The organism is Thermomicrobiales bacterium, assembly GCA_037045155.1.
In the GTDB taxonomy this organism is placed as follows: domain Bacteria; phylum Chloroflexota; class Chloroflexia; order Thermomicrobiales; family CFX8; genus JAMLIA01.
Window position 1 is genome coordinate 519,045 of the sequence record JBAOIG010000005.1, and the last position, 56,950, is coordinate 575,994.

A 56,950-nucleotide genomic window follows, 5' to 3' on the forward strand; every position below is an offset into this window, starting at 1 on the left:
GCTGGCCCAGACGTGCGGCGCGGCGATCAGGCCGTCCGCCGACGCCTGGCGGACCGAGAAGACGATCGAGTCGAGTGTGCCGCAGTCGCGGATTGTCGTCACGCCGGACATAATCGCCTGGCGGGCGTGCTCGACAGCGCGCATCATCTTCTGCTCGTACGTGTCGTAGAGCGCATCGTGCAGGCACTGGCGGCTACCCGACAGCGTCAGGTGCGTATGCATGTTCACCAGACCCGGCAGGATCGTCGCGTCGCCCAGGTCGCGCGCGCCACTGGCTGCCGAGCCGAGATCCTCGCGCCGGCCGATCGCCTTGATCTTGCCGTTCTCGATCTGGACGAACCCGTCGCGGATGAACTCGTCCCCAGTAGCGTCGAATACCGTCTTCGCCAGCAGAGTCGTAACTGCCATGATTTCTCCCCACTCTCCGCGTCGCGCGGCGCCGTTGCGCTAATGGGCGTATCTTCGCACGATCGGCCGGCGGCTGTCACCGGCGACGGTAGCCGAAACCTGCGCACTACCGATTGAGCCAACTTTGCGACATGGGCAATGTCCTGTTATGGTTCAGCGAACTGACACATAAGGAGCGCCGACGATGGCACAGACCCGGCTCCTGATCGTCCCTTCCGATTTCGTCGCCTGGCCAGGACTAATCGACCAGCTCAGAGCAGTCGAGACCGTCCGGGTCGTCGGAGTCACACGCTCGTGGTCGGAAGCGTTGAGGGTGGGTGAGATTAGCCGGCCCAATGTCGTCCTCGCCGCCGAGCCATGTGGTGATGAACCGGTCTTGCAGCCGCTCCGGCAGATGCGTCGGATCCTACCGAACGCGACGTTCGTGATCCTGACGACCTCCTTCGACCCCGACCATCTGTTAATGCTCGCGGAGGTAGGGGTGTCCGGTTACCTCCGATGGGACGGTCTGACGAGTTACGACACCTTGCCGCACCTGGCGATCGCGATGAACGGCAAGACGGTCGTGCTGCACAATGACATCGCCGAGGCCTACGTCAATGCGATGCGGACGCGCTTCTGCCTGATCGCCGAGCCGCCGACAATCTCGGAGCGAGAAGGCCGAATCCTGAGCATGATGGGGCGAGGGTACTCGGTTCCTGAGATCGCGGCGCAGATGGAGATGAGCCCACGGACCGTCGAGCGAGCCGTCGCAGGTCTCCGGGAGCGCTTTGGCGCTGGCTCTCGCGAGGAGCTCCTGATTCGCGCAACGCTGTGTGGTTATCTGCCGTGATGGCGTCTTGGCATCGATCCGCCATCATGTTGGCAGTACAGTGCCATGATTTTGGCGGAACTCCCGATGGGCGTCCATTGTCGGCTGTTCGATGATTGACATTATCAACGGTCGCACGTCGGAGGGATAGGAGCCTGAAACGATGGCAGCCACCAAACCCCGCTAGTTAGTCGTGTTCGTGATCGTCATACTGTTACTCGTCGCATCCGTGTTCCCGCTCGTCGGCCAGGCGCGAGCAGATACACCAGGCATCTCGGCGGTCCGGACTATTCTCGGCCGTCTCAACGAGCTCCACGACCAAGGGGCCATCGATGCGGCGAGCGAATTCTTCGACTCGCTATCGATCGAAGAGCAAACAGCGGTTGTATCAGCGAACCAGACTGTTGAAATCGGCGCCGGACAACGCGATTCCGCGTCTCTGCTAGACAATTCATTACTGTTATCATCTGGCTGCTACGGGCCGTACACTGAATATATATACGGGAAGAATGCTCTTAGTATCGTAGTATGGATAGTGTGCGTATCATCAAATCACAGTTGTGTGACGAATGGAAGTGGATCAGTCACTCCAGGCGCATGGTGTTCCTGGACTATGGTGCAAGACAATGTCTCATGGGGGTACATCTATGGGCAGGGTCACAACGGTCTATTGTCAGGTTACATATGGCGGCCCTATGGATACACTTACTATCAAGTATTTCTCGCGAGGCATCTTCAAGGGATGTGTCGAGTGGTGGTGCCAGACATATCGACCGTGGATTGCCCAGACAGGGTGACTATTACGGCAACTACTGGCGTTTGGTGGGGGTCAAGTTCTATGCGGTACCGGGACACCTCGCGTACATCGCTGATATCGCGATCGCAACCATGTCGATTGGTCCGACCTGGAGAATAACATGCTTATTGTAGGACTCATCGGCGACGTGCAACTGATGCGATGGCCGCTTCTGTCCTCGCTTGGTCGAAGCTCGATCAGCGGGGCGAGCGGGGGAATAGCACGTTCAGTTATTCATACTTCCTGGGCGGTCATCGTAGGAATTCTCCTGGTCGTCGGGGCGCTGTGGTTCAACAACTGCAATATCACAGTCTGGGCAGAACCTCGGAGGTGAACCGTGGCATTTCGGGACCTACGCCGGAACTGTAGGTTCGTGTGCCCTAGTACAGGGTGGTAAGTTGAGCGTTCGGCCGCACCGACCACCGAGCAACGGTAGTTGTCCTTGCCCTCGTTGCTAGCTACGCTCGGCATGGCTGCGGCGCCCCGGCCTGGAACTAGCGACTGGCAGCGAATTGCCTTCGTTCGGATGTCCTCCGAAGGATGCTTCGAGCGTGATCACCACCGAGAGGACGAGCCGTGAGGTCCAGCGAGTGACGACAAACCAGCCGGCCCAAGGGCACAACAGAGCGAGGAGGATAGTCGCATGAGGCGTTCCCGATCTCGCTGGTGGCTCTTCGCCGGGGTCATCGCGCTTGCCATGGTTGCGCTGCTGGTCATGCCAGGGCTGCTCTCGACTGGTCGTTCACAAGCGCCAACGACGCCGTCGCTACCGATCGTGACAACCTCGGCCGGTATGACCGTGAGCCTGACGAATGTCGAGCTTGCGGCGGACCGCACTGTTCTCACGTTCACGATTGTCGACGCTGATACGGGCAGTGGGCCGGCACTCGCGCAGCTCGATGCTCCTGCGCCAACGGATCTGCGCCTTGACGGCCTGAGCTGGCACAGCGCCTCACTTGGCAACCTGCGACCGATCTTCAGCAACGGGGCAGAAGCGCAGCAGATTACTGCCTGGGAGCTCAGCCTGGTGTTTGACCCGATTACCGAGCCAGCGCGAGAGGTCAGCGCGACGATAACGGCACTTCGCTTCCGCCCGGAATCACCGGAGGAACGAGGACAGATCCTCGAAGGAGACTGGTCGTTCCGCTTCACGCCCGCTGCGCTCGGGGCGCCGGCCTCGTCGCAGCTCACCGTTGACCAACAGCACAGTGCCGATGGCATTACCTTCTTCGTCGATGCGATTATGCTGGCGCCAACGCACGCCACCGTCACGTATCGCATCGCGTCTCAATCGGGTAGCAACTTTGAATCGACCGAAATTATGGTACAGCTCGCTGATGGCACTCAGCTCATGCCCAAACAGATTGACAACCACGACGGCGCCTTTGTGGCCACCTTCCCGCCATTCCCGGCGGGCGCGACGCTGACCATTGCGCTTGCTCCGATCCTCGTCGAAGTCTCGCAACCCCTCACGTTGACTTTCCCGATCGACGGGCGCAGCATCGCGAGCGCCGCAGAAGGAACGCAGGTCGATCTGCACACTCCGTTAGTAGTGGCTGGTGAGCAATTCGAGGTCGCCAGCGTCACGATCCAGGAAAAGCAGTTCGTGCTGCGTATCCAGAATACTGTGCCGGATCATCGCGGAAGTCTATTGTTGCGCTACCCTGGTGAAAATGGCGTTACATTGACGGATAATCTTGGCAACCAATACGCCTTCTCAGGAGCGTCTACGAACTTCGGGAAGTCAGACCCCCTCACAAGCTGGGCAGACGGCAGCAGCTTCGCCTTCACTGGCGCGATCGCTGCCGAAGCCTCACAACTCACGCTGACGCTCGATGGCTACGGTCAACAGGCGCGCGGTCCCTGGCAGATCCTCGTCCAGCTGCCTCCTGCGCGATAGTGGCTGTTCACCATCTGATCCGTCGCCGCGCCTATCCGATCCGGATCGGGGCCTCGGGGAACTTGTAGCGCACGACATGCTGGCGGATCTGGAGGGCGTAGACGGCGGTCAGCGGGCCGAGCCGGCCGAAGAACATCGTCGCGCAGAGGACGAGCTTGGCCGCGCCGGAGAGGTGCGGCGTAATGCCGGTCGTGACGCCGACGGTCGCGATCGCGCTCATCGTCTCGAACATAATGTCGATGAACGGCACATCGCCGCCGGTGAGGTGTTCGCTGATGACGACGCCGAGCGTGGCGATGAAGTGCGCCATGAACATGATCGCGATCACTGCCATCGAGCGAAAGACCAGCGCCGTTGGAATGCGCCGGCCGAATACCTGCGTCTCCATCTGGCCACGCACGGTCGAGAACACCGCCAGGCCAACGACGCCGACTGTCGTCAGCTTCACGCCGCCCGCCGTCGAGCCAGACGCCCCGCCGACGAACATGATCGCCACCCAGGCAAACAGGGTGATACTCGTCGCCTGATGGAAGCTGACTGAGGCGAAGCCGGCGGTCCGTGCCGAGACACTCTGGAACAGCGCCACCAACGGCCGGTCAATCAACGGCACGCCGACCAGCGACGCGTTCCATTCTGCGCCGAGAAACACGCCAGCGCCGATCACCAGCATCAGCACATTCACGATCAGAATGATCTTCGTCTCCAGCAACAGGCGCTTGAATCGCCGCCGAAGGGCGATATCGGCGAAGAAGAGATACGAGAGCGATCCCGCCTGAATGAGGATCATCAACATCACGTTGACGACATATGACTCCCGATAGTCTGAGATCGAGCGAAAGCCACCCTGCAGGTCAAAGCCCGCGTTACAAAACGCGGCGATCGAGTGGAAGATCCCTTGCCAGATCGCGATGTGGAGTGGCCGATCGAAGGCGAAGCGGGTTGCCAGCACCACCGCGCCGATGGCTTCCATCACCAGGGTGAATCGGACGATCCGGCCGGATAGCTCGGCCGCTTCGCGGAGCGAGAGCGTCGGCGCGCCATCCTGGAGCAGCAACGTATCGCGCAAGCTGCCGACGCCACGCTGGAGCGCCCGCAGCAGCAGGCTGGCCCCGACCATGAATCCCAGCCCGCCGACCTGGATCAGAGCGAGAATGAGGAACTGCCCGCCGAAGTTCCAGTGATCGCGAGTATCAACGACGATCAACCCGGTAACGCAGGTGGCGGAGACCGCAGTGAACAGCGCGTCAATGAACGGCGTCCACTCGCCAGTGCGGCTGAACCACGGCAGGCTGAGTAGCGCGCCACCGCCAACGACGAGAGCCAGGAGCCCGAGCGCGAACATCTTGGCATGGTTGCGGACGTTCGGCACAGACGGCCGCTCTGGCGGGGGGGGGAGCTCGATGACCTGGGTGGCCTGCAACCTTCGGCGGATGATCCGGTCACCGGGGCGGCGCGTTGGCTGGCCGCTCATCAGGCCAGCTCACGCCCCGGATGCATGAACTTGTAGATCTCGATATCCGGGCCTACGAGCAAGAGCTCGTCCCCCGTCTGGATGCGCTCCTCGAAGTGCGGCATCACGACCGCCCGCCGGCCACGCTTGATCATCAGCAGGTTGAGCTGCGCATGCTGCGACGTGCCCAGCTCGGCGATCGTGTGGCCGATGAAGTGCGGCGGCGCAACGACCTTTGCCACACCGGACGACTCAGTCAGCGAAATGTAGTCGTTGATGTTGCGGACGCCGAGCGAGTGGGCCAGCCGCGAGCCGGCCTCCGCCTCTGGATAGACGACACGATCCGCGCCGATGCGCTCCAACAGCTCACCATGTAGCCGGGTGCGCGCCTTGGCGACGATCCAGGGAACCTCCAGCCGCTTGAGTAGCAACGTCGCAAGGACACTGCCCTCCAGGCTCTGACCCTGCGCGACGATCGCGACATCGGAGTGGTCGACCGCCAGCGATCGCAGCAACTCCTCGTCAGTGCCGTCGCCCTGGGCGGCCAGCGCGACGAAGTTCGCCACGTCGGCGACACGTCGCTCGTCGATATCGACGGCGGTGACCTCGTAGCCGAGGTCGTGGAGCTCGCGGGCGAGGCTCATTCCGAATCGACCGAGCCCGATAATCGCCACCCGCTCGGGCTGAAGCGTTGTCGCGTTTGCCATACGTGTCACCTGGATACTGTCGAATTGTCTCGCGCCGACGATCCCCCAGACCAACCGACGCGTCGCGCTAGTGTACTCAACACAGTGGCCGGCCGGGAATACTGAAGCAACCAGCACGTGGCCATGGTCGCGTTCACTATAATGCCGCCACGGCGCGGGCAGGCCGTCGATCACCGATCCCGGGCCGACCGAGAGGATCTAGCAGCGTGCTTTTTGGCCTGCGGCTTCGCCGCGCTGATGACGAGCGGGCAATCCCCAACGATGCTCCGCTCATCGCGGCGGCGCAGGCAGGTGATCTCGCGGCGTTCAACATGCTAGTCGCCCGCCACGAGCATGTGGTCTACGCAGTCGCTCTTCGTCACGTCCGATCGCCCGAATCAGCGCAAGACATCACCCAGGACGCCTTTCTGCGCGCGTGGCAGGCACTCGATACGTTTCGCAACGAGCATCCCGGCGGATTCCGTGCCTGGATTCTGCGAATCGCCGCCAACCGCGCTCTCGATTCACTCCGCGCGGGCGCGCGGCGTCCGGTGGAGTCACTCGACGCGCGCCGGGAGCGCGATGACAGCGCCTGGGAACCGGAGTCGACCGACGAGGATGCCTTCGATCTCGCTAGCCGCAGCGAGCTCTCTCGCACGCTGGAACGAGCACTCGCGCAACTCCAGCCCGACCAGCGTCTCGCGATCGTGCTCAGCGACATCCACGGATACCCCTACGACGAAATCGCCGAGATCAGCGGCGTTCCGCTCGGGACGGTCAAATCGCGGATCAACCGCGGACGCGCGCGGCTCCGCGAGATCCTGGTGGCTGATGAGGCGGGTCGGGAACTTCTTGGCCGGCCGCAACGTCAGGAAAGCAGAGATCATGATGAGTGACCAGGCGCGCCGTCGCACGCCAGCGGGCATTCGTCTCAGCTCGGAATCGATCACCGCAGGATGGATGAGAGGGATGCCGTGAGCGACCAGCGCCCGCCCACGTTGCGGCGTCCAATGGATCATATCGACGCGGAGACGATCGCCGTCTGGCTTGACACCCCCGAAGACCTGACGCCCGAGGAACGCGCAGCGATCGAGCAGCACCTGTTGAGTTGCGAGGAATGCCAGCAGGTTGCCGACGAGCTTCGCGTGATTGTCGCCGCCATGAGCAACCTGCCAGACATTGCGCTGCCACGTTCGTTCTCGCTGTCAGGCGATCTCGCCCGACAAGGGCCAGCCGGAGCCCGCGAGCCAACGCTGCTCGTGCCAGTTAGCCGCTGGCATGAGCGGCAGATACGCGCGCTGCGTTGGGCGACTGCTGCCGCGGCGGTTTTGTTTGTGCTTGTTCTGGGCGTCGATCTGGTAACGACTCGAATCGACCGGCCAGTCACGGGCGATCTGGCGGCAACGACATCCGCCGAATCGGCCGGCGTGGCTGGTGGCGCGGCGCCGGCCGAGGTGACCGAAGAGACGATGGCAGCAAAGGCCGGGTCCCAGGCGACGCCTGTGGCGTCTCCCGCCGCCGACGTCGCAGCAGCCGAGGCTCAGTCCGTCTCCACGGAGCCGACCAACGGTCGCGAGTCAGCGACGCTCCATACTGCGCCGCCCCGAGAGGCACAGTTGCGCGCGATCGAGTTCGGGCTGGTGACCATCTTCGTCGTGCTCCTCGGGCTGATGATCGCGCTCCCACGGCTCCGCCAACGACGGTGGAACCGTTCCTGACCTGCCGGCGTCATATCAACAGAAGCCCATCGTCATTGATCGGAAGGACAGGAGCATGCCATGAGATCATCATTCGCGAAAGGGACTTATTTCGTAGCGGGGGTGCTGGTTGCGGTTGCGGTTGTCGCCGCCGTCGCGATCGGCGCCTGGGATCATGACGGGAGTCGAGCAACGGCCATTCAGACCGATACGACCCGGACGATCAACGTCAGCGGCGAGGGGATCGTTTCGGTAACTCCCGACGTTGCCGTCCTCAACCTCGGCGTCAACATACGCGACCCGCAACTGGCAACCGCCCAGAGCAATGCCACGACGGCAATGAACTCGGTGCGTGACGCGCTGAAGCGAGCCGGCATCGCCGATAAAGACGTTCAGACCACCAACTACTCGGTCTACGTCGAGCAGGACTACAACCAGCCCAACCAGCCGATCATCGGCTACAACGTCACGCAAATGGTGACCGTCAAGGTGCGCGAGATCGGCAAGGCGGGCGAGGTCATCCAGACTGCGGTCGATGCCGGGGCCAACCAGGTCAATGGCATCTGGTTCACGCTCGAGGACACGTCGAGCGCCGTCCGTCAGGCGCGTGAGCTCGCTGTCACCGATGCCCGCTCCCGCGCGGAACATCTGGCCAGCCTGTCCAACGCAACCCTCGGATCCGTCCTGACCATCAGCGAGGGGACGTCAGCCTCCGGCGCGCCGATGCCATACCCCGCCGCCGCCGCGGAGAAGGGTGGAGGCGCTCCGTCGCTCGACCCCGGCACGCTGCAGGTGGTCGTGACCGTGTCGGTCAGCTATGTGATGCAGTAGTCAGTTGTGCTCCCGGCGCTGTACAGCGCCGGGAGCATGCTGCCGGATCATCCAGCCCTCAGCACGCTAAACGTCTCCGCGAACCCAATTCCCCATGGCGCGCCAACAGCCACGGCGCGCTCGCGCCAACTGTTCCGCAAGGCATCGGGGTCGCTGGTTTGCGAGCGATGCTCCAGCCGCGCGGTGATCTTCCGTTCCAGGGTCGTTGAGATGTCCACGACGGTTGAGGGGGCGAGCGTCCCAAAAAGCCAGACCTGCTCGACGGCGTGCGGCTCCAGCCCGGCGGCAATCTGCTCGGGAAAGTACAGGTGATCGCGTGCCATCGGGTAGACGGCGTCAAGCACAACCCGGCCAGTAACACGATGATCGCGATGCGCAAGATACGGCGGGTATGGATGCTCTGGATCGTGGGTGAAGACGACGGTGGGGCGGATCTCCCGAAGCAGCCGCACTACCGCGCCGCGTAGCGCCGGCCCATCCTCCAACTCGCCATCGCGTCCCTCGAGGAAGCGCACGTCGGAGATCGCCAGCATCCGGGCGGCTGCCGCCTGTTCGGCACGTCGGATCGAAGCGATCTGCTCGGGCCGCGCCGTACGGTCAGGCGACCCTTTCTCGCCGGCCGTCAATAGCGCCAGCGCGACGTCGCAACCACGCTCGACGAGCAACGCCAGCGTCCCACCGCACCACGACTCGATATCGTCAGGGTGCGCGCAGATCGCGAGCACACGACTCGCGATTGGCAACTCGGCATCCTGCCAGATCGGGGATTGCACGCGTCCCATCTCCTCATCTTCGCTGGACGATGATATCGCGGAACGCGCATCGGCCGGGGCGAATTGCCCCGGCCGATGTTTGAGGTGGGGGTGGGGTTAAGGAGGGTAAGAGCGAAGGGTGCGGCGGTCGAGGCATATCGACCGCCGCGTGCGTTGTTATGTGCTGGCCGGCCGGGTGCCGAGTGTCACCTTCACGGTGGTCGTCTGGCCGGACGTGCCGCGGGCAACCGTCAGCTCGACTGAGTCACCCGGCTTGTGCTGGAACAGCAGGTCCTGCAGCGAGGTGGTCTGACTGATCTGCTCACCATCGATCGCGGTGATGATGTCGCCCTTTTGAATTCCGGCTGTCGCGGCCGGCCCGCCAACCTGAAGATCGGCGACATAGGCGCCATGATCGACCGGCAGGTTCTGGGCAGCGGCCAACTGCGGATTGATCAGCGTGTAGGAGATGCCGAGGAACGGCCGGACAACCTTGCCATTCTCAATGAGCTGGCGGGCGATGTCCTTGACGGTGTTGCTCGGGATCGCGAAGCCGAGTCCCTCGGCTGTCACCCCAGGCTCGGCCTGGCGAACGACGGCGGTATTGACCCCGACGACCTGGCCCTGCATGTTCAGCAATGGCCCACCGGAGTTGCCGGGATTAATCGGCGCGTCGTGCTGGATCATGTTCTCCATCCCGGAGCCGCCCTGCGAATCGAGCGAGCGGCCGAGGCCGGAGACGATTCCTTGCGTCACGGTGTTGGTGTACTCACCGAGCGCGCTACCGATCGCGACAACCGCTTCGCCAACACGCAACGAGCTGGAATCGCCGAGCGAGACGGTGGCCGGTACCGGATCCTGGATCTTGATCACGGCGAGATCGCTCACCGAATCGGTGCCGACCAGCTTCGCCGGGATCTCGGTGCCGTCGAGGAAAATGACGCTCAGGCTATCACTGCCTTCAACGACGTGGTTGTTTGTAATGACATAACCGTCAGTGCTGACGATGAAGCCGGTGCCACTGCCGGCCGGTTGCAGCTGGCTGGTCGTCTGACCAAAGCCGGCGAACGTCTGCTTGTTGATGACCGTCACAACCGCCTTATTGACGACATCGACCATGTCGGCGATGTTGTTGTAGGGCATGCCGGGTGATGTCGCGACCAGGAACGGATAGGCGCCATCGGTTGCGGGAGATGCCTTCGCGCTGGTCGCCTCAACCTTCGTGCTGGTCGTGTTCGCCGTCGCGCCGGTCGAGGATGACCCGACGCCCGACGTCGACGTCGCAGTTGCCAGAACAGCCGTGCCGTTGTTGGAGCTGCTCGACCCGGTCGAGCAAGCGCCGAGCACGCCGATCGACAGCGCCATGACGACGACCATCAGCAGATATGAGAGCGAAAACCGTCTCTGGGGTTGCATAGCGTTCGTTTCCCTTCCTTCAGCCGCGCCACGGACGCGATCCAGCGTGTGGCATCATCGGCTCGACCGACCGGAGACGTCCCCCGGGGCAGAGCCGGGAATTCTCTGGCCTCAGTGTCGGGCATCAGTCTGAGGCATCGGTGAAGACGACCTGAAAGATCGCTGAAATCACACACATTGTTATGCAACCGCCAGCCAACGAACCTGGTCGCGCCTTCGCCACCGACTTCGCAACGGATGTGCCAGCAGCCATCCGGTTGAGCCGGCGCGCGCTGCTCGCGGCCGGGGTAGGGCTTCTGGCCAGCGCGTGCCTGCCGCAGGGCAACGAGATCGGCGAGGCACCCGTCCTCTCGACCGACGCGTATCCCGATGGCACGCTGCTGATGTCCGCAGCAGGTGTTGCTGGCCGGCTGGATGACCCGACGCTGCGCCTCATCGACTGTTCGTCGGCGCGATCGTATCGCCAGAGCCACCTGCCGGGCGCGTCGCACGTCTGGTGGCAAGACACGATCGAAATCCATAATGACATCTACGGAATGCTGACCGGCGCGGATGGGCGGCAGCGGCTTATCCGCGATGCCGGGATCATGCCCGACTCCTCCGTCGTCTGCTATGACCGATCCGGCGGCGTCTGGGCCAGCCGGGTTATCTGGATGCTGCATGCCAGCGGGTTCACCCATGCCCGGCTGCTCGACGGCGGCAAACAGGCGTGGGACGCGGCCGCCCTGATAGCCGGTAACAGGCAGGCCAATCACAGACAGGGCGGGATCGATATTCGCCAGAACGAAAGCGTCGTGGCCCATGGCCGCGACCTCGCGACGTGGCTTGAGCGGGATGATCTGGCGATTCTTGATACGCGCACAGCAGCGGAGCGCCGGGAGACATGGTTCGATCGGCTGCGCCTGGGGACAATCCCCAATAGCCACTGGCTGCCGCGCGAGACGTTCCTTACGATAGGCGATAGTCCGGCACTCATCGCCCCGGATGCCTTGCGCGAACAACTCGCGACGGCAGGTGTGCCGGCAGATATCCCTGAGATCGTCGTCTTCGGGCTGCACGGCACGCTGGCCTGCCTTCCATACATTGCGCTTCGGGCACTGGGAGTGTCGCGTGTCCGCGTTTACGACGGCTCATGGGCGGAGTGGGGCGCCAACAGGGATTGGCCGGTGGCCCCGCTCTGAGGCGGATGCTGGCCGGGTTACGGAACAACCAGTAGCATCGGCATTGGGGGAGCGCGCGCGGTTGAGTGAGGATCGGGCATCTACCAGGCTTCAGCAACGGCGGCTGATCGTGACGGCCGTCGCCTTTGCGTTTCCAGTCATGGCCTCGATCGCGCCGCCAACTATCGATGACCTCAGTCCGTGGGGTGTGCGCGTCCTCTCGGTGGTTATCGCCGGGCTGATCCTCTGGATGTCGGAGGCGATGCCGATCGCGGCGACATCACTCGGGGTCGTCGCGATGCTGGCGCTGGTCGGCCCCGGCACGAGCGACGAGGCACTGAAGACGGCGCTGGCTGGTTTCGAGTCCCCGGCGCCCTATTTCCTGCTCTGCGCGCTGGCGCTCGGCGCCGCAACGGTCAAAACCGGGCTCGCTCGCCGGCTGGCTCAGATGCTGGTTCGCGGCGCGCGCGGGAGCGGCCGGCGACTCTACGCCCAGATGATGGCGATGATGCCGCCGATGGCGGTGCTGGTTCCATCGGCGCTGACACGCACCGCGATGCTGATCCCGACCTACGAGTCGGTCTTTCAGACCCACAGGATCCGCCGCGGCCACCCATTGCCGCGTCTGGTCATGATTGGGACGGCGATTCTTCAGCCACTCGCATCGACCGCCGTACTGACCGGCGGGGCAGTGCCGGTGGTTGCATCATCGCTCGTCGGCGGCATGTCCTGGGCTCACTGGTTCGTCCTCATGTCGGTGCCGATGTACACCATTCTGATCATCGTGGGCATTTCCCTGTTTCTGCTCTACCGGCCGGGTGAGCTTCCGGCGGCAATCGGCGAAGGCGGCGCATCGACGCCGGCGTTGTCACCGATGAGCGCGGCCGAGTGGCGCGGACTGGTGATCATCGGCGCGACGACAACGCTCTGGCTGACCGACTTCATCCATCACCTCAACCCAGCCGTTCCGGCGCTGATAGGCGCGACCGCCCTGTTCCTGCCGCTCGTCGGCGTCTTGCGCTGGGAAGACTTCGAAGAGGGGTCGCCATGGGTGATCTTCCTGGTCACCGCCAGCTCCCTCTCGCTCGCCTCGGCCCTCAATCAGAGTGGCGCGGCGGCGTGGGTCGCGGCGACCATCGTCGATCAAGTGCCGCTGGAGACGTTCGCGCTGGTGCCACAACTGCTGGTGTTGATGGCAATCGTTGCGGTTGTCAACGCAATTCTTCCGAACCGCACAGCCGTGCTGGGCATCACGATCCCACTATTGATGTCGCTGGCCGGCCCGCTCGGCCTGAATCCGGTCGTGGTCGGGCTGATGGCGCCGATCATCTCGCAGACGACGATCTTCTACCCCGTCCAGCTCGCGACGGCGCTGATCACCTACCGCACGCGGCATTACGCGGCGGGGGAGTTGGCGCGCGCAGGAGTCATCCTGACAATCGCCAGCGTCACGACGATTCTGCTCGTGGCCTTGCCCTGGTGGGGGCTGATGGGGGAGTCCGTCCGTCCCTGACCGGCGCGGGGTGCTCGCTTCGCGGACCGCGCTGTGACAGATCAATCAGTTCGGTGTTGTGATGGTCGCGCCGTCCCAGGTATCGACATAATCGAGGAACCGGCGGATATACGGGGTCAGCTCCTCGGTCGTCGGGATGCCGTCGACCCGGGCCAGCTGGCGCTGAAATGGATGAGAGGATGGCTCGAGCGCCTGTACGGCGGCGTGAAGCTCGACGCGCGTGTGATTGCCGTCTGGCGCAGCGTGGACGAGTAGTGCGCGCTGGAAGCCGCCCGATGCCCAGCGCACAACGACCTGCGCTCCGCCGGACTGATCGTCGGTCGCAATCGTGACCGGGTGCCGCCAGCCGTTGCTGGCAGCCGCCGCGGCGACTGCGAGAACGCCGGCCAACTCTCGTTGACTACCGTCGGGCTGGCGCTCTGGCTGCGGGCCGGCGAACACCGCGGTTTCCCGTCGCAGACCGGTGCGACGCTCATATCCGGCGCGGATACTGGTGTTACGCCAGAGGGCAACGCCGCCGATCAGAATCGTCGCGTGGAGCAACCCGATGACGGCGCTGAAGATCGGTGTCTGGCGCGAGTAGATCGTCTCCCAGTCGCCAGATATACCACCGAGCGCGTCGAGCAGCGGATAGAACACCAGCGAATTGAGCAGGCTGAACGCGCCGAAGACGAACAACAGATAGCGCACCGCGACGTTGCCCGGCCGGAACCAGGCCCAGGCGATAGCGCCAAGGCCGAGGACGACGTTGACCACCGTCCCGGCTACGGCGATCCATGCAAGCTGGATCGGCGTGTAGTAGCCGGTGTGCTCGACGTACCCATAGTAGAGATAGAAGCCCCAGCCAACGATCTGGCCGCCGAACGCCTTCACCATGACCGCGTGACCGAGCTCGTGGAGGATCACGCTCAACGGGACGAGGACAAACAACGCCAGCCGGGTCAGGCGCTGCCGCTCGTCCATCGTCAGGCGATCGTCGAACAGCGCCTGGCGATTACGGACGACATCGACCAACGCCGCGCCGCCAATGACAGCGAGCATCAGCGTCAGAATAGGCGTGCCACCATCGAACACAGTGTAAGACCCCTCATTATCCCGCGAACATGCCAGCCGCCCGCCAGTGCCGTCATTCTACCGGTTGGCCGAGACACGATCGCGGCACGCGATATGCGTAGTTGTCGATATTGACGATGCCGTCAGGGGCGTAGAACAGAAGCCTGCAACCTCTCGAACCCAGGGGAGGAGGTCTCCGATGTTGTTTCCCGATTATCAGAAGTCACTGACCGACCTCATGCACAAGGACCACTACACACCAGACGAGCTTGCGCAGCTGCTCGATGTCAGTCCGGAGGTGATCCGGCACGAGGTGCGCGTTGGCCGTCTGAAGGCGTACACCATCGAGCACCGTGTGATCGATATCCGAAGAGTCGATGCGCTCGACTGGCTTCATCGTCGTCATGCAGAGATGTCATCGATGCTCGAGCCAGCGACGGAGAAGCCGCGCGCCGGCGAGTAGCAATCCTCGCGAGGTCCTCCGGGCCGGGGTGTGGCTAGGTCGTTACGATCGCCGCTCCGGCCGCGCGAAGCGCGTCGACCGTCTCGGCAACGATACGCGGGACGATCTCGTTCACCGGCAGGATGGCGTCGATCATCCCGACGCTCTGGCCGGCCATTGCAACGAGCTCGTACTGGCGGCCAGCAACGGCGGCAATGGCGATCTCGCGACGCATCTCTTCGGTATCGAGCGTACCGGCACGCCAGGCCGCCTGCACACGCTCGGCAAACGGAGTGCGAATCACCGAGGGCACCGTTGCGTAATCGCCAGGCGCGGGAGGGAAGATCGCGTTCCAGGCGTCCAGCTTCATGATGTCGCCCGGGCCGGCGGCGACGATCATCTCCTTCCAGCCTTCCGCGATCTCCGCCTCACGCGATGCGAGAAAGCGAGTCCCCAGGTTCACGCCCTGCGCGCCGAGCGACAGCGCCGCGGCGACGCCACGACCATCGGCAATCCCGCCGGCCGCAACAACCGGCACCGGCCAGACAGCGTCGACCACCAACGGCACGAGCTCCAGCGTCGAGATCATGCCGGTGTTGCCGCCCGACTCGGTTCCCTGGGCCACGATGATGTCTACTCCGTTTCTGGCCGCATGCACCGCCGCGCGGACGGTGACCACCTGCTGAATGACGACCGCGCCAGCCGCGTGGGCGCGGGCCACAAGGTCGCCGGGGTCGCCAAGGGCGAAGGAGATGACGGCCGGCCGCGCATCGAGCGTCGACTGAAACGCTTCCTCGTCGAAGATCGTCAACCCGTGGTTGACGGCGAAGGAGCCGTTTGTGCGCTCGTGGGCCGCCTCGATCTCGTCGCGCAGCGTGTCGGCGCTCATCCTCAGCGCGGCGATACTCCCCAGGATGCCGGAGTTCGATGCCGCCGCCGCCAGTCGGCCTGTTGCCGCGCCCCCCATCGGCGCCTGAATGATCGGCGCGTCGATCTTCAGCAGATCACACAGTGGTGTGCGGAGCATGTCACCCCCCAGACTATCGCCGGCCAACGCCACGGCGAATTACAGCGTGAAGAACCGATAGTAGTCGGCGCCGGAGAGATTCGCCCGCAGCGCCTCGCCATCAACAACGGTGTCGAATCGAATACGATCGTAGGCATAATCGCCTGACCGGATAGCGAACGAGCCATCCGGCAGCGGGTCCAGCGGTTGATCGCCCTCGAAGCCGTCCGGCGGCTCCGGAAAGAGCAGGAAGAGCCGCCCTTCGCGCGAGACAACGCGGAAATCGGACGCCCACGGGTTGTGCGAGCGGTAATGGCCGGGGTAGGCGCGCAACTCCTCCGGCAGCGCGGCCGTCTCCGGCGCATCCAATCCCTCGCGATGGAACACATCGCCGCCGTGGGTCAGCGCCACGGCGCGACCGTCCTCGACTTGAGCGCGAACCCAGATATGAGCGAGCGCAGGGTCTTCGGCGCGAAATGCGGCCGGACCCAGCGGAAGGAGTGGCGCACGCTGGCCATCGGCCACCAGCGACAGCCGGTTGCCCGAGACAACGATCTCCCAGGCGCGATCGCCAGAACGGTAGACACCGGCGAACTGTTCCGCATCGGGGACTGCGTCGGGGTCCGGCTCGTCGGGGAGGGACGGCAAATCGCGGCCATCGTGCGCGGCAGCCAGTACAGCGACGGCGTCGGTGGCAATCCGCAACGGCGCGCCGGGGCCGTTGACCATCACGACCGCGCCAACTCCGCGTTCGACATCGCCAAACATCGCCGACACGTAGCCGACCATGCCACCAGTGTGACCGAGCAGCCGCTGGCCGTCCTGCTCGAACGTCATGAGCCCGTAGCCATACCAGCGGCCGGAGCCGGGCGACATCTCGATGACCGGCCGGGTCAGCAGGGCGAAGCTCTCCTCGGAGAGGATCCGGCCGGCCGAGCCAGACCCGCGATTGAGCAGCATCCGCAGCCAGGCGGTCAGGTCGGCAGCGGTCGAGACGATGCAGCCGTCGCCAGTGTTCGTTTCCAGCCAACTGGCCGGCGCGAGCGGGTCGCCTGGGCGATGCGGTCGGTCCGTATCGCGATAGACGTGACCGGTCGCCAGTCGCGGCCGGTTGGCATTGGCGATCACCGCCATGGTGTCGCGCATCCCAAGCGGGTCGAGCAGACGCTCGCGGACAATCTCAGCGTACGGTTTGCCCTCCAACCGCTCCAGCAGCAGGCCAAGCGCCTTGTAGCCGAGGTTGGAGTAGTGGAACGCCTCGCCGGGTGCATGGGCGACGTGGAGATCACGCGCCGCCCAGACCTCATACCGAGGATCCGGCGCGAAGTCAGTCCCACCGGTCAGCCCCGAGGTGTGGCTGAGCAGGTGGTGGGTGGCGATCGGCGGGTAATCGGATTGCACCGCGAACCACGGCAGGTAGTCGGTCACCGGCGCGTCGAGGTCGAGCCGGCCTTCCTCGCGCAGTTGCAGGAGCGCGACGGCGGTGAACGACTTGCCGATCGACCCGAATTCGAACAGATGAGAAGCGCGTAGCGCCGCGCCGCCCGCCGCATCAGCCAGGCCGGCCGTCGCGACACCAAGCAACTGGTCGCGCGTCGTCAGCGCAAGCGCGATGCCCGGCTCGGTGTCATGGCCCAGCCGCTTGTTGACGAATGCGTCGATTCTGCCGAGCGCTGCGTCCAGCCCAGTATCAATCCAGCTCACCCATTCCCCCGTTCCCACTCCCTGTCTTCTGCCGGCCACGATACACGCTACCGCAACAGAGGGGAACACCGTGCTTCAGGTGAGAATTGGCGAGCAGGCCCGATGATCCACGCGCATCAGCCGATCGGCGCTGGAACCGGAGCCTTGTCGGCGTAGCGCCAGCGATAGTAGTGCTGCCCGATATTGCCGGCCTCGACCTGCCAGCCGGCCGGGTTGTCGGGCGTGTAGGTCAGGCAGCGACGCTCGAAGCACTGGATCAGCACGTCGCGATCTACCCCCGCCAGCTTCACCCTTGCCCAGTACGCCTCAGTGATCGGATAGCCAGTCGCGTAGAACGGGTCCTGGAACAGCTTGCCCTGAACCACTTTGCCGCCGTCGAGCACGAGGCCGCTGGAATTCATGAACTCCCAGAAGACCGACGCCACCTGGTGGTCGATACCCCAGACCTGGACCCGATGACCGGCAGTGACGCCGTGCTTGGCCAGCTGCGCATCATGCGTGGTGCGGCCCTCGCGCCAGACACGGGTCGTCAGGGTCTGACCATCTGTCGCGGGCCGAGCGCCAAGGAGCATGCCGAACGTCGCGTAGGTTGGCGCAACCGGGTTGACTGCGTCACCCGCGACAGGGATCTGGGCTGGCTCCCAACTCCAGTACTTGTTATCGCCGACCTGCACCTTACCGGTGATCAGCTCCCTGGCCAGCAGCCCGTTGGTGACGTACCAGGCGGAATCCGGCGACACTGTCGGGTCGCTGGAGATCTCCATCCGCGACTTGTCGAAGTACTGGACGATGCGCTTCCCGCCCTTCGCCTCCGCGTAGGGCTCGACAACGCCGCCGCTGTATCCGGCTGGCCCCCACATCCAGGTACGGCTGACGGCTAGATCGGAGACAGGCTGGTCGGTCCGCGCCCAGGTTCGCTGGAAGGAAGGGTTCCAGATCGGCGACCCGGTGCTGGCGGCGGCGGAGACGAGCGGGAACGCGAAGAGCATCAATAAGCAGGAGAATCAGCGCAGGTCGGAATCGCACAGTTCGATACCCTCAAGACGATCAATCGCGGCAGACATCAGTGACGGCGGGACTTCCCGGCCCCGCCGTCGATCAGAAGTATTCCCCGCCAGACTGACGCCTGCCGACCCTGACCTGCCAGGGCACGCCGGTTGCCAGACGCACGAACCATCGACCAACGGCCGGCCGGGGGACGGACGAGGAGACCAGGCTCGACCTTGCTCGGCGCGCCTCCCGGCCGGAAATCGAGATTTGCGCACCCGAGCGCGCAGTGGTAATTCGTTGTAGAATTCACAATTCGAGGAGTGTCGACGCGCAGGGCCGTCGGGGCGACGTGCGCTTTCCGCGCTTCGGCCAGCAAACCGGGCCGTCCGATGGGGGTCGGATCATGGCCGCGGCAGAGGCTGGGCCAACGAGCCGTCGATACCCACGTCAGGCCGACGAGAGGCATCTGGCGCACCGCCAGGCACGGGTTGCGCGGCGGTGGGCGATGACCATCTATTGGCTCGTTCAATCTCTGGGAGGCATACCGGTTATGGTGGAATCCGCACCTTCAGCTGCTGCCCAGGCCCGCCCGGTGACGATCGGCGTGCCGAAGGAGATCGTCGAGGGCGAGCGCCGAGTCGCGCTTATCCCCGACGCTGTCAAGAAGTATGTGGCCGCCGGCCACACGGTCCTCGTCCAGTCTCGCGCGGGCCTCGAGGCAGCCCACACCGACGACGCCTATGCGGCGGCGGGCGCGACAGTCGTCCCAGACGCTGCCGCGGTCTACGGTCAGGCCGACCTGATTCTGAAGATCCAGAAGCCGGAGCCGGAGGAGGTCGCGCTGCTACGGAAGGGCAGCACCCTTCTGGCGATGCTCCAGCCGCTGGTCAACCACGACCTCGTCAGCGCGCTAGCCGCGCGCGGGGTGACGGCGGTTTCGATGGACGCTATCCCGCGGACAACGCGCGCCCAATCGATGGACGTGCTCTCCGCGATGAGCACGCTCGGCGGCTACAAGGCAGTACTGCTGGCAGCCGACAACATGCCGAAGATCTTCCCGATGCTGATGACTGCCGCCGGCACAATCGCGCCTGCCAAGGTGCTGATTGTCGGCGCGGGCGTTGCCGGCCTGCAGGCGATTGCGACCGCCCGTCGCCTCGGCGCTGTCGTCGAGGCGTATGACACTCGTCCGGTCGTCAAGGAGCAGGTCGAGTCGCTCGGGGGCAAGTTCGTCGAGGTCGACATGACCGGCATCGAGGCGCAGACGCAGGACACGGGCGGCTACGCGCGCGAGGCATCGCCGGAGCTGCTGCGCCGTCAGCAGGAGACGATGGCCAACCGCGCCGCGCGTTCGGACGTTGTCATCACAACCGCGCTTGTCCCGGGCCGGGCAGCGCCGAAGCTGATCATGGCCGACACGGTGGCCAGAATGCAGCCGGGCTCTGTGATCGTCGATATGGCGGCCGAGACCGGCGGCAACTGCGAGCTGACCGTCCCCGGCGAGGTCATCACAACTCCGAACGGCGTGACAATCGTCGGCCTGACGAACCTGCCGAGCACGCTGCCATTCCACGCCAGCCAGATGTACTCCAAGAACCTGCAGAATCTCCTGGCGATCATGTTGACCAAGCAGGGCACGTTGAACATGAACTTCGCCGACGACATCATCAAGGGCACGACGATCACGATGAACGGCGAGGTTGTCCACGAGGCCACGAAGAACGCAATGGCGCCGCGCAGCTAGCGTACGTGACCGGAAACCGGTCGTAGGGGTAGGAGAGGTAGAGCGTCATGAGTGGAGAGCAGGCGGATGGATAACGAGGTCATCCTCGGGATATACGTGTTTCTGCTGGCGATTCTGCTGGGGGTCGAGGTCATCGGCAAGGTGCCGTCGACGCTGCACACACCGCTGATGTCGGCAACGAACGCGATCCACGGGATCGTGCTTCTCGGCGCGATGATCGTGCTCGGCTGGGCCGACCAGTGGTGGCTGCAAGCCATCGGGTTCCTCGCGGTCATCCTCGGCGCGGCCAACGTATTCGGTGGCTTCGTCGTCACTGACCGGATGCTGGAGATGTTCAAGCGCAAGCCGGGCGCTGGATCGGCGGGGCAGAAGCGATGATCGACCTGTTCACCACGCGCGACGGGCTGATCGGTCTCGCCTATCTCGTCGCCGCGTTCCTGTTCGTTCTCGGTCTGCGCTACATGTCGAGCCCGACATCGGCGCGACAGGGCAATCAGATCGCCGCGGTCGGCATGGGAATCGCCGTGCTGGCAACCTTCTTCCTCCACGACGAGCATGGCGTCGGGATGTCGATGACCAACGTCGCCCTGATCATCGTCGCCATCGCGATCGGTGGAGTCGCCTCGGCCTACCCATCGCGCAAGGTGCCGATGACGGCGATGCCGCAGATGGTCGCGATCTTCAACGGCATGGGTGGCGCGACGGCGGCGTTAGTCGCCATCGGCGAGTTCATGCATCTCAGCGATGACCTCAGCCGCGGACAGACCGTCTCGGTCGTTCTCGGCGTCATCATCGGTTCGATCTCGTTCTCCGGTAGCGTCATCGCCTTCCTCAAGCTGCAGGAGAAGATCTCCGGCCGGCCGATTATCTGGACCGGTCAGAATGTCATCAACGCGGTCGTCGCGCTCGGCATCGCCGTGCTCGGTGTCGCGGTCGCTGGCGGCTTCGTCGAAGGCAGCACTGCCAAGCTGATGCTGCTGGCCGTCTTCGCCCTTGCGCTGCTGCTCGGGCTGGGAACCGTCCTGCCGATCGGCGGCGCGGACATGCCGGTCGTCATTGCCATCCTGAACTCCTTCACCGGCGTTGCGGCGGCGATCACCGGCTTCCAGCTGTCGAATCAGGCGCTGATCGTGGCCGGCGCGCTTGTCGGCGCATCCGGCGCGTTCCTGACGCTGCTGATGGCCCGCGCAATGAACCGCTCGGTTTCCAACGTGCTGTTCGGAGCGTTCGGCGCGCACCACACCACCGGCGCCGCCGTTGGCGCAGGTGGCGACGCACTGCCGATCCGCGAGATCACCGCCGAGGACGCGGCGATCCCGTTGGCCTACGCCGAGCGTGTCATCATCGTGCCGGGCTACGGCCTCGCCGTCGCCCAGGCTCAGCAACAGGTTCGCGAGCTGGCCGACATGCTGAAGGAGCGCGGCGTGGATGTGCGATACGCGATCCACCCGGTGGCCGGCCGTATGCCTGGCCACATGAACGTGCTCCTCGCCGAGGCCAACGTCGCCTACGACGATCTCTACGAGATGGAGCAGATCAACGACGACTTCGCCAACACCGACGTCGCGCTGGTCATCGGCGCGAACGACGTTACCAACCCGGCGGCGCGCAGCGACACGAGCAGCCCGATCTACGGGATGCCGATCCTGAACGTCGACCAGGCGAAGAACATCATCGTCCTCAAGCGCAGCATGAGCTCCGGCTTCGCCGGCATCGAGAACATGCTGTTCCACGACCCGAAGACCTCGATGCTCTTCGGCGACGCCCGCGCCTCGCTCAGCAAGCTGATCGAGGCAGTCAAGGCAGCATAGCGGCCAGGAGACTGGATGCGGGACGCGGGCGGGGGAGTGATCCTCCGCCCGCGTTGGTGTTGGGGACCTCACCCCCCCTGCCCCCTCTCCCGCGGGGAGAGGGGGCAGGGGGTGAGGTCCAGTTGCGGTACAGTACCCCCGAAAACGCCGTGACGCGGCGTGGGGAAGCAGAGAGAGGGGAGATTCACAATGGCAGGACGGTATCTCATTCGCGGCGGTGTGCTGATCGACGGCACCGGCACGGACCCGATCGTTGACGGCGCGGTGCTGGTCGAGGGGGACAAGATCGTCGAGGTCGGGCCAGCCAGCGCGATATCGGCCGGCCGCGCCGAGGTGATCAACGCCAAGGGCCGCACGATCATGCCGGGCATGATCGACACCCACATCCATATCGGCTCGGACGGCAGCCCGAACCCGATGCGTCGGCTCAAGGAGACGAACGCATACGCCGCGATCAAGTCGGTTGTCCACGCCAAGGCGCTGCTGGAGGCCGGATTCACTGCCGTCCGCGACGCCGGCGCGCACGGCTACACGAACATCGCTATCCGTGACGCGATCAACGCCGGACTCGTCGTCGGCCCACGAATGCGCGCGCCCGGCTACGGCCTGACCAGCACCGGCGGCCACGGCGATAGCTACTACAAGCCCGAGGTCCACATCGACAACGCCGGCCTGGTTGACGGCCCGGATGAAGTGCGTCGAACAACCCGCCTGATGCTGAAGATGGGCGCGGACTGCATCAAGTTCGTCTCGGCCACCGGCGGCGTCATGTCGGACGGCGACGAGCCGGCCGTGCCGCAGTTCACCGTCGAAGAGATGGCAGCCGGCATCCACGAGGCCAGGATGCACGGCGTCTACACCTTCGCCCACGCCCAGGGCAACCAGGGAATCAAGAACGCGATCAACGCGGGTATCAACAGCATCGAGCATGGCTTCTGGATCGACGACGAAGCTGCCCAGATGATGATCGACAACAACGTCTACTTCGTCCCGACGCTCAACGCCGTCTACCAGATCGTTGAGTACGGCGAAGAGGCGGGCATCCCGGTCTATGCCGTGCGCAAGGCTCGCGCCGCACAGGAGGCGCACCTGGAGAGCTTCGCCCGCGCCTACAAGGCCGGCGTCAAGATCGCGATGGGGACCGACGCGGGCACCCCGTTCAATCGGCAGGGCGAGAACGCGATCGAGGTCGATCTGATGTGCCGGGCCGGCATGAAGGCGATGGACGCCATCGTCGCGACAACGAAGACGGCCGCCGAGCTCCTGCAATGGGGCGACAAGACCGGCACGCTCGAAGCCGGCAAGTGGGCCGATCTGATCCTGGTCGACGGCGACCCGCTGGACAACGTCGCCATCCTCCGCCAGCCGGCCAGCATCTCGTTCGTCATGAAGGGCGGAGAGGTCGCCTCCAACAGGCTGTAAGACGATCTACGCAAAGGGCGAGGCGACATGAGCGCCTCGTCCTTTCTTGTCTGCATAGCAACCCATCCGTAGGGCCGACTCTACTCCTGCGAAGTGGCCCGCGTCGCCCCCAGGATCTGGTCGCGCAGCCAGGCATCCGTTCCGGCCAGATGCGCGAGGATCTGGCGGATGTGCCACTCGCCCTCGGGCGCGATGTAGAGCAGTTCATCCGAAATGCCGACGAGGTGGCTCTCCAGGACGCCGCGCGCGCGCCAGGCGAGTCCGAGCAGTCGCTGGGCCTCGGTCGGCGCGCGGCCGACCTGCTCGCGCCACTTGAGGATGTGGGCGGTGTGCTCGCGCTCGTGGTGGGCGAAGCGCATCAGTCGGAACCGCACGTCGGTCGGGCGCTGAAACCAGACCGTCGGCGCGGCGAGGGCATCGTCCGGCAGGCCGGCCAGCGCCGCGAGCGCCGCTTCCCGGGCCGCGTCGAACCGGAGGATGAAGTCATCCAGCGTGCCGTCGAGCTGAGTATCAACCGACGGCGGCAGGACATCATCCGATGGTCGCTCGTAGGCTCTGCCAGCCCGGAAGAGCTCAACCGAGTGCAGCGTCTGGACCCGATATGAATGCTCGCTGTTGATGACATGGGCCAGCGTCCGGCGCAGTGGCCATTCCCCCTCCGGCGCGAGGTCGAGATCGGCGTCATTCAGCCCGACCAGCGCGGCCAGCAGATCGCCGCGGGTCATTTCAGCGCGAGCCAGGATGCGCTGGGCCGTCGTCTGGCGAAAGCCCGACTCAATCAGCCGCGTCTGGACCGAGAGCTCGTGCTCCTCCTCATGGTCGGCGAAGCGCAGGAACATGAAGCGGACATCCACCGGCCCGCCGGCCCAGGTTGTCTCGTCGCCCATGCGTTCGGCTGGGATGCCATCCAGTTGGTCGAAGATGGCGCGGCGATGAGCGCGGTTCTCGGCGAGCAGGTCACGAGCCTCGGACATGATGCCTCCTGAGAATGGGCAGCCCCTCGACGGTGCGAGGGGCTGCGGGCTGAGATCAGTGTATTCGGGTAGGGATGCTCAGTCCTTGCGGTGCTTCTTCGGCGGCACGCCGTAGCCGAGGAGGCGGCTCGGGTTCGGCATCGGGCCGACCGGCACCTCGATCAGAGCCGGACCGTCCTGCTTGAACGCCTCTGCGATCGCGTCCTGCAGGCCGTCTGGTGTCTCGGTTCGCACGCTGAACATGCCAAACGACTCGGCGAGCTTGACGAAGTCGGGGTTCAGCAGATCACTCGCGATCGTCCGACCACGGTAGTTCTCCTGCTGGATGCGCTTGACGTTGCCGAAGGCGTTGTCGTTGAAGACGACCGTCGTCAGCGGGATCTTGTGCAGGACGGCGGTCGAGAGCTCCTGGACGTTGTACATGAAGCCGCCATCGCCGTTGATCGAGACGACGCGCTTGTCCGGGTTGCCGGCCTGCGCGCCAAGCGCGGTGGCGAAGCCGTAGCCGAGCGTGCCCTGGTAGCCCGAGGTCACGTAGGTGCGCGGCTCGTAGACCGGGAAGCCGTTGCTCGACCAGTAGCCAACCTGGGTGCTCTCAGCAACGAGGATACCATCGTCCGGCAGTGCCGCCCGAACCGCGCCGGCAAAGGCAGCCTGCGGCTGGAGCTCGTGGAGCACGTCGTCGATCCGCGCCTTGAGCGCGTTCAGCTCATCCTCGCGCGAGTCGCGCTTGGAGTTGTACTTGCCGGTGCGCTCGACGAGCGCGGCCAGGCCAGCCTTGGCGTTGGCGACGATCCCGATCGTCGGCTCGTAGGTGCGACCGATCTCCTCGGGGTCGACGTCCATCTGGATCAATGTCCAGTCGGTGTCGGTGCCCCACTGCCCAAGCGGTTGCGACATGCGCGTGCCAACGCCGAGGATGACGTCGGCGTCCTTCCACAGATCGCGGCCGACGAGCATGTTCTGTCCGAGGTAGTGACGGGATGAGACCGCGCCGCGGCCGTTGCTCGACATCACAACCGGCGCTTCGAGCATCTCGGCCAGGGCCAGCAGCTCTTCGGTCGCGTCCATCACGCCGCCGCCGACGAAGATGACCGGCTTCTTGGCGCCGCCGAGCGCCTTGGCGGCAGCTTCGAGCTTGTCCGGGTCACCGGTCGAGGTCTCGATCTCGGCCGGGTCGAGCAGCGTCATCTCGGCGAGCTTGCCCATGATGTCCGGTGACATCTCCAGGTGGACCGGGCGCGGCCGGCCGGAGAGCATGCGCTGGAACGCCTCGCGAACGAGCGCGGGGGCATCCTCGGGCTTCTCGGCCCGCGCTGCCCACTTGGTGACCGAGGCCATCATCTCCAGCTGGTGCGGGATCTCGTGCAGAACCCCACGGCCGACGCCGATCAGGTCGGACTGAATCTGCCCGGCGATGCAGAGCACCGGCGAGTTCGTCGCATAAGCGGTCGAGAGGCCGGCAGTCGCGTTCAACAGGCCCGGGCCCGGGACGACCAGGCAGACACCAGGCTTGCCGGTTGTTCGCGCATAGCCATCGGCCATGTACGACGTCGCCTGCTCGTGGCGGGTGTGATAGAGCTTGATACTGTCCTGCTCGTCGTAGAGCGCGTCGAAGATGTTGTCAAGCTGGACGCCCGGCAGGACGAACATCGTGTCGACGCCATGTTTCTTCAGGGACTGGACGATCGCCTGTCCCCCGGTCAGCTGTGCCACCCTGGCTCCTTCTCTCCTCCGGCCGCGACGCGCGCGGTCTCAACCCTGCCGGTTCGATTCAATTGAAACGGCCAAACTATATTGTATGCGATTTCACGAAATACTGATACCACGCATGCTGCGCATCAGAAATGCTGATTCGGCGACGAGGCACAGCGCGGACGCAGGAAACCAGCATCTGGAGCGCCGCAATCGCAGCGCGGATACGCTCAGCCGAGATGCAGCCAGGTTCCGATGAAATAGCAGACGACGGTGATCCCGAGCATCACGAGCATGAGCAGGATCGAGAAGACGATCCAGGTGATACCCCAGCGCGCCAGCCCTGCATTCGACTCCGAGGTTGGACCGGGGACGAGGAACTCGTCCTTCGCGGCCGGCCGTGGGTGGCCCGCATCCGCTGTGGCTTCGTCGGTAGCCTCCGGCATCGGTTCGCCGTCCGGCGTGCTCGTGCTCATGGCCTCCCTGCCCCTGGCCGCCCCAGCAGACGAGCCACTGGTAATCTTGCCACGAGCTCCGGCATTATCCGGCCAGCCAGGCGTCGAGCGAGCCAGCCACCGCGACGGTGCGATCACCCGGCGTCCGAGCGATGATATCCGCATCGGACAACGCGGCGAGAATCGCCGCGCCTAGCGCGCCGCCGAGGTGCGGCCGGCGCTCCGTCCAGTCGGTGCAGCCATAGGCGTGCATCCGGTGCGCCGCCTCGGCAGCTTCCACATCGACGTCTCGCGCGGCCAGCGCCTGCCGGCCGGCGTCCGTTAGCTGGTAGTGAACACGGCGTCCATCGTCCCGATTGACCTCCAGCCAGCCACGCCTCAGTAGCTCGTCCATGAGGCGAACACCAAGCACCCCGGCCAGGTGGTCGTAACAGGTGCGAGCCTGGCGCATCGGCGTGTCGTTACGGACGAGCCGGCTGGCCTGGGCACTACGAGGCGGTAGAGTGTCGATCATCATCGTGTCCTTTCCGGGATCATCACGTCCAACCTGGATCAGCATACGTCGTGCTCCGCTCTGCGGGAAGACACATCCTGCCCGGGTAAGTCAGCTCGATCACGGTCGCGGATGCCTCGAAGCAACGTGCGATAGAATGCGGGACGGCGGTGGAGTCCGCCAGGGTGGCGATGCCGCCCGAACCGCGAACGCGCCAATGACTCCTGCCCCAGCTGATGCCGGGCCAGGGGTTTTTTGTTTCGCGCAAACGACGTAAGGGAAATCACGGCGATGGCTGCGATCTGGGTGGCACTTGGCGGAGCGATCGGCGCAGTGAGCCGTTACCTGCTGTCCGGGTGGATCAATACATCGTTGGGGCCGGGACCATTCGCGATCTTCGTCGTCAACATCTCCGGCGCATTCCTCATCGGCTTCATCACGACGCTCACTCAGGATCGCTTTATCATCGATCCGCATCATCGCGTATTCATTACGGTCGGCATTCTCGGCGGCTACACGACGTTTTCGACCTGGACATATGAGACGATGCAATTGATCCAGAACGGCGAATACCTGCGCGCCGGGCTGAACAGCGGAGGATCACTGGTCGTCGGTCTGGTGGCCGTCTATCTCGGCATTATCGCCGCGCGGCTGATTTGATGACTGACGCGGAGGAGGCAACGGCCATGAAGATTCAGGGGCCGGGCAAGTGGCTACGGGTGTACATCGGTGAGTCGGATCGCTGGCAGGGCAAGCCGCTATTTCAGGCGATCGTCGAAATGTTGCGCCGCGAAGGGGTGGCCGGCGCGACGGTTCTGCGAGGAATCGAGGGGTTTGGCGCGCACTCACGCATCCACACCGCGCGTATCCTGCGGCTGTCGGAGGATCTGCCGCTGGTGATCGATGTCGTCGACAGCGCCGAACGCATCGAACGCATCCTGCCAATGCTCGACGACATGGTGAACGAGGGGCTGATTACTGTTATCGATGTTGAGATCGTAAAGTACCGGCATCGCGATGGCGAACCGGGAGATGATTGAGAGAGATAATGAGCACGGAACGCGGCGTCGTCGACGCCTTTATTGAGATTCCGATGGGGAGCCGCAACAAATACGAGTTCGATGAGGGGTCCGGTCAGTTCCGGCTGGATCGCGTGCTCTACTCGTCGGTCCACTACCCGACCGACTATGGGTTCATCGCCCACACGCTCGCGCCGGATGGCGATCATCTCGACATCCTCGTCGTCGTCCACGAGCCGACCTTCCCCGGCTGCGTCGTCGAGGCGCGCCCCATCGGCGGGCTGGACATGTCCGATGAGAAGGGCAGCGATTTCAAGGTGCTGGCCGTGCCGACCGGAGACCCACGCTTCGACCACGTCCACACGCTGCGTGATATGGCCCCGCACACCCTGCTCGAGATCGAGGCGTTCTTCGCCACCTACAAGCTGCTGGAGCCGAAAGACACGGAAGTGCTCGGTTGGCACGAGGTAGACGAAGCCTGGGAGATGATCGAACGATCGCGCGAGACGTGGGCGGCCGCCCGGGTGGCGCGCAACGGATGACGGCGCGGCGCGGGCAGACGGTCGAGGAGCGGGCGGAGGCGCGCTACCGCGATGCCGCCGGGGTCGTCTTCCGCCGGCTACGGGCCGACCGCGGCTGGTCGCTCCGCGAGTTTGGCGAGCGTGTCGGCATCGCGCACACCTCGCTCTATGCCGTCGAGCGAAATGACGCGATCCCCAGCGTCTCGACGCTGGCCGCTGTCGCGGAAGCCTGCGACCTTACGCTGCCGGCCATCCTGTCGCTGATCATCGATGAGCTGTCGCGAGATCACCCGGCTTCCAACCGTGACCATGCGCTCGCGAGTGTCGTCGAGTCCGCAGCGAGGCTGACCGACGCGCAGCGCCGCGAGCTGGCCGGCTTCGCCGATTATCTGCAGTATCGGGACCGCGCGGACGGCAAACCGTAGAGCCGCGAATATCACACGCCAGCGCCGCGACTCGCTGCAACCAGCTCGCGCGCAGCGGGAGCAACCTCCCGGGCAAACACCTCGATTGTCTGCGCATCGTCGGCGGCAACAAAGAAGCCGCTGACGCCATACTGCACCGCGACTGCCGCGATCTGCTCCGCCCAGTCCCTCGGAGTTCCGTTGAACAGGCCGCGACTGGTCGACGAGAACTGGCCGGCGATGTTCAACAGCCGTCGGATTGCTGAGGGATCGCGGCCGGCCGCGGCAGCGCTGTCGTCGATGATCGCGTTGATCCCGTCGAGATCCGTCAGCCCTCCCGGCAGGTAGCTGAGCGATGGGAGCACGCCATCCGCCTTTCGTCCCACCAACCGCAGCATTCGTGGCTTATACGCGCCAACCCAGATGTTGATGTCGTGGGCCGGGGCCGGCCCGCGCCTGGCCCCGCGAACCTGGTAGTGCATTCCGTCCACCCGCGCTCCACCACGAGTCGACGTGTCCCAGATCTGGCGCATGATGTCGATGGATTCCTCCAGCGCATCGACAGACTGCCCCGGACTCAGGCGGCGACCACCCATCGCCTGGATTGCGTCCCAGAAGCTGCCAGCCCCGATGCCCAGCTCGACCCGACCGCCGCTGAGGCGATCGAGGCTCGCGACGCTCCGCGCCAATACGGCCGGCTGTCGCAGCGGCAGGTTCAGGACATTGCCACTCAGCCGGACATGTTCGGTGCGCGCGGCGACGTAGGAGAGCAGCGTCCAGGTGTCGTGAAACGACGGCTGGTACGGATGATCCTGGAACGTGACGAAATCCAGCTCGGCGCGATCTGCGACGATCGCAAGGTCAACGGCATGCATGATCGGTTCTGCAGTCGGAGTAATGAACGCACCGAAGATCAGGTCATGTCGATAGTCAGCCATCGAGCTCTCAAGTCCCTTCGAGCGAAAACTCATTGCCACGACGCGGCGCAACATTGAAGTTGTCACGGAAGACGTTCTCCGGGTCGTAGCGCTCCTTCACCGCACGCAGGCGTTCAAGCGTCCGCGGAGGGAATGCATCGTTGATTCGCTCCGGGCGCGGATCGGTGTCGAAGCTCAGGTAGATGCCGTCGAAGTGATGGTGCAGATCGTCCCAGAGCTGGTTCAGCCGGGCGTGACTACTGCCGAAGGCGGTAACGTGGAAGTTGGCCGCGCGGTGAGCGTAGGCGGTTGCGTCCGGGTCGACATCGGAGACCGCGCCGCCGACCGCCCGGATCTGGAAGTAGTAGACGACCCGGCTGTGGATCAGCCGCGCAGCGGCGGCCGCGAACTCCGGCGTGATGTGCTCGATCAGCCCTGAGCGAGCCGCGGGCTCCCCACTAGCATCGTGGATACCGCCTTGCGCGTTGCCCATGGTGCTGGCGTACGGAGTGATGACCACCTGGTGATTGTAGAGCGGCCCAACGTCAGCCAACGGCTGCACGCGGTCGATAATCGTCTCTGGCTGGTTCGAATCGACGACCGCCAGAACGTAGGCCAGCGCTGGCTGTCCGCCGCGAGGCGGCCCGACGATCAGAAAGCTGGTCAGGTCGCGTGGCGCCGTCTCGACCGCCGCGCCCCAGCGCTGCAGGAGGCCGGCGGTGTCGCTCGCGTCGATGACGAGCTGTGCCCAGCCGACGTCGCCAACCACATCGGCCTCGAGCTCGAACGCCGTCACGATGCCGAAGTTCGCCCCCGCCCCACGCACCGCCCAGAACAGATCGGAGTGCTCGTCCTCACTGGCGCGGACGAGAGATCCATCGGCGAGCACGACCTCGGCAGCCCGCAGATGGTCGATCGTCAGTCCATGCTCGCGGACGAGCCAGCCGATCCCGCCGGCCGTCGCCAATCCGCCGACTCCGACACCTCCATAGTCACCGGAGCTGAGCGCCCAACCGTGTGGCGCAAGCGCCGCAGCAACGTCCCCCCAACGGGCGCCCGGGCCGAGGCGAACGCGGCGAGTGGCCGGATCGACAATCTCGATTCCGTTGATCTTACCCATGTCGATCACGATCCCGCCGTCATTCGTCGACCGACCGCTGATCCCGTGGCCCCCACTGCGGATGCCGAGCGGGACATCCGGGTTCGACCGGGCATACGCCAGCGCTTCGGCCACCTCTTCGACATTGCCGGGGCGCAAGATCAGCCCCGGCGCGCCGCCACGCAGATAGTTCGAACGAAAGCGCACGTAGCCAATGTCGCCAGGTTCGACCGCGTCGCCAGCCAGGCTGGTCGGTATTCGATCGTAGTCGATCCCAGCGCGCCGCATGGAGCGGACCGCCGCGCGGCGCAATTTCGTCGCATGTTGCAGCTCGGGATACTCGCGACGCAGCGCCTCGCGCACCTGCGGGGCGACCTCAGTCGCGAACCGCTCGATGTCGGACGAATCATCCGTCATCAGAATGAACGCGCTGACCCCCTGCTCGACGGCCAGCGGCATCAGGTCAGCGACCCATGCCTCCGGCGGTCCATCGAGGAATCCGCAACGTGTATCGGAGAACCGGCCGGAGATGTTCAACAGCCGCTGGATCTCTCGCGGGTCACGCTCTGCTTCGCGGGCAGCCGCGTCGATGATCGCGTTCGAGGACTCCAGCTGTCCCGGCTGGAGATAAGGAAGACTGACGATCCAGCCGTCCGCCTTGCGTCCGACGAGGCGCAGCATGCGCGGCTTGCTGCCGCCAATGTGGATGGGAATGCCGTGGGCCGGCGTTGGTCCGCGCGTCGCCCCGCTCACTCGATACACCTCGCCATCGAGCGTGACGGCGGAGCGCTCGTTCGTGTCCCAGATCGCACGAACGATATCGAGCGCCTCGTCAAGCCCATCGACGGCCTGGCCCGGATCGAGCCGCGGGCCACCCATGGCTTCGATCGCCTGCCAGTATGCGCCCGCGCCGATCCCGAGCTCAAGCCGGCCACCCGACAGCAGGTCCAGGCTCGCCGCCGATCGAGCCATCACTGCTGGCTGGCGCAGCGGGAGATTCAGGACATTCGCGGCCAGACGCACACGCTGTGTGCGGCCGGCAACCCAGCTGAGGAGCGTCCAGGTGTCCAGCGCCACCTGATAGGGGTGATCCTGGAACGTTACGAGGTCCAATCCCGCTTGCTCGGCAAGCTCGGCCAGACCGACGACTTCGTCCGGGTTATCACTACTCGGAGTGAGAAAGACCCCGAACCGTAGCGTATGACCGTATGCCGGCATGCTGCCCCTTCCACCGATCCGTTTCACGCATCAACTCTACGCATTCGTCGTTGACATGAGCGACGGAAGCACACTGGAGCCACACCGAGGCCCGCCATCACCAGGCCAGTGCTGGCATCGCTGCAGGTGTTCTCGGCTGACGCGGACGTCAGGTTATCGAGTGGGGGCTTCCAGGGTTGCGGAAGTAGCAGGAGAAGCACTCTTCGAGCGACAGGCTGCCACGGCGACACTGCCATCCACCCATGTCTCGGCCCAGTCAGAGACCGCCTCGATGACCGGAAGCAGACTCTGGCCCTTCTCGGTCAGGTGGTACTCAATCCGCACCGGCATCTCGGGGATGACCGTGCGGATGACGATTCCCTCTGCCTCCAGCTCGCGCAACCGCTCCGACAAGAGCCGGTCGCTCAGCCCGGGGATCGCCGCGGTGATGTCGCTGTAGCGTGTCTCTCCGGAGAGGAGTGTGCGCAATATCGCGCCGGTCCACCTCCGGCCGATCAGCTCGACCGCGTGATGGAACTTCGGACAGAACGGTGAGGGTGTGTTGTTTCCGTTGCAGCTCATGCTGCCTCCGTTCTCCCATCATTGTAGCCCGAAGCGACATACTTGACAACAGGCTTGTAACGTTGTTATAGTGGCTTACAGAAAGTAACAGACCTGCACTGGGGCAGGTCGATCGGGAACAAGATATCAGGAGGGACCTGCCACGATGACCGTTTCACCAATCGAAACCGCGACGAAAGCCTGGACGATCGATTCGACGCATTCGTCAGTCGAGTTCAAGGTCAAGCACATGATGATCTCGACGATCAAGGGCCAGTTCGGCGCCGTTGAGGGCACGATTGAGATCGACGAGGCCAACCTGGCGAACTCCAGCGTTGAGGCCAGGATCGACACTCAGACGATCACAACCCACAACGAGATGCGCGACAACCACCTGCGCACCAACGACTTCTTCAACGCTGAGGAGTTCCGCTACATCACCTTCAAGAGCACGAAGATCGAGCCGGATGGCGAGGATGATTTCAAGCTCTACGGCGACCTGACGATCCGCGACGTCACCAAGCCGATCGTCCTCGAGGGCGAGATGGAAGGCATCCTGGAGAAGGATGCACGGGGCAACCGTCGGATCGCGTTCTCGGTTGAGACGTCGATCAACCGCCGGGACTTCGGAGTGAACTGGAACGGCGCGATCGAAGGCGGTGGCGTCGTTGTCGCCGACAAGGTTAAGGTCGAGCTGAACATCACGGCGATCCAGGCTCAGGGGTAACAAGCTACAAACGGCCACAACCTGGCTGGAACCAAGGCAACGGAGCGGGGCGGATCTGCCCCGCTCGCTCTATAGATACTCGAGATTGCGCGCCGGCCGATGCCGGGGAGGGACACATTTGTGCAGGACATTCTGAAGGTGCTGGCGATCTCGGGCAGCACTCGCGCCGGGTCATACAACCGAGGGTTGATCCGCGCCACCGCTGAGCTTGCGCCCAACTTCGTTGAGATTGAGGAGTACGACATCTCCGATATCCCGTTCTACAACGGCGATGTCGAGGCAGCCGGCATCCCGGCGCCCGTGCTCGACCTCGTCGAGCGCATTCGCGCAGCAGACGCCGTGTTGATCGCGACGCCCGAATACAATTACGCAATTCCGGGTATTCTCAAGAATTCGGTCGACTGGGTCTCGCGTCCGTCGGTAATGAACCCGCTGCGCCACAAGCCTGTCGCGATCATGGGCGCTTCTGGCGGGCAGTTCGGCACCGTCCGCGCGCAGTTGGGTCTCCGCCAGATCCTCGCCAGCAGCATCGAGGCGCGCGTCATGCTCAAGCCGGAAATCCTGGTCAATCACGCGGCCCAGAAGTTTGACCTGGATGCCAACCTGGTCGATGAGGATACTCGCGGCTGGATCGAAGCCTTCCTGGAATCGTTCGTGCGATGGATCGAGCTGGTCGGCCAGCGCGAGCTGGCAACAGCCTGAAAGAGACCTTGCATGTCCACACAGCCCACCGCCATTCACCCTGAGACGCGGATCGGCCATGTTCACCTGAAGGTCGCTGACCTGGACCGGGCGATTGCGTTCTATCACGACGTGTTGGGCTTCGAGCTGATGCAACGCTATGGCCGCCAGGCCGCGTTCCTCTCGGCCGGCGGCTACCACCACCACATCGGCTTGAACACCTGGGAGAGTCGAGGGGGTCCACGCCCCGCGCCGGGGACCACTGGCCTCTATCATGTCGCGATCCTCTACCCGAACCGGCGTGAGCTGGCTCGCGCCCTCCGCCGGCTGCTGGACAACGGCATCCCCCTGGCTGGCGCGGCAGACCATGGCGTCAGCGAGGCGATCTATCTGGAGGACCCCGACGGCAACGGGCTGGAGCTCTACGCCGACCGCGCCCACGCCGACTGGCCGATCGACGCCAATGGCGAGATCGCGATGGTCACCGAACCCCTCGACTTCGCCGGCCTGCTGGCCGAGCTGGAGAATGAGCCGCCCGGCAACGCCGATCGATAGCCTCCACCACCAGGCTCAGCGGTCGATCGCCATGATCCTCCCCGCCCGAAGTCGTTCGGCTTCGGTGGCATTCCTCGCGCCACCGCAATTTCGACCTTGACAGACTGTCGCCGCGCTCCGTAGGATAATCCCGACAAACGGGATCGGGTTTCGGTCGTTACCGAATTCTGACCTGTGTGTCACTCGGTCGCTGGCGAGAGATTGAGAAGCTCGCCTCGACTATGATCATCGAGACTGTTCGCTGGCAGCATTGGAGCGCGTGTTGCTGACTGTTCGCGGAGTGTCAAAAACGTATGCCGCCAGGCCGGCCCCGGTTCGCGCGGTCGAGCAGGTGGATCTCACGGTCGTCGAAGGCAGCTTTACCGCTGTGCTCGGCGCATCTGGCTGTGGCAAGACGACGCTGCTGCGCGTGATCGCAGGGTTCGACCAGCCGGATCAGGGCGAGGTGCGTCTCGGCGGCCGGTTACTCACCGGTCCCGGCACTCACATCCCGCCAGAACGCCGCGGCATCGGGATCGTCCCCCAGGAAGGGGCGCTCTTTCCCCATCTCGATGTGGCTCAGAACATCGGTTTCGGCCTTGTCCGCGGGCACATCGCCTCGCTCTCGCGTCGCGCTCGCCGAGACCGGGCAACGCGAATCGACGAGATGCTGGAGCTGGTCGGGCTGGCCGGCTATGGCAAGCGACGTCCCGACGAGCTTTCCGGCGGCCAGCAGCAGCGTGTGGCTCTGGCGCGCGCCCTGGCCCCTGATCCGGAAGTCATCCTTCTCGATGAGCCATTCTCATCCCTCGATGCAGATCTCCGCGCCGAGTTGCGTGTCGAGGTCCGCGAGCTGCTGCGTCGCGTCGGCACGACCGCAGTACTCGTGACCCACGACCAGGACGAGGCGCTGTCGCTAGCCGATCACATCGCTGTGATGCGGAACGGCAAGATCGTGCAGGTCGACTCGCCGCACGGCGTATATGGCGCGCCGAACGACCCGCATATCGCCGAATTCATCGGTGACGCAGTGCTGCTGCCGGCGCGGCTCATTGCGGGGCGCACACCAGCGCCCTGCGTCGAGTGCGCGCTCGGGCGCGTCGGGTTGCTCACCTCCTGCGCGCTGACTGGCGGGGACTGCATGGTGATGCTCCGACCGGAGCAGCTCGAGCTTTCCGACGACGGAACGCTGGCGCAGGTTGTGAGCACGATGTTCTACGGCCACGACGGGATCGTGCGACTGCGGCTCGGCGCGGACGGCAGCGGGCCGATGGTGCTCGTGCGAACCCAGGGCCATGCGTTGCCGAAGGCAGGCGACACCGTTGCCGTTCGCGTTGCAGGTGGAGTCGAGGCCCAGGCTTTCCAGATGACCCCATAACGTCGGGGAAATTGAAGCGGATGTATGGCGTCGGCCGGCAATCGACGACGCCGGCAACGCTGTGCGTGATCGACTGCGGTATGGGCCGCAGCGAACGACTATAGGGAAGGGATCCCGAGCGTGAGACGAACCAGTGCAAGCCGCATGCTCGCTATCCGGCGCAGTTCCGGTGCGCTGTTGGCGCTGAGCCTCTGCATTCTGATCGTGACCGCGGCCTGCGGAGGCGGCGCATCACCGACGGCAACCGTCGCCACAGCGCCGACGGCAACAGCCAGCGCAGCTGCGACCAGCACCAGCACATCGGGGGGGACTGCCGCCACCCCAACAGCCGGCGCCGAGACACCGACGACTGCGCCGGAGAGCACCGCGACGGTCAGCGCCGCTGCGCCGACGGCGACAAGCACTGAGGCCACGCCATCGGACGCGACGCTAACGGTGTACTCCGGCCAGCACGAGTCGCTGACAAAGGCGCTCGCCGACGGATTCACCAAGGCGACTGGCATCAAGGTCGAGGTTCGCGTCGGCAGCGACGCGGAGTTGGCAAATCAGATCATCGAGGAGGGCGATCGAGCGAAAGCCGACGTCTTCATCACCGAGGAGCCGAGCCAGGCCGGCGCGCTCGATGGGCGGGGGCTGTTCGAGGCCGTCGATCCGGGAACACTGGCGCACGTCGATGGGCGGTTCAATCCCGCCTCGGGTAACTGGGTCGCCTACGCAGCACGGTCACGTGTGATCTTCTACAATCCCGACAAGATCAGCGAGGCGGAGCTGCCACAGAGCATCCTCGATCTGGCCAACCCCGAGTGGAAGGGCAAGTTTGCCTACGCGCCAAGTGGCGCGTTCACCGCGACAGTCACCTATCTGATCAACACGATCGGCGAGGATGCCACGCTCGAATGGCTGAAGGGCATCAAGGCGAACGGCGAGAATCTGCAGAAGAATGGCGCAATCCGGGACGCTGTCGAGGCCGGCCAGATCTCGTTCGGGTTGAGCAACCACTATTACTGGTATATCCTCGCGCAGCAGCAGGGTGGGCAGGACAAGCTGAAGTCGAAGGTTCACTACATGAGCGGTGGAGATCCGGGCGCACTGGTGCTCGCCTCCGGCGCCGGGATCCTCAAGACGAGCACACACCAGGCCGAGGCCCAGCGTTTCCTGGCCTGGCTGACGGATGCCGATGGTGGGCAGCAGGTGATCGCAACAACCACCCCGCAGTATCCGCTGGCGCCCGGGGTGACGAGCTCGATGGGGCTGCGGCCACTGGATCAGCTCGATCCACCAGCATTCGATCAGGGATCGCTGCAGGATGTCAGCAAGGCCCGCGACCTGATCATCGAAGCGGGAATCGTCTAAGTCACAGCGCCAGCTGAGATAATTATGGTGCGTCAGGTATTCGAGACGACCGCTGAACCGAGCAGCACTCGCGAGGATCGCTGGCAACCGCGCAAAGCGCGGCCGCCAGCGATCCTTATCATTCCAGCACTACTTGTATCGGCTCTGACGCTATCGCCGATAGCCTATCTGCTGCTGCGGGAAGGGCTATCAGTTCAGCGGTTCCTGCACGAGATCTCAAGCCCGACCACCAGTAATCTCATCCTCCACAGCGCGTTGCTGGCGTTCAGCGTCACCTTCGTCTGTGCCATTCTCGGCATTGGGCTGGCGCTACTGGTGGTCCGCACAGATCTACCGTATCGACGGGTCTGGACGGTACTCTTCGCGTTGCCACTCGGTATCCCGGCCTTCGTCAGCTCGTACACATGGGTTGCTGCCAGCTACCAGTTGGCGCCGCAGGCAACCTTCCTCTATGGCCTGCGTGGCGCGGTGCTGGTCTTGAGCCTGGCCGTCTACCCCTACATCTACCTGCCGGTCGTCGCAGCGCTCCGCGACCTGGACCCGGCGCAGGAAGAAGTGGCGCGCGCACTCGGCGCGGGCGCCGTCGAAGCGTTCCTCCGTGTGACACTCCCGCAGTTGCGCGTCGCGATTGCCAGCGGCGGGCTGATTATTGCCCTCCACATGCTGGCGGAGTTCGGCGCGCTGGAGCTCCTGCGCTATCCGACGCTCACAACGGCGATCGTTCAACGAGTCACAGTGCTGAGCGCGCCAGAAGCGGCGCGCACGCTCTCGACGGTGCTGGCTATCGGAGCGCTGCTGTTTCTTGCCAGCGACCGACTGCTCCGCGGCCGGCCAACCGCAGTGCGGACCGGCTCAGGTGTGGCCCGCCGCTCAGAGCCGTGGCGGCTGGGCTATGCCACTCCGGTCTGGCTGATCTTCAGCGGCACATTCATCGCGATTGCGCTCGGGGTTCCGCTGTTTTCGATGATCGCGGGGATGGCGCGGGTGATCGGCAATTCCGGCGCCGGTGTCAGCTGGGGCGAGCTGCTCGAAGCGGCCGTCAACACCGGGCGCTATGCGCTGGTGACCGCGGTGGTCGCGACGGTGGCGGCATTTCCAGTAAGCATGCTCAGTGTGCGCTACCCGGGGCGCCTCGCCACGCTCGTCGAACGATCCACCTGGATTGCTCATGCACTACCGGGCGTCGTGATGTCGCTGGCGCTGGTCTATCTGTCGGTGCGTTGGCTCTATCCGCTCTATCAGACCAGCAGCCTGCTCATTGCCGGTTACGTGATCCTCTTCGTTCCGATCGCCATCGGCGCGCAGCATGTCGGGGTCGCCCACGCTGCGCCGCACTACGACCAGATCTCCCGGTCACTCGGGCTCGGCCCGTTGGCGACGCTCTTCAGAGTAACGCTTCCGCTCGCATTCCCGGGTATTGCGGCCGGCGCGATGCTGGTATTCCTCAATGTCGGGAAGGAGTTGACGATGACCCTGCTTCTCCACCCGACCGGCAAGCGCACCCTGTCGACCGCGCTATGGAACACGACGAACGGCGAGGTACTGGACTTCAGCACTGCTGCGCCATATGCGATCGCGCTAGTCGTGATCACGGCGATCCCCGCCTGGGTGCTGGTTCGCCACAGCCTGAATCCGCCGCGACGACCCGGGGAATAGGTATGGTTGACAGGATGTCAATCTCACCCGAGCGAGTAAGATAGAGCAAGTCATTCGCTCGACACGCCACGGCCAGCCCATGAGATGAGAGGACGCGCGACGATGCAGCAACGGCTACCGGCGCCGCTTGGCTCCGAACAACGGCCAGACGTCGTCGTCCTATCGCCAGGAACGAGGCCGGCCGCGCCAGCATCTCCTGTTCTGCGGCTTGCGCTGCAGATGGCGCCAGACGTTCTCCGGGCGCTCGAGCGCTCTCGGTCGCAAAAGCAGACCCTCGCGCCGGCCATGCCTGCTCCGCGCACTACCGTCCATGGGATGAGCATGTCGGAGGTCGAGCTGGATATTCGCTTGCCGCTCGTCCGGCGGGTCGTCGTCCGTAAGGCGAGCACCTGGGCAGCCGACCTGCCCGTCGTGACACCCGCCCCCCGACGAGGCGGGCGGCTACGACGCATTGGCATGCTCAGCATCGGCGCGTTCGCCGCCGCAACGATCGGCGTCGTCGCGAATCGGGCGAGCGGGCTGGTCGGGCCAGGCTGGCGAAGAAGCTAGCCGGATCCAGCGAACATACGAATCGGAACGACCGGCGACTGCCAGCTAGATCTGACTGGTGTTGGTAGTCAGATCAAGGAGCTTGGCCGTCTCCTCGCGGTGATTCGTCTCATCGAGTATCTGGTCTTCGAGCTGGACCTTCAAGCCCGTATCGCCAAGATCCTCCGCCTGCCGGATTCGCTGGTTATAGTCCTCAATTGCCTGCGTCTCCGCCTTCAGCACCTCCTCCAGAAGTCCACGGTTGGAATCCGGGACGACGACCGGGTTCGGCCTGGTGGTTGGCGTGCCGCCGAGCGCGGCGATCTTGTTCGACAGAAATCTGGCATGACCGAGCTCATCGGGGATCTCGGCCTCGAAAAACTCGACGAGCGCCGTGCGATGGATCCCCCTGGCAACCGCGGCATAGGTGGTGTACTGAATCACTGCCGCGAGCTCGCCGGCGAGGTCGCTGTTCAGTCCATCGATCAGGGTCTGTGTCGTGGTGGTGTGTGTCATCATGGTGGTGTCCTCCCTGACGATTCGAGATGTTCCTGTCGACTGAGAGGCAAGATCGGTGCCGTCGTCCGCTGCGGTATCCTTGCGATGTCCGCGCCGATCGCCCGAAACCGGAGAGCCTGCCCGTGCCACCCACCGAAACCGACGTCGTGGAGCCAGCCCCACCAGCTGAGCCGGCCGATACTTGGGGTGATTTCGATGAGAGCGGCGAGGACGAGATCCCGCGCGCGGTGCTCTATATCATCGCCGGCCTGCTCATCCTCGCCTTCACGCTCTACCTCGTCGTCGGTGGCGGTCACAACCATTTTCACTAGCGATGGAGTGAGGGCCCGGACGCCGGATCGACTCACGCTGGCTCTCCTGAAGTCGGAAGGCAGGGTAAGAACTACCCCACGTCCAACTCGCCGAAAGGAATAGCCCATGCCACAACCCCTTCGCGTTGGGATCTGCACCGACCAGAACATGCCCTGGAACGAATCGGTCGAACGATGGCGCTATCTGGAGGCGCTGGGATTCGATAGTCTCTGGCTCTGCGACCATCTGATCCAGCCGAGCAACCCCGCGAATCCGTACTTTGAGGGCTCGACGCTGCTCGCGGCGCTAGCGACAGCGACAGAGCGCGCGCGGATCGGGGTTCTCGTCTGGAGCAATACCTTTCGCCATCCGTCGCTGCTGGCGAAGGAATCAATGACGATCGACCATATCTCGAACGGTCGGCTGGAGGTCGGGATCGGCGCTGGCTGGTATGTCCCCGAACATGAGAAGTTCGGTCTGGCGTTTCCGGCCGCGGGCGAGCGAGTCGACCGGTTCCGCGAAGCCGTCCAGATCATCGACAGCCTGCTGCGCAACGAGACGACGACATTCCACGGCCAGTATTATCAGCTCGAAGATGCGCCAACTATCCCGTTGCCAATCCAGCGACCCCGCCCGCCACTGACGATCGGAGCGAAGCAGACGCGGATGCTCCGCATATGCGCCGAGTTTGCTGATCGCTGGAACTCGTCTGGCTCGGCCGCTGAGCTGGGCGAACGCAATCGGATTCTCGACGAACATTGCGCAGATATCGGCCGCGATCCGGACGAGATCATCCGTTCGCTCTATGGCTGGGCGGCAGTTATGTCCGCCGATCCCTGGGATTCGGTAGACGCCTTTGAGCAGGTAGTCGGCGAGTACCGCGAGGTGGGGATCAATGAATTGATCATCGACCAGCCAAAGCGCAATCGCTTCGACGTTCTGGAGCGGGTGGCGACCGACGTGCTGCCACGACTGCGCGCCGGAGGATAGATCGGGTTCAGCGGCGCGCGCGAGGTCGCCGCAACCCCTGCCGGCCAGTCGGGATAGCCCAGCCATCACCGGTCATCGGGTCTGGCTCGCCGACTGCCGCGCGATCCTCAGCATGCCGCTCGGCACGCGCGATCGCGTGAGCAGAGACCGGGGCGGTCAGGAGCATGAAGCCGAGAACGAGCGAACCGCGCATCAGGATTGTGCTGCCTCCGATCCCGGCGGCGATGAGTAACGGCCCAACGCCGAGCGCTGTCGCAATGCTGGCCGCGTGCAAGCTGCGGAACAGATCGGGCATGCGCAACACACCGAAGACCGAGATCGTCAGCACCACCAGCCCGAGGACGACGAGCACGTCAGCCAGCCAGGGAAGAAGCGCCGCCATCAGAAGACCCGTCCTTCCCGGTGGTAGCGAGCCGCCGCCAGTGTGCCAATAAACGCCAGCAACGCCAGCATCAGCGCAGCATCGAGGTAGTTGGCCGAGTGCCGGCCGCCCGCGTAGAGCGCCAGAAGCGCGATCAGCAGCGTCGTGACGAGCTCCAGCGCCAGGACCCGCACCAGCAGTGTGCCGGCCCGGAGTGTCAGCACGACCCCGACGCCGATCAGAATCGCCATCCAGAGTGTCGCGAGATTGAAGACAATCCCATGCATCAGCCCCTCCTTTGAACGACTCGCCTCACGGAAAGACGTGGCGCTGGTAGCGCTCGTAAAATCGATCGAGCGACGATCGGAAGGCGTCCGGATCGGCCGCGTCAAGAACGTGGAATATCATGACACCGCGCTCCTCGTCGATCTCGACCATCGCCGAGCCAGGGATGAGCGTCGTTAGCCAGGTGGTGACGATGATTCCATTCGTTGTCCGAACGCCAACGGCCACCTCGACATAACCAGGCGACGCAGCTCGTCGGTCCAGCACGATCGCCGACACATCCCAGGTGGCGATAACGATCTCGCGCAGGGCAGCGACGGCAAACGGCCCGAACCACAGGACTCGTCGTCCCATGTCGTCTGACGGCCCATTCGATCGAACGACGCGAAACATCCAGAGCAGGGTGGCCGAGAGAATCAGACCGATCAACAGATCTCCGACGCTCACCTGTCCAAGCGCCATGAGCCAGACGGCGGTCAGCAGCACAAACCACAGCAGAACCCGGCTCATGCGCCGCCCCCAGTCAGGACTGCAGCGGCACGAGCGCTGAGAGCCAGCAGCGGCTCCGGCCAGATCCCGACCGCGACGATGCAGGCCGCTAGCGCGAGCACCATCAGGCGACTGCTGAGGGGGCTAGCCAGTCCTTCCTCGGGTCGCGCCCAGTAGTCTCGCTGGTACAGCAAGAACATGTAGAGCAGCGAAAGCGAGCCGCCAACGATCACCAGAACGACGAGCGTGATATTCCCGTGGGCGATCGTGGCTCGCAACAAGCCAAGCTTGCCGAAGAAGCCGGCAGTGGGAGGAACACCAGCGACGCTGAAGGCCGCGAGAGCGAACGACGCCCCGACCAACCAACCACGGAGGCCGATCGTCAGGAACAGTGTCAGCTTGTTCAACGCATTGATCAGCGCATAGAGAACGGCGATCTCCAGGCCGATCTTGCCGCCGATGCCGATGGCGACAAGGATGTAGCCGGCCTGGCCAATGGCTGACCAGGCGACGACCTCCCTTGCGGTGCGAGCGCCGATCGCCTGAATCGCGCCATACAGGATGCCCAGGCTCCCAAGCACGATGATGCCTCCGGAGGTCATAGCGAGCTCACGCGGCATCAGTCCCGCCCCGAACCGCAGCAATCCGTAGCTACCGATGTTCGCCAGCGCGCCGCTGAGGATTGCGGCCACGGCCGGCCATGTGTCGCGATAGACGAGCGGCACCCAGGTGTGGAACGGGAACAGCCCGAGCTTCAGCCCGAAGGCGATGAAGATCAGGACGGCGACTGGAAGCACCGATCCGGTCGGAGCGGCGGCTACTCGAATCGCGACGGTATCCATATCGAGAGAGCCGGTGATGTGATACAGCGAGGCGATACCCGAGAGGAACACGACCGATCCGAGCACGTTCACCAGAGTGAACGTCAGCGCCGCCCGAACCTGGCGATCTTCGGTGCCATAGCTGGCCAGCACGAACGACGAGATCATCGCGATCTCGAAGAAGACGTAGAAATTGAAGATGTCGCCCGCCAGAAATATCCCCGTCAGGCCGGTTGCCATGAACAGCACCAGCTCGGGTAGCGCACGCTCGTGAACGCGGCCAAACACCTCGAAGGCGAGCGCGACCAGCAACACCGCGATCGAAACGAGCGCGAACGCCACTCCCAACGCATCGGCACGCAGCCGGATGCCGACACCCGGGCCCCAGTTACCGGCGAACATCTCGATCGACCCCGAGCGCCAGACACGAGTGGCAAGCCAGACCCACGCCGTCAGGCTTGCGCCCAACGCGGCAACAGCCGCCAGCCCGACCGAGCGACGCCGGCCGTCGAGCGGCGCCAGCACCAACGCCGAAAACCAGGCGATGCCGAGCGGCAAGAGTAGCAGCGCCCCGTCACTCATCCGGCCTCCGGATCATCGATGCCGGACTCGGCTCGCGACGCGCTGGACACTGGATCAACTGGCCTTGCGCCATGATAGATCCGATAGATCAGCCCGAGCAGCACGGCTGTCGTGCCGAAGGTGATGACAATCGCAGTGAGGACCAGCGCTTGCACCAGCGGGTCGCTCACGTGGCTGCCGGGTTCGATCGGGTAGATCGGCTCCAACCCCCGGCTGAGCCCGGCCGCGATGATGAACAGGTTGATCGCGTTCGAGATCAGGATCACCCCGCCGACGACCCGGATGAGATCGCGTTTCATAAGCAGGAACGCGCCCGAGCCGAACAGCGCCCCGATCCCGATCGCCATCGCCAGGATCACGATCCTTCTCCCTCTACGCCGATCCCGCCGATCAACCCGAGCACCGAGACAACGAACCCGAAGACGACCATGAACACAGCTACATCGAACAGCACCGCCGTATGCATCGCGAGCAGACCGACGTGTGCCACATGTTCACCTGCCCGCGGATAATGCGTCAGGATGGGGTCGCCAAGCAGAACCGGGACGAACGCGGTCAGCAACCCCAGTAGCAAACCGCCGAACGTGAGCCACGGCGCGTAGTGAAGCACGGGGAAGCGATCGATCAACTCGCGCGGACCGAAGGCGAGAAACTGGAGCACCACCGCCGCGCCGGCAATCACGCCAGCGCTGAAGCCATCCCCGGCGCTTGCGTAGCCCTTCACGAGGAAGGCGACGGCAGTCACCAGCGTCGGCAGCAGGATCAGTCGAGCAACCCCCCGAACCAGCAACGTGCTCATCGTCGCTCCGTCCGCGCCCGGGTGGCGAAGAGCGTCAGTGTGCCCAGGAGCGCGACCGCGATCACGGTGATCTCACCCATCGTATCGAGACCACGGAAATCGGCCAGAATCGCCGTCACGACATCAGCCGCATGCGCCGAGGGCGCGAGGTTCAGGTGTTCGCGCGCCATCGTCGCATCGGGCGCGGGGCGGGACAGGACACCCCAGGCGACGATGAAGGCAAACGCCGCAGCCAGAACGCCGACGACCCAGCTCCCACGACGCTGACGCTCCCGCTCGGCCGTCCGATGTTGCACGCTATCTCTGGGTAGCAGGCTGATTACCCCAAGCAGAAGCAGGGTCATTACCGTCTCGATCAGAACGGCGACGATGGCGACATCCGGCGCGCCTATGAAGCTGAACACTGCCGACATCGAGTAGCCGACGGCCGAGAGCGCCAACACAAGCGATAGCCGTCCACGCGCTCGCGTCGCGACCACGCCGGAAAGTCCCGCCAGCACGAGGAAGAGGACGAGCGGCCAGTCGGTGACCGGCAACCCTCCGACGTGAAACGTCGGCCAGGGTGGCGCGAACACGATCGTGATGCCGACAAGGGCGGCAGCGCCGACAAAGATCGTGCCGATACGCTGCTGCAGTGTCTGCACCTCATAGACGTGCATCCGCCGTGACAGAAGATAGAGTCCGCGAACGAGTCGCGCCGCGGCACGATCTGGCCCAACGTGGCGTGCCCACAACGCGATCCGTCGCGGCAGCGGCAGCCAGAATCGCGCGGTCGTCGTCAGTGCCAGGCCGCCGGTCCACGTCGCCAGGGCCATGACGTTGGGGGCATGGAGATTCAAGTGGTACTGGAGATCGAGTAATACGGGCGCGCCGGCCATCGTCGATCCCGCCTCGCGGGTGAGGTACACAATGATCCCCGGCACGAGCCCGAAGACCAGCACCAACAGGCCAAGCACAACGACAGGCGCAGTGAGCAGCCAGGGGATCGGCCGCGCTGTCGCCCGCCGTGGGCCAGCGAAGATCCCGCTCCAGAAGCGCCAGGTGTAGGCAAACGTGACGATCGCCCCGGCAACGGCGAGAAACGGCACGATACCTCCGCGTCCGTCCGCGCCGGCAAAGAACACCTCGTCCTTGAAGAATCCAGCGGTCAACGGCAGGGCCGCCAGCCCCGCCGCGGCCAGCCCGCCGCCGAACGCCAGCAACGGCATCTGCCGGCCCAGCCCGCCGAGATGATCCAGTCGCACCTCTCCCGTCGCCTCGGTTACCGCGCCAGCAGTCAGAAACAGCGCGCTCTTGATCAGCGCGTGAACCAGGACGTAGACCGCCGCCGCCGCGACCTCGCCAAGGCCGAGCAGGACCACAACGTATCCGTATTGCCCAATCGTTGAGTAGGCCAGTAGACGCTTGAGCTCGGGCTGGGCGAGCGCCATGACACCGCCAACCGCCATCGAGGAGAACCCGACGACCACCAGCGCATCGAGCAGTCTCGGGCTCAGTGCGAGCAGCGGATGCATCCGACCAAGGAGGAAGACGCCGGCCGCGACCATCGCCGCCGAATGGAGATAGGCCGAGACCGGCGTCGGCGCAGCCATCGCGCGCGGCAACCAGAAGTGAAACGGCGCCTGGGCACTCTTGGCCAACGCCGCGATCGCGATCAGCGCCCCGGCGATGGTCACCGTTCTCCCGGCCTGCGCCGTAGCCAGAATTTCCGGCGCCGACGCCGTCCCCAGATCGTTCAGCAACAGCGCACTGGCAGCTATCAGAAAGATGGCGCTGATGATCGTGACCAACAGCGCGGTCAGCGCGGCGCGGCGAGAGTCGGATCGTTGGTGGTCAAAGCCGATCAGGTAGTACGACGTGATCGCCGTCAGGTCCCAGAAGATCACGATCAGGATCAGATCCTGGGCCATAACCAGGCCGATCATCGCCGTCATGAACAGGAGGATCAGCGAAAAGAACCGCGCTCCGCGCTCGGGCCCTGAATGGGTGTGCTTCAGGTGTCGCGGGATATAGCCAGCCGCGAAGATCAGGACAAGCAGGCCGACCCCGGTCGCCAGCAGCGAGTACATCTTCGCGAGACCATCGGTCGCGAGATTGAGCCGGAGGCCCCATTGAGGCGCCCAGACATAATTCACGGACGCGTCCGTCCGCATCATGAGCGTGGCGACGACGGCCAGCGCAGCGGTTGTGATGGCAAGTGGCGCGGCTGCTCGCGGCCAGCGTGCGCCCAATCCCGTTACCAGGCCGGTCCCGACTGCGCTGATCAACAGCGGCATCAGGATCCGGAGCGCGTCTGGCACTCGTGTCTCCCCACCTGTCCAGAATGGCATCGTCGTCTGATTGAGCGATCGATGGGATGGTCGCGCGATCGCCAGATTCTCGGACACACTCGCGACAATCGATCATCGGAAGTATAACCACCAACGTCGTCTGGTAGCCCCGACAGTATCCCCAGCTCCGGCACGTGGACGAGCCATCAGGTGTCGCACAGATCCCGGCAAGGGGCGCCGTTCGCGGCAGCGCGCCTGTAATCAGACGCGACAGCCAGGCGCTATGACGGCTTTGTCACCTCATTTGCGCCGACCCAGCGTTCGTTGGCTTCCTCCCTGTTGGCCCAGCGGAAGAAGACGACCATCAACGCCGCCAGATACAGCGTGCCGGTGCCGATCCACATGATCAGGCCGCCGGCCTGCTGATCGGCAAGAACCGACAGACCAAGCGCCCGCGTCGCGTGCGCATACTCCGGATAGAGCGGCGTCTCCGACATCGTGATCATGGCGCCGACGATCTGCCCGGGGATCGTCTGGAAGAAGAGATAGACGACCTGCATGATCGGCGCGAGCTGTCCGTATTCACGGCCCGGCGCCATGATCGGCCACCAGACGAGAAACGCTGACGCGATGAACCAGACGTGCTCGGCAATATGAACCGGCTGATAGCGCAGCGTCAGGTCGTAGAACACCGGCGCGTGCGAGACCGCGAACGGGATCTGAAACAGCGCAAACGCAAGGATCGGGTGTGTCAATGTGCGCCACACCCGCCAGACCCGCTTCCGTCGGACCAGAGGCGCATACATCCAGACCGGTATGCCGGCATAGAACAGCACCGGCACGACGATCGTGATCAACAGGTGCTGGATCATATGCGCAGTGAGCAGGTAATCGTCGGCTAACACGCCGAGAGGGGAGACCAGGGCGATCAGCAGGGCCGCCATCGCTGAATAGAACGAAACGATACGCCGGACGCCGGCTGGCTCCGAGTCGGGAAACCAGCGCGTGCGGCGCGGACCAACAGCCCGATAGTAGAAGAAGCCAGCGATGTAGACGCCGAGGATAACGCCGGGGTCGAAGGACCAGGTCCAGATCGAGAATGGGGCCGTCGTGGCGAATATGGGAAGAACCATGAATGTAACCATCACCTTGGGGCCGGCCCGGGGAGCAGATGCTCTACTGAGGCCGGCCATTTGCGGCTGGGAAGCGCGACGGGGAGAAGCCAGGCTCTCCCCGCCAGATCATCGTCGCTACCCGAGGCGATCGAACAGTGCCAGGAGCGCCACGAGAATGGAGATTGCTGCCGCGAGCCCGGCGCCGAAGATGAACGTGTACAGCCGGTTGTCGAACTTCAGGTGCATGTAGTACCCGATGACGATCCCGAACTTCAACGCCGAGAGGACGAGCAGGACGTAAACCAGCATGCTCCCGATATCGAGGTAATAGGTTGCCACCTCGAGCGCGGTGATGATCGTCAGGATCGCGGCGATCTTCGCATACGTCTGCCAGGTCGGATGCTCGTGGGCGGGACTCCCGGCTTGTTCTTGTGGAACCGATGACATCGACTCTCAACTCCATCCTGGCCGTGGGCATCCCGCCGGCCGTTTCCAGCCTAATACGGCAGCAGGTAGACGACCGTGAAGATGATGATCCAGACAATATCGACAAAGTGCCAGTAGAGGCCGGCAATCTCGACGTTCAGTGAGCTGGATTTCGTGACCAGCCCTTTCTTGAACGACCCATAGAAGAGCGACAGCAACCAGATAACGCCCAGCGCAACGTGGGTGCCGTGGATACCGGTCAGCACGAAAAACGACGAACCGAACAGATTGGTGCTGATGCCCAGACCGGCGTGCTTGAACTCGGTGAACTCATAGATCTGCCCGCCGAGGAAGATCAGACCCAGCAGCGCCGTCGTCACAACCCAGACCCGGAACAGGTGGATCTTGCCCCGCTGGATCGCCGAGAGCGCCAGCACCATCGCCAGCGAGCTCATCAGCAGGACGAAGCTGGACAGTGACGTGAATGGGATGTTCAGAATGTCCCCGGGGTACGGCCCGACAACACTCCGGTTGCGCGAGACCATGTATCCGGCGATGAGCGCGCCGAAGAACATGCAGTCGGAGGCGAGAAAGGCCCACATCCCGAGCTTCCGGTTGTCGAGACCGGTTGTTGTTGGATGGTCCAGAACGTGATCAGCCATCGTTGCTGTTTCCTGCCCTCTTCAATCCGACTACTTCGCCGAGCGCGTTGCGGGCGCGGCAGCAACCGGTTCGTCATGCGATGTGCCATCACCAACTGCCGGCTGAAGGATCCAGCCAAAGACACCGATGAAGGCGATCGCGGCGCCAAGGACGATAACCACCGGGTTGATCAACAGTCCCAGGAACCCGATAGTAATACCGACCGCCAGGATCAGTGGATAGATCGACGCATTCGGCATATGGAACCCTGTCTCGGCGGGCTCATCGACCGGGTAGATGTTATGCATCCGCTCAGCATCCGTCGACTGCCCATGCTCTCCGGTGCCGTAGACATCGGGGTACTTCTCGGTCCATAGCGGAACGCGCGTCAACACCGTCGGGATATGGGCGAAGTTGTAGAACGGCGGCGGTGACGGGATCGACCACTCAAGCGTATCGGAGTCCCACGGATCGGCGGGGGCCTTCTCTCCGGTCGCCAGGCTCAGCAGCATATTCACCGTAAAGAGGATGAAGCCGAACACCAGAACGAACAGGCCCAGCGAGATAAACAGGTTCCATCCGCCCCAGCCGGTGCTCTCATCGTAGGTATAGATACGCCGCGGCATGCCCTCGAGGCCCACCCAGTGCATCGGCATGAAGACGAGGTTGAAGCCAACGAACATGAAGAAGAAGTGCGCCTTGGCCAGGCCTTCATGAAACATCTTGCCCGCCATCTTCGGGAACCAGTAGTACATCGCGCCCATCAGCCCGAACAGCGAGCCGCCGAACAGCACATAGTGGAAGTGCGCGACGACGAAATAGGAGTCCTGCTGCTGCGCGTCGACCGGCGGCGAGGCGTGCATGACGCCGGAAAGGCCGCCGATGATGAACATCGAGATCATGCCGATCATAAAGAGCATCGGCGACTTGAGGCTCAGGTGGCCGCCCCACATCGTGAAGGTCCAGTTGAAGATCTTCACACCAGTCGGCAGCGCAATCAGCATCGTCGTCAGACCGAACACCGAGGTGGGGACGGGCCCCATGCCAACGGTGAACATGTGGTGTGCCCAGACGCTGAATCCCAGGACGGCAATCGCTATGCCGGAGAAGATGACTGCCGAATAGCCAAACAGCGGCTTGCGCGAGAATACTGGCACGATCTCCGACACGATGCCAAAGGCCGGCAAGATCAGGATATACACCTCCGGGTGCCCGAACACCCAGAAGAGGTGTTGCCAGAGCAACGGGCTTCCTCCCGCTTCGGGAACGAAGAAGTTCGTGCTGAAGAAGCGGTCGAACATCAGAAAGGTGACACCAACCGTCAGCGCCGGGAAGGCCATGACGATCAGAACCGCAGTGATCAGCGTCATCCAGACGAACGGAGGCATCCGCATCAGAGTCATGCCCGGCGCGCGCATGTTGATGATCGTGACGATCATGTTGAACGAGGTCGCCAGCGATGACAGCCCGAGGATCTGAACCCCGAGAACCCACCAGTCAACGTTATGACCCGGAGAGAAGGCGCTGGATGTCAGGTTGGCATAGGAGAACCAGCCTGCGTTCGGCGCCCCGCCGGTGAACCAGCCGAGGTTGATGACGATCGAGCCGAACAGCAACACCCACCAGGAGAACGCGTTCAGCCGCGGGAAGGCGACGTCGCGCGCGCCGATCATCAGCGGCACCAGGTAGTTGAAGAACGCTGCCGACATCGGCATCAGCGCGAGGAAGATCATCGTCGTGCCGTGCATGGTGAACAGCTGGTTGAAGGTATCGGCCGAGACAAAGCTGTTGCTCGGCTTCGCCAGCTGGACACGCAGCAGCGACGCCTCAATGCCGCCGACGAACAGATAAAAGATCGACAAGAACAGATACATGATGCCGATGCGCTTGTGATCGACTGTCGTAATCCACGACCAGAGCCCCGTCGGCTCAGTGAGGGTCGTTTCGTGCACCGCCCCGACCTGAGAGGGGCGAGCGATCGCCCGCATTGCCATTGATATAACCCCTCGCTAGGTTCTACCCCTACCGCGCGACTATGCCTCGGCCCGCGTTATTGGCCGAGCGACTTGATATACGCGATGAGCTCCTGAATGTCCGCGTCGGTGACACGGCCCTCGAACGACGGCATGATCGGCTGGAAGCCCCCGACGACCTGCGCGTTTGGCTGCAGGATCGACTCCTTGATGTAGGCATCGTCAGCCGTCACCGAAGAGCCATCACTCAGCTTGACGCTGTGGTCGTAGAGTCCCTTCCAGGTCGGTCCAACGCTGGCAGTGCCATCCACAGAGTGGCAACCGGTGCAGCCAAGGCTCTGGGCCAGTTGCTGCCCCCCGCCGCCTGCGGTCGGATTCTTCTGCTCGTTGACCCAGGCATCGAAGTCAGCCTGCGTCTGAGCCTCGACCGTGAAGCGCATGAGCGCGTGGCCGAGACCACAGAACTCCGCACACTGCCCATGGTAGGTGCCGGCCTCAGCGGCCTCCAGCCACATCCGATTCGTTCGGCCGGGGATCAGGTCGGTCTTGCCGGCCAACTGCGGCACCCAGAACGAATGGATGACATCGTTGGACTGCAGGCTAATGTCGACGATTGTCCCGGTCGGGATGTGCATTGCGTTGGTGGTCTTGACTCCAAGCTCGGGATAGGAAAACTCGAAGTAGAACTGGTGGCCGATCACGTCGACCTTGAGCGGCGCCCCCTGATCGGTCGGCGGTTCGGCGAGATCCGCAATGATCTGCAGCGTGGGGATGGCGATAAAGACAAGAACCACGGCAGGAATGATGGTCCAGATGATCTCGAGCTTCGTGTTGCCGTGCACCGGCACAGGCCGCCCATGCGCTGTGCGCGGGGCTCGTCGGAAGCGGATGATCGTGTAGACCAGCAACCCCTCGACGAGGACGAAGACGATCGCAGCACCGATCCAGATCAGCCCGTAGACGTCCCAGATCCGGTCTGCTGCCTCGCCCTTCCTGATGAGAGTCGACTGCGGCGCGCTGCCACAGGCAGTGATCGCCAGAGTCAGCAGTGTCAGTGTAATGATGAGCAACGTCCGCGACAGATAGCCACGATGGCCTCCGCCCGGCCGTCGACCCTGAAGGCGACGAACCATTCCCCCACAAACCTTTCCCCGCGACGACGAACCCCCAGGAGATATGATGCAGGACTGTGTCAGACTGCCCAGTCTAGCATAGATGCCGGCTTCACTCGCCCACCGAACCCCAACCTTAGTACGGTCGACGAACCTGGCGCCTTCTGCAGGGAGATACTGGGTACTCCGCTGCGCCTAGCATAACCGACAAGCGGCAGATGCTCAACACCCCGACGATGAAACCATCCGAAAGTATGGGATCACCTCGCGGCCGAGCGATTCGACGGCCGCCAGAGGATCCGGCCCCAGCGGTGGCCCGAAGCTGAGATGGCGAGCGCCCATCGTCACCAATCCCTCCAGCCGCGGGATCAGGTCAGCCGGCGTGCCAACGACGCCGATGCGCAGCATTCGCTCGTTCACCAGCGCCCGCGCGCCCTCGGGATCTCGGTCGGTCATCAGTGCCCGCTCGATCGGCCGGAAGTCATCCTGGCGAACGCCGAGGCGATCCCAGATCAATGGGCTGAGCGCGTGTCCGTAGTAGGCAATCTTGTCACGCAACACACGCTCGGCGGCCTCGCGATCGTCCGACACCGAGCACCAGATGCAGGCCACCAGATCGAACGCGGCAAAGTCCCGGCCGGCCCGCGCGGCGCCATCGCGGATCAACGGCTCGACCGTCTCGTAGTGCTCTGGCGGGAAGAGCAGCGGAAGCACGCCATCGGCCAGCTCTCCCGCCAACTGCAGCATTCTCGGGCTGAGCGCCGCCAGATAGATCGGGATGCGCCGCGCGCCCCGGCGATCGCCGAACCGCAGATATGCCTCTGGCGTCCACCCAGGCGCTGGCTCGCCGTCGAGGACAGCGCGAAGCTGACGTAACGCGTCGCGGGTTGTCGCCAGCGGCCGATCTCGCTCGACGCCGATCCACTTAAGGAACTCCTCCGCGCCAGCGCCGATTCCGAGGTTGAAACGGCCGCCACTCAGCTCGTCGAGCGTCGCCGCAGCCATCGCGATCTCGGCCGGGTGCATCGAGTAGGGATTCAGGATGCAGGTTCCGATCTCGATCCGCTCAGTTGCCTGCGCCACAGCGGCCAGCACGACCGGCGCGGAGCGGAGGAACAAATCGTTGCTGACCCAAAGTTGGTCGAACCCCGCCCGCTCGGCGGCGCGCGCCAAGGTGACATACTCGTGGATCGGCAGATCGTTGTTCAGCCGCAATGAGAAGCGCACGCCTAGGCCTCGGACGACCGGATGATGGCCTCGGCCTCCATCTCGACCAGATACTTGTCGCCCACAAGTCGGCTGATCTCGACCAATGTATTCGCCGGCCGAGCGGTTGCGAAGTATCGCCCGTGAACGCGGCCGATCGCCTCCCAGTCATCGACGTTTGTCACGTAAATGCGGGTGCGCACGACATCGTCCAGGCTCGCTCCGGCCGAGATAAGCGCTCGCTCGATCTTACGGATAATGTGGTCCATCTGAGCCGCCGGGTCACCCACACCAACGACGTTTCCCTCATCATCGGTCGCGGTGGTGCCGGAGACGTGCACAAACGGCCCGACTCGCACCGCCCGTGAATATCCAACACGCTCCTCCCAGACCGTCCCCGACGAAAACTGCTGTCGATCCATCTGCATCGTTCACTCCGCTCATATCCCCTGTGCCATCGGCCATCAGTATCCCACGCGCCCCACCACGCTATGCCTGCGGTGCTCGAAACAGCCATGATGACACGTTCGGAGACGGTGCTATGATCGGAAGCAGGCGCACACCGGCTCGCAATCCATCGTCGATGGAAGGAGCATCATCCATGAAGGGACGCAATCGGCAGGGCCGCGAAACCCGCAAGGTGAAGAAAGAGAAACCCGCCCCGAAGCCCAATGCGCATGTCGAGCACATCCCTGGCAAGGCGATCACCCAGCCGCAAACGAAGCACTGAGGACTGGGCGAGCCCTCATTCGCGGACTGGAGGACACGCCGCCCTCCCTCAGAGTTGGGGGAAGGCGGTGAACTCGACCTGATGGCCGGTGGGATGGCGCACGCCGCTATTCTTCGCGGACAAGATGGACCGACCGAAAGCGCTTCTTGCCCACGCGCAGGACGAGGACATCGTCGAGACCACTGGCCGGCATGTCCACATTCTCGACGCGCTCGCCGTTGACGCTCAGGCCGCCCTGCGTCGCCAGTCGGCGCACCTCGTTGCGTGATGTCGCCAGGCCGGCAGCGATAACAACCTCGGCAAGCGTAGTATTCGCAGTTGCTCGGAATTTGACTAAGATCCCCAGATCCTCTTCGGCAGTGATCGTACCTGAGTCCGCAAAGAATAAGGTTCGTGTTTGGGCAACTGCTGCCTCGGCGGCGTCAGTACCATGGGTTAGCGCCGTCGCCTCCCAGGCTAGCACCCGCTTCGCCTCGCGGAGGGCTTGGCCCGACACGGAGGTCAGGTCGACGATACGATCCTCCGGCAGAAAGGTGAACATGCGTAGGAATCGGGCGACATCGTCGTCGGTCGTATTGATCCAGAACTGGTAGTAATCGAACGGGCTGAGCATGTTGGCGTCCAGCCACATCGCGCCGCTGACCGACTTGCCCATCTTGCGCCCGTCGCTGGTCGTGATCAGAGGCACGACGAGGCCGTAGGCTTTGCCGCCGTCGGCGCGCCGGATCAGGTCCACTCCGGCGGTGATGTTGCCCCATTGGTCGGAACCGCCGGTCTGGAGGATACAGCCGTGCTCTCGGAAGAGATGCAGGTAGTCGTAGGACTGCAGCACCCGGTAGTTGAACTCGATGAAGCTGAGGCCGGTCGTCTCCAGCCGCTGGCGGTAGGTCTCGGCGGCCAGCATCTCATTCACCGAGAAGTGCCGGCCGATATCGCGGAGAAATGGGATCAGTTGCAGCTTGAGCAGCCAGTCGGCGTTATTGATCAGCAACGCTGGCGGATTGTCGCCAAAGCGGGCGCCCTCGAAGTCCAGGTAGCGATCGAACTGCGCCCTGATCCCGACGAGGTTGGCCTCGATCGCTTCGATCGTCAGCATCTGGCGCATCTCATCCTTGCCGGACGGATCGCCGATCATCGTCGTGCCGCCGCCGGCCAGCGCAATCGGCCGATGGCCGAACTGTTGGAGGCTGGAGATCATCATGATCGAGACGAGGTTGCCGGCGTGCAGGCTGCGAGCGGTCGCGTCGTAGCCGTTGTAGAGCGTAACGACTCCAGATTCAAACGCCTCGCGGAGGCCAGCCTCGTCGGTCACGTCCTGCACGAACCCGCGCTTGCGCAGGTAGTCAATCGGGTTGACCCCCGCTTTGCGTGCTAGCTCCGGCGCCCGCTCCATTGTCGTCGTCATGCTCGTCGCTCCACCTGCCCAGCCTGCCACCCACGCGGCCACGCCCGCGCGGTCGATCTTCTAAGGATAGAGGATGTATGGTCGCGGTGTCGCAGACGGCGTTCGGGGCCGGCGGGCCGGCCCCGGACGCGTGAGGATCGCTCAGGCAGCGCTCGAAACAACCGCTCGAGGCTGCGCTTCCTCCGCGACAGCGGGTTCGCGCCAGCCCCGCCAGGCAGCGTACCCGAGCGCCCCAGCGCCGACCGTCGCGGCGACGGTCGCGATCAACCCGCCGATCCAGGGGATCAGACCGATGATGCCGAATGTCAGCACGCCGAGCACCGCGCTCAGATACGGTCGCTCCGGTCGCTGACTCCAGCCAAACCGGCGCGCCAGCCAGTTGCCAATTGCTGTCGCCGCGACCAGGTAGCCGAGGAACCACAGCGTTGGCAACAGGAAGATCAGCACTCCGAGCCCGAGGGGAATGCCAACGATTGTCAGCAGTAGAGAAACAGCCAGGATCGGCAGACCGATGAATAGAATCGCCGCCCAGCCGATCGACCCAGCCGGCTTCTGGCCAAGCAACCCGGACGCGCGTTCCAGTTGACGCCCGCCAACCGCCGCGAAGATCAGGCCGGCGACGACGAGTACCATCGTCATGCCGATCCAGAAGACGATGCTGAAGAGCGCGGCGTCCCAGTAGCTGAAGCCCTCTATTCGGTCGATCGAGCCGGTGACGACCGCGCCGTCCTCACGAACGACCTCGCCACGCCAGAGGCTGATATCGCCCGTTTGCGAGCCAGCCAGCAGGTGGAGCGTTCCACGAGCGACGACCACGTCGCCATTGACGACGCCAGAGACCCAGGCATCGCCATCAATGACAACCAGCGCCTCGGTCACCGTTCCGTCGATCCGCGCATCGTCGCTAATGACGACGACCGTGTCGGCGCGCTGGCCGGCATCGATCGTGATCGGCCGATTGACCTGCAGGATGAAATCGCTCACATCGTTGCCATCGGCAGCGAACACAACCGACGGAATGAGTGCGATCAGCAACACGACGAGCAACAACGACAGGCGTGAGATGAGCTTCACGTTGCGCTCCTTTCGACACGTTCGACCCACAGCGCGCGAACCGGGCTGGCTCGCGTCGCGCGAATATTGTGTGCCA

The 56,950-nt window shown here is 64.2% G+C and carries 59 protein-coding genes and 1 riboswitch (1 of these 60 running past the window's edge); of the genes, 26 read left to right on the plus strand and 33 right to left on the minus strand.

Features of this window, described 5'->3' with window-relative positions; all coding sequences use genetic code 11:
- Positions 1-408, minus strand: partial view of an amidohydrolase family protein gene (locus V9F06_12545; protein ID MEI2618434.1) — the start only. It extends 795 nt beyond the left edge of the window; 408 of the gene's 1,203 nt are visible here — the first part of the coding sequence; the start codon lies at positions 406-408; the stop codon falls past the left edge of the window.
- A gap of 184 nt (positions 409-592) precedes the next feature.
- Here V9F06_12545 and V9F06_12550 point away from each other — a divergent pair, with 184 nt between their 5' ends.
- Positions 593-1,240 (plus strand): LuxR C-terminal-related transcriptional regulator, encoded by a 648-nt coding sequence (locus V9F06_12550; GenBank protein MEI2618435.1) that lies wholly within the window; start codon positions 593-595, stop codon positions 1,238-1,240.
- A 1,418-nt stretch (positions 1,241-2,658) separates the two neighbouring features.
- On the plus strand, positions 2,659-3,915 hold the full coding sequence (locus V9F06_12555; protein ID MEI2618436.1) for a hypothetical protein: 1,257 nt from the start codon (positions 2,659-2,661) through the stop codon (positions 3,913-3,915).
- Positions 3,916-3,946: 31 nt separating this feature from the next.
- Here the strand turns inward: V9F06_12555 and V9F06_12560 are convergent, their stop codons facing one another.
- Positions 3,947-5,386 carry a potassium transporter TrkG gene (locus V9F06_12560; protein MEI2618437.1) on the minus strand — a complete coding sequence of 480 codons (1,440 nt, stop codon included), beginning with the start codon at positions 5,384-5,386 and terminating at the stop codon, positions 3,947-3,949.
- Positions 5,386-6,246, minus strand: a complete 861-nt coding sequence (locus tag V9F06_12565) for an NAD-binding protein (GenBank protein MEI2618438.1) — start codon at positions 6,244-6,246, stop codon at positions 5,386-5,388. Before V9F06_12565 ends, V9F06_12560 begins: the two co-directional genes overlap by 1 nt.
- A gap of 32 nt (positions 6,247-6,278) precedes the next feature.
- Here V9F06_12565 and V9F06_12570 point away from each other — a divergent pair, with 32 nt between their 5' ends.
- From V9F06_12570 to V9F06_12580, 3 genes are all read left to right on the plus strand, one after another.
- Complete coding sequence (locus tag V9F06_12570) at positions 6,279-6,947, plus strand: sigma-70 family RNA polymerase sigma factor (GenBank protein MEI2618439.1); 669 nt, start codon at positions 6,279-6,281, stop codon at positions 6,945-6,947.
- A 78-nt stretch (positions 6,948-7,025) separates the two neighbouring features.
- Positions 7,026-7,769 carry a zf-HC2 domain-containing protein gene (locus V9F06_12575; protein MEI2618440.1) on the plus strand — a complete coding sequence of 248 codons (744 nt, stop codon included), beginning with the start codon at positions 7,026-7,028 and terminating at the stop codon, positions 7,767-7,769.
- Between the two features lie 60 nt (positions 7,770-7,829).
- Entirely contained in the window at positions 7,830-8,579 is a 750-nt protein-coding gene (locus tag V9F06_12580; protein MEI2618441.1) for an SIMPL domain-containing protein, read from the plus strand.
- A gap of 47 nt (positions 8,580-8,626) precedes the next feature.
- On the opposite strand, the gene V9F06_12585 is transcribed toward V9F06_12580, so the two are convergent.
- Positions 8,627-9,352: a PIG-L deacetylase family protein gene (locus V9F06_12585; protein ID MEI2618442.1), complete on the minus strand. Its 726-nt coding sequence runs from the start codon at positions 9,350-9,352 to the stop codon at positions 8,627-8,629.
- Between the two features lie 156 nt (positions 9,353-9,508).
- On the minus strand, positions 9,509-10,747 hold the full coding sequence (locus V9F06_12590; protein ID MEI2618443.1) for a trypsin-like peptidase domain-containing protein: 1,239 nt from the start codon (positions 10,745-10,747) through the stop codon (positions 9,509-9,511).
- Positions 10,748-10,929: 182 nt separating this feature from the next.
- Between V9F06_12590 and V9F06_12595 the strand changes: the two genes are divergently transcribed.
- Positions 10,930-11,928: a rhodanese-like domain-containing protein gene (locus V9F06_12595; protein MEI2618444.1), complete on the plus strand. Its 999-nt coding sequence runs from the start codon at positions 10,930-10,932 to the stop codon at positions 11,926-11,928.
- A gap of 61 nt (positions 11,929-11,989) precedes the next feature.
- The gene (locus V9F06_12600) at positions 11,990-13,420 is read left to right on the plus strand and encodes an SLC13 family permease (GenBank protein MEI2618445.1); all 1,431 of its coding nucleotides are present in this window, start codon (positions 11,990-11,992) and stop codon (positions 13,418-13,420) included.
- Positions 13,421-13,465: 45 nt separating this feature from the next.
- Here the strand turns inward: V9F06_12600 and V9F06_12605 are convergent, their stop codons facing one another.
- Positions 13,466-14,494, minus strand: a complete 1,029-nt coding sequence (locus V9F06_12605) for a hypothetical protein (GenBank protein ID MEI2618446.1) — start codon at positions 14,492-14,494, stop codon at positions 13,466-13,468.
- Positions 14,495-14,672: 178 nt separating this feature from the next.
- Here V9F06_12605 and V9F06_12610 point away from each other — a divergent pair, with 178 nt between their 5' ends.
- Positions 14,673-14,936, plus strand: coding sequence for a helix-turn-helix domain-containing protein (locus tag V9F06_12610; protein MEI2618447.1), 264 nt, complete (start codon positions 14,673-14,675; stop codon positions 14,934-14,936).
- Between the two features lie 34 nt (positions 14,937-14,970).
- Here V9F06_12610 and V9F06_12615 read toward each other — a convergent pair whose 3' ends face one another.
- From V9F06_12615 to V9F06_12625, 3 genes are all read right to left on the minus strand, one after another.
- Positions 14,971-15,942 carry a nitronate monooxygenase gene (locus V9F06_12615; GenBank protein MEI2618448.1) on the minus strand — a complete coding sequence of 324 codons (972 nt, stop codon included), beginning with the start codon at positions 15,940-15,942 and terminating at the stop codon, positions 14,971-14,973.
- 39 nt (positions 15,943-15,981) lie between these two features.
- Positions 15,982-17,625 carry a serine hydrolase gene (locus V9F06_12620; protein ID MEI2618449.1) on the minus strand — a complete coding sequence of 548 codons (1,644 nt, stop codon included), beginning with the start codon at positions 17,623-17,625 and terminating at the stop codon, positions 15,982-15,984.
- A gap of 116 nt (positions 17,626-17,741) precedes the next feature.
- Complete coding sequence (locus V9F06_12625) at positions 17,742-18,614, minus strand: hypothetical protein (GenBank protein MEI2618450.1); 873 nt, start codon at positions 18,612-18,614, stop codon at positions 17,742-17,744.
- A 551-nt stretch (positions 18,615-19,165) separates the two neighbouring features.
- Here V9F06_12625 and V9F06_12630 point away from each other — a divergent pair.
- From V9F06_12630 to V9F06_12645, 4 genes are all read left to right on the plus strand, one after another.
- On the plus strand, positions 19,166-20,359 hold the full coding sequence (locus tag V9F06_12630) for a Re/Si-specific NAD(P)(+) transhydrogenase subunit alpha (GenBank protein ID MEI2618451.1): 1,194 nt from the start codon (positions 19,166-19,168) through the stop codon (positions 20,357-20,359).
- A 66-nt stretch (positions 20,360-20,425) separates the two neighbouring features.
- Positions 20,426-20,737, plus strand: coding sequence for an NAD(P) transhydrogenase subunit alpha (locus tag V9F06_12635; protein ID MEI2618452.1), 312 nt, complete (start codon positions 20,426-20,428; stop codon positions 20,735-20,737).
- Entirely contained in the window at positions 20,734-22,170 is a 1,437-nt protein-coding gene (locus V9F06_12640) for an NAD(P)(+) transhydrogenase (Re/Si-specific) subunit beta (GenBank protein ID MEI2618453.1), read from the plus strand. The genes V9F06_12635 and V9F06_12640 overlap by 4 nt, the downstream gene beginning before the upstream one ends.
- A 189-nt stretch (positions 22,171-22,359) precedes the next feature.
- The gene (locus tag V9F06_12645; GenBank protein ID MEI2618454.1) at positions 22,360-23,592 is read left to right on the plus strand and encodes an amidohydrolase family protein; all 1,233 of its coding nucleotides are present in this window, start codon (positions 22,360-22,362) and stop codon (positions 23,590-23,592) included.
- An 80-nt stretch (positions 23,593-23,672) separates the two neighbouring features.
- On the opposite strand, the gene V9F06_12650 is transcribed toward V9F06_12645, so the two are convergent.
- The 4 genes from V9F06_12650 to V9F06_12665 all read right to left on the minus strand — a co-directional run bounded on the left by V9F06_12650 (position 23,673) and on the right by V9F06_12665 (position 27,275).
- A complete protein-coding gene (locus V9F06_12650; protein MEI2618455.1) occupies positions 23,673-24,566 on the minus strand; it encodes a DinB family protein in 894 nt (297 codons plus the stop codon).
- A gap of 78 nt (positions 24,567-24,644) precedes the next feature.
- Positions 24,645-26,282, minus strand: a complete 1,638-nt coding sequence (locus V9F06_12655) for a thiamine pyrophosphate-dependent enzyme (GenBank protein ID MEI2618456.1) — start codon at positions 26,280-26,282, stop codon at positions 24,645-24,647.
- Positions 26,283-26,491: 209 nt separating this feature from the next.
- Positions 26,492-26,737, minus strand: a complete 246-nt coding sequence (locus V9F06_12660) for a hypothetical protein (GenBank protein ID MEI2618457.1) — start codon at positions 26,735-26,737, stop codon at positions 26,492-26,494.
- Positions 26,738-26,801: 64 nt separating this feature from the next.
- Entirely contained in the window at positions 26,802-27,275 is a 474-nt protein-coding gene (locus V9F06_12665) for a hypothetical protein (GenBank protein MEI2618458.1), read from the minus strand.
- 91 nt (positions 27,276-27,366) lie between these two features.
- A riboswitch (Fluoride riboswitch) is annotated at positions 27,367-27,443 on the plus strand.
- 57 nt (positions 27,444-27,500) lie between these two features.
- Between V9F06_12665 and crcB the strand changes: the two genes are divergently transcribed.
- From crcB to V9F06_12685, 4 genes are read left to right on the plus strand one after another with little or no spacing between them, the layout of a single operon-like run.
- A complete protein-coding gene (gene crcB, locus V9F06_12670; GenBank protein ID MEI2618459.1) occupies positions 27,501-27,869 on the plus strand; it encodes a fluoride efflux transporter CrcB in 369 nt (122 codons plus the stop codon).
- 26 nt (positions 27,870-27,895) lie between these two features.
- Positions 27,896-28,249 carry a DUF190 domain-containing protein gene (locus V9F06_12675; protein MEI2618460.1) on the plus strand — a complete coding sequence of 118 codons (354 nt, stop codon included), beginning with the start codon at positions 27,896-27,898 and terminating at the stop codon, positions 28,247-28,249.
- Between the two features lie 8 nt (positions 28,250-28,257).
- Complete coding sequence (locus V9F06_12680; GenBank protein ID MEI2618461.1) at positions 28,258-28,770, plus strand: inorganic diphosphatase; 513 nt, start codon at positions 28,258-28,260, stop codon at positions 28,768-28,770.
- Positions 28,767-29,174, plus strand: coding sequence for a helix-turn-helix transcriptional regulator (locus tag V9F06_12685; protein MEI2618462.1), 408 nt, complete (start codon positions 28,767-28,769; stop codon positions 29,172-29,174). Before V9F06_12680 ends, V9F06_12685 begins: the two co-directional genes overlap by 4 nt.
- Before the next feature lie 11 nt (positions 29,175-29,185).
- Here the strand turns inward: V9F06_12685 and V9F06_12690 are convergent, their stop codons facing one another.
- The 3 genes from V9F06_12690 to V9F06_12700 form a co-directional block, all read right to left on the minus strand.
- Positions 29,186-30,091: an LLM class flavin-dependent oxidoreductase gene (locus tag V9F06_12690; GenBank protein MEI2618463.1), complete on the minus strand. Its 906-nt coding sequence runs from the start codon at positions 30,089-30,091 to the stop codon at positions 29,186-29,188.
- A 7-nt stretch (positions 30,092-30,098) separates the two neighbouring features.
- Positions 30,099-32,387, minus strand: coding sequence for an LLM class flavin-dependent oxidoreductase (locus V9F06_12695; GenBank protein ID MEI2618464.1), 2,289 nt, complete (start codon positions 32,385-32,387; stop codon positions 30,099-30,101).
- 153 nt (positions 32,388-32,540) lie between these two features.
- The gene (locus tag V9F06_12700; GenBank protein MEI2618465.1) at positions 32,541-32,948 is read right to left on the minus strand and encodes a helix-turn-helix domain-containing protein; all 408 of its coding nucleotides are present in this window, start codon (positions 32,946-32,948) and stop codon (positions 32,541-32,543) included.
- Between the two features lie 145 nt (positions 32,949-33,093).
- Here V9F06_12700 and V9F06_12705 point away from each other — a divergent pair, with 145 nt between their 5' ends.
- The 7 genes from V9F06_12705 (at position 33,094) to V9F06_12735 (ending at position 39,805) form a co-directional block, all read left to right on the plus strand.
- Positions 33,094-33,654 (plus strand): YceI family protein, encoded by a 561-nt coding sequence (locus V9F06_12705; protein ID MEI2618466.1) that lies wholly within the window; start codon positions 33,094-33,096, stop codon positions 33,652-33,654.
- Positions 33,655-33,774: 120 nt separating this feature from the next.
- Entirely contained in the window at positions 33,775-34,356 is a 582-nt protein-coding gene (locus tag V9F06_12710) for an NADPH-dependent FMN reductase (GenBank protein ID MEI2618467.1), read from the plus strand.
- Positions 34,357-34,368: 12 nt separating this feature from the next.
- Positions 34,369-34,890, plus strand: a complete 522-nt coding sequence (locus tag V9F06_12715; protein ID MEI2618468.1) for a VOC family protein — start codon at positions 34,369-34,371, stop codon at positions 34,888-34,890.
- A 262-nt stretch (positions 34,891-35,152) separates the two neighbouring features.
- Positions 35,153-36,247: an ABC transporter ATP-binding protein gene (locus V9F06_12720; protein MEI2618469.1), complete on the plus strand. Its 1,095-nt coding sequence runs from the start codon at positions 35,153-35,155 to the stop codon at positions 36,245-36,247.
- 120 nt (positions 36,248-36,367) lie between these two features.
- Positions 36,368-37,600 (plus strand): extracellular solute-binding protein, encoded by a 1,233-nt coding sequence (locus tag V9F06_12725; protein MEI2618470.1) that lies wholly within the window; start codon positions 36,368-36,370, stop codon positions 37,598-37,600.
- A 24-nt stretch (positions 37,601-37,624) separates the two neighbouring features.
- The gene (locus V9F06_12730) at positions 37,625-39,256 is read left to right on the plus strand and encodes an iron ABC transporter permease (GenBank protein MEI2618471.1); all 1,632 of its coding nucleotides are present in this window, start codon (positions 37,625-37,627) and stop codon (positions 39,254-39,256) included.
- A gap of 102 nt (positions 39,257-39,358) precedes the next feature.
- Positions 39,359-39,805, plus strand: a complete 447-nt coding sequence (locus V9F06_12735) for a hypothetical protein (GenBank protein MEI2618472.1) — start codon at positions 39,359-39,361, stop codon at positions 39,803-39,805.
- A 45-nt stretch (positions 39,806-39,850) separates the two neighbouring features.
- Here the strand turns inward: V9F06_12735 and V9F06_12740 are convergent, their stop codons facing one another.
- Positions 39,851-40,300, minus strand: a complete 450-nt coding sequence (locus V9F06_12740) for a ferritin-like domain-containing protein (GenBank protein ID MEI2618473.1) — start codon at positions 40,298-40,300, stop codon at positions 39,851-39,853.
- Between the two features lie 125 nt (positions 40,301-40,425).
- Here V9F06_12740 and V9F06_12745 point away from each other — a divergent pair, with 125 nt between their 5' ends.
- Together V9F06_12745 and V9F06_12750 are read left to right on the plus strand one after the other, a co-directional pair.
- Positions 40,426-40,614: a hypothetical protein gene (locus V9F06_12745; GenBank protein ID MEI2618474.1), complete on the plus strand. Its 189-nt coding sequence runs from the start codon at positions 40,426-40,428 to the stop codon at positions 40,612-40,614.
- A gap of 106 nt (positions 40,615-40,720) precedes the next feature.
- The gene (locus tag V9F06_12750) at positions 40,721-41,584 is read left to right on the plus strand and encodes an LLM class flavin-dependent oxidoreductase (protein MEI2618475.1); all 864 of its coding nucleotides are present in this window, start codon (positions 40,721-40,723) and stop codon (positions 41,582-41,584) included.
- Positions 41,585-41,591: 7 nt separating this feature from the next.
- On the opposite strand, the gene V9F06_12755 is transcribed toward V9F06_12750, so the two are convergent.
- The 14 genes from V9F06_12755 to V9F06_12820 all read right to left on the minus strand — a co-directional run bounded on the left by V9F06_12755 (position 41,592) and on the right by V9F06_12820 (position 54,093).
- Positions 41,592-41,966: a monovalent cation/H(+) antiporter subunit G gene (locus V9F06_12755; protein ID MEI2618476.1), complete on the minus strand. Its 375-nt coding sequence runs from the start codon at positions 41,964-41,966 to the stop codon at positions 41,592-41,594.
- Positions 41,966-42,232: a monovalent cation/H+ antiporter complex subunit F gene (locus tag V9F06_12760; GenBank protein MEI2618477.1), complete on the minus strand. Its 267-nt coding sequence runs from the start codon at positions 42,230-42,232 to the stop codon at positions 41,966-41,968. The genes V9F06_12755 and V9F06_12760 overlap by 1 nt, the downstream gene beginning before the upstream one ends.
- A gap of 25 nt (positions 42,233-42,257) precedes the next feature.
- Positions 42,258-42,740, minus strand: coding sequence for a Na+/H+ antiporter subunit E (locus V9F06_12765; GenBank protein MEI2618478.1), 483 nt, complete (start codon positions 42,738-42,740; stop codon positions 42,258-42,260).
- Entirely contained in the window at positions 42,737-44,122 is a 1,386-nt protein-coding gene (locus tag V9F06_12770) for a proton-conducting transporter membrane subunit (GenBank protein ID MEI2618479.1), read from the minus strand. The genes V9F06_12765 and V9F06_12770 overlap by 4 nt, the downstream gene beginning before the upstream one ends.
- Positions 44,119-44,481: a sodium:proton antiporter gene (locus V9F06_12775; GenBank protein MEI2618480.1), complete on the minus strand. Its 363-nt coding sequence runs from the start codon at positions 44,479-44,481 to the stop codon at positions 44,119-44,121. The genes V9F06_12770 and V9F06_12775 overlap by 4 nt, the downstream gene beginning before the upstream one ends.
- Entirely contained in the window at positions 44,478-44,921 is a 444-nt protein-coding gene (locus V9F06_12780) for an MnhB domain-containing protein (protein MEI2618481.1), read from the minus strand. Before V9F06_12780 ends, V9F06_12775 begins: the two co-directional genes overlap by 4 nt.
- On the minus strand, positions 44,918-47,221 hold the full coding sequence (gene mbhE / locus V9F06_12785; GenBank protein ID MEI2618482.1) for a hydrogen gas-evolving membrane-bound hydrogenase subunit E: 2,304 nt from the start codon (positions 47,219-47,221) through the stop codon (positions 44,918-44,920). The genes V9F06_12780 and mbhE overlap by 4 nt, the downstream gene beginning before the upstream one ends.
- Positions 47,222-47,472: 251 nt before the next feature.
- Positions 47,473-48,324 (minus strand): cytochrome c oxidase assembly protein, encoded by an 852-nt coding sequence (locus tag V9F06_12790; protein MEI2618483.1) that lies wholly within the window; start codon positions 48,322-48,324, stop codon positions 47,473-47,475.
- 117 nt (positions 48,325-48,441) lie between these two features.
- Complete coding sequence (locus V9F06_12795; GenBank protein MEI2618484.1) at positions 48,442-48,753, minus strand: cytochrome C oxidase subunit IV family protein; 312 nt, start codon at positions 48,751-48,753, stop codon at positions 48,442-48,444.
- A gap of 50 nt (positions 48,754-48,803) precedes the next feature.
- Positions 48,804-49,394: a cytochrome c oxidase subunit 3 gene (locus V9F06_12800; GenBank protein MEI2618485.1), complete on the minus strand. Its 591-nt coding sequence runs from the start codon at positions 49,392-49,394 to the stop codon at positions 48,804-48,806.
- A gap of 30 nt (positions 49,395-49,424) precedes the next feature.
- Positions 49,425-51,368 (minus strand): cytochrome c oxidase subunit I, encoded by a 1,944-nt coding sequence (gene ctaD, locus V9F06_12805; protein MEI2618486.1) that lies wholly within the window; start codon positions 51,366-51,368, stop codon positions 49,425-49,427.
- Between the two features lie 56 nt (positions 51,369-51,424).
- Positions 51,425-52,480 (minus strand): cytochrome c oxidase subunit II, encoded by a 1,056-nt coding sequence (gene coxB / locus V9F06_12810; GenBank protein MEI2618487.1) that lies wholly within the window; start codon positions 52,478-52,480, stop codon positions 51,425-51,427.
- 201 nt (positions 52,481-52,681) lie between these two features.
- A complete protein-coding gene (locus V9F06_12815) occupies positions 52,682-53,686 on the minus strand; it encodes an LLM class flavin-dependent oxidoreductase (protein MEI2618488.1) in 1,005 nt (334 codons plus the stop codon).
- A gap of 2 nt (positions 53,687-53,688) precedes the next feature.
- Entirely contained in the window at positions 53,689-54,093 is a 405-nt protein-coding gene (locus V9F06_12820) for a RidA family protein (GenBank protein ID MEI2618489.1), read from the minus strand.
- A gap of 173 nt (positions 54,094-54,266) precedes the next feature.
- Here V9F06_12820 and V9F06_12825 point away from each other — a divergent pair, with 173 nt between their 5' ends.
- A complete protein-coding gene (locus V9F06_12825) occupies positions 54,267-54,395 on the plus strand; it encodes a hypothetical protein (protein ID MEI2618490.1) in 129 nt (42 codons plus the stop codon).
- 106 nt (positions 54,396-54,501) lie between these two features.
- Here the strand turns inward: V9F06_12825 and tyrS are convergent, their stop codons facing one another.
- Positions 54,502-55,800, minus strand: coding sequence for a tyrosine--tRNA ligase (gene tyrS, locus V9F06_12830; GenBank protein MEI2618491.1), 1,299 nt, complete (start codon positions 55,798-55,800; stop codon positions 54,502-54,504).
- Between the two features lie 141 nt (positions 55,801-55,941).
- A complete protein-coding gene (locus V9F06_12835) occupies positions 55,942-56,874 on the minus strand; it encodes a hypothetical protein (protein MEI2618492.1) in 933 nt (310 codons plus the stop codon).
- Between the last annotated feature and the right edge of the window lie 76 nt (positions 56,875-56,950).

Coding starts and splice junctions, on each gene's coding strand:
- V9F06_12615 (MEI2618448.1), bottom strand. CDS start 15,942: ATGCTCCGCACACCACTGTGTGATCTGCTGAAGATCGACGCGCCGATC.
- V9F06_12800 (MEI2618485.1), bottom strand. CDS start 49,394: ATGGCTGATCACGTTCTGGACCATCCAACAACAACCGGTCTCGACAAC.
- V9F06_12770 (MEI2618479.1), bottom strand. CDS start 44,122: ATGAGTGACGGGGCGCTGCTACTCTTGCCGCTCGGCATCGCCTGGTTT.
- V9F06_12555 (MEI2618436.1), top strand. CDS start 2,659: ATGAGGCGTTCCCGATCTCGCTGGTGGCTCTTCGCCGGGGTCATCGCG.
- V9F06_12665 (MEI2618458.1), bottom strand. CDS start 27,275: ATGCTGATCCAGGTTGGACGTGATGATCCCGGAAAGGACACGATGATG.
- V9F06_12750 (MEI2618475.1), top strand. CDS start 40,721: ATGCCACAACCCCTTCGCGTTGGGATCTGCACCGACCAGAACATGCCC.
- V9F06_12825 (MEI2618490.1), top strand. CDS start 54,267: ATGAAGGGACGCAATCGGCAGGGCCGCGAAACCCGCAAGGTGAAGAAA.
- V9F06_12700 (MEI2618465.1), bottom strand. CDS start 32,948: ATGAGCTGCAACGGAAACAACACACCCTCACCGTTCTGTCCGAAGTTC.
- V9F06_12820 (MEI2618489.1), bottom strand. CDS start 54,093: ATGCAGATGGATCGACAGCAGTTTTCGTCGGGGACGGTCTGGGAGGAG.
- V9F06_12715 (MEI2618468.1), top strand. CDS start 34,369: ATGTCCACACAGCCCACCGCCATTCACCCTGAGACGCGGATCGGCCAT.
- V9F06_12690 (MEI2618463.1), bottom strand. CDS start 30,091: ATGGCTGACTATCGACATGACCTGATCTTCGGTGCGTTCATTACTCCG.
- V9F06_12675 (MEI2618460.1), top strand. CDS start 27,896: ATGAAGATTCAGGGGCCGGGCAAGTGGCTACGGGTGTACATCGGTGAG.
- ctaD (MEI2618486.1), bottom strand. CDS start 51,368: ATGGCAATGCGGGCGATCGCTCGCCCCTCTCAGGTCGGGGCGGTGCAC.
- V9F06_12635 (MEI2618452.1), top strand. CDS start 20,426: ATGGATAACGAGGTCATCCTCGGGATATACGTGTTTCTGCTGGCGATT.
- V9F06_12695 (MEI2618464.1), bottom strand. CDS start 32,387: ATGCCGGCATACGGTCATACGCTACGGTTCGGGGTCTTTCTCACTCCG.
- V9F06_12590 (MEI2618443.1), bottom strand. CDS start 10,747: ATGCAACCCCAGAGACGGTTTTCGCTCTCATATCTGCTGATGGTCGTC.
- V9F06_12580 (MEI2618441.1), top strand. CDS start 7,830: ATGAGATCATCATTCGCGAAAGGGACTTATTTCGTAGCGGGGGTGCTG.
- V9F06_12630 (MEI2618451.1), top strand. CDS start 19,166: ATGGTGGAATCCGCACCTTCAGCTGCTGCCCAGGCCCGCCCGGTGACG.
- V9F06_12550 (MEI2618435.1), top strand. CDS start 593: ATGGCACAGACCCGGCTCCTGATCGTCCCTTCCGATTTCGTCGCCTGG.
- V9F06_12610 (MEI2618447.1), top strand. CDS start 14,673: ATGTTGTTTCCCGATTATCAGAAGTCACTGACCGACCTCATGCACAAG.
- V9F06_12660 (MEI2618457.1), bottom strand. CDS start 26,737: ATGAGCACGAGCACGCCGGACGGCGAACCGATGCCGGAGGCTACCGAC.
- crcB (MEI2618459.1), top strand. CDS start 27,501: ATGGCTGCGATCTGGGTGGCACTTGGCGGAGCGATCGGCGCAGTGAGC.
- V9F06_12780 (MEI2618481.1), bottom strand. CDS start 44,921: ATGAGCACGTTGCTGGTTCGGGGGGTTGCTCGACTGATCCTGCTGCCG.
- V9F06_12560 (MEI2618437.1), bottom strand. CDS start 5,386: ATGAGCGGCCAGCCAACGCGCCGCCCCGGTGACCGGATCATCCGCCGA.
- V9F06_12650 (MEI2618455.1), bottom strand. CDS start 24,566: ATGTCCGAGGCTCGTGACCTGCTCGCCGAGAACCGCGCTCATCGCCGC.
- V9F06_12790 (MEI2618483.1), bottom strand. CDS start 48,324: ATGGTTCTTCCCATATTCGCCACGACGGCCCCATTCTCGATCTGGACC.
- V9F06_12755 (MEI2618476.1), bottom strand. CDS start 41,966: ATGGCGGCGCTTCTTCCCTGGCTGGCTGACGTGCTCGTCGTCCTCGGG.
- V9F06_12625 (MEI2618450.1), bottom strand. CDS start 18,614: ATGCTCTTCGCGTTCCCGCTCGTCTCCGCCGCCGCCAGCACCGGGTCG.
- V9F06_12740 (MEI2618473.1), bottom strand. CDS start 40,300: ATGACACACACCACCACGACACAGACCCTGATCGATGGACTGAACAGC.
- V9F06_12760 (MEI2618477.1), bottom strand. CDS start 42,232: ATGCATGGGATTGTCTTCAATCTCGCGACACTCTGGATGGCGATTCTG.
- V9F06_12640 (MEI2618453.1), top strand. CDS start 20,734: ATGATCGACCTGTTCACCACGCGCGACGGGCTGATCGGTCTCGCCTAT.
- coxB (MEI2618487.1), bottom strand. CDS start 52,480: ATGGTTCGTCGCCTTCAGGGTCGACGGCCGGGCGGAGGCCATCGTGGC.
- V9F06_12730 (MEI2618471.1), top strand. CDS start 37,625: ATGGTGCGTCAGGTATTCGAGACGACCGCTGAACCGAGCAGCACTCGC.
- V9F06_12765 (MEI2618478.1), bottom strand. CDS start 42,740: ATGAGCCGGGTTCTGCTGTGGTTTGTGCTGCTGACCGCCGTCTGGCTC.
- tyrS (MEI2618491.1), bottom strand. CDS start 55,800: ATGACGACGACAATGGAGCGGGCGCCGGAGCTAGCACGCAAAGCGGGG.
- V9F06_12685 (MEI2618462.1), top strand. CDS start 28,767: ATGACGGCGCGGCGCGGGCAGACGGTCGAGGAGCGGGCGGAGGCGCGC.
- V9F06_12680 (MEI2618461.1), top strand. CDS start 28,258: ATGAGCACGGAACGCGGCGTCGTCGACGCCTTTATTGAGATTCCGATG.
- V9F06_12735 (MEI2618472.1), top strand. CDS start 39,359: ATGCAGCAACGGCTACCGGCGCCGCTTGGCTCCGAACAACGGCCAGAC.
- V9F06_12795 (MEI2618484.1), bottom strand. CDS start 48,753: ATGTCATCGGTTCCACAAGAACAAGCCGGGAGTCCCGCCCACGAGCAT.
- V9F06_12645 (MEI2618454.1), top strand. CDS start 22,360: ATGGCAGGACGGTATCTCATTCGCGGCGGTGTGCTGATCGACGGCACC.
- V9F06_12705 (MEI2618466.1), top strand. CDS start 33,094: ATGACCGTTTCACCAATCGAAACCGCGACGAAAGCCTGGACGATCGAT.
- V9F06_12595 (MEI2618444.1), top strand. CDS start 10,930: ATGCAACCGCCAGCCAACGAACCTGGTCGCGCCTTCGCCACCGACTTC.